The sequence below is a fragment of the Pseudomonas sp. ICMP22404 genome, from assembly GCF_006227205.1.
Taxonomy (GTDB): domain Bacteria; phylum Pseudomonadota; class Gammaproteobacteria; order Pseudomonadales; family Pseudomonadaceae; genus Aquipseudomonas.
Genome location: NZ_VCNG01000012.1, coordinates 1 through 55863 on the forward strand (window position 1 = coordinate 1; position 55863 = coordinate 55863).

The window sequence follows — 55863 nt, forward strand, 5'->3', positions numbered from 1 at the left end:
CAACAACGTCAGGCTCCATAGCTACAACGACTATCGGTCGCCGGTAGCTATGGAGAAACTGGCGGCGTGAAACCTTAACTGGTGTCCAGAATTACTTGACCAGTTCAGGCTTGCCCGCGAAGACGGCGGCACAGTCAACATTGCCGCAAGCAGACCCACCGCTATCGCGAGCAGGCTCGCTCCCACATGGATTCCGGGTGTATGCAGTATTTGCCTGCGCCAGCAGACCCTGTGGGAGCCGGGCTTGCCCGCGAAGACGGCGGCACAGTCAACATCGCCGCAAGCTGACCCACCGCCATCGCGAGCAGGCTTGCTCCCACATTGGATTCGGGGCGTACGCAGAATTTGCAGACTCCCACACCTGCTATTCCATGGCCGGACTCAGCGTACCCAGCCAGGCCACCAAAGCGAGGATGACCGCCGCTACAGAGAACTCAAGGATCATGCTGCGCCGCAACGCCCTCACGGCGACACTGTGTTCGCCGGTTTGCCTGGCCTGTTCCAGCTGCGGGCTCAGGTGAAAACGGTTCAGTGCGGCGAACACCAGCATGGCCGCAAACAGGACGAGTTTGAGTGTCAGCAATTGACCGTAGGCACTGTCGAACAGCCCGTCGATACTCGGGCCGACGATGAACAGATAGTTCATCACGCCGGTCACGCTGATAATCAGCACGATCACCGCGCCGGCGTTTTCAAAGCCGGTCAGCGTCCGAGACAGCACCGGCAATCGGTGTTCGGCCTGGCGAAGCAGCAGCACAAACGCCGCCAGGGCACCGACCCAGGCACCCGCTGCCCACAGGTGCAAAAAGTCAGTGATGAAGTGCCAGCTCCGTCGTTCGCCTTCGTCCATGGCGCCATGGCCGGCCCAGGCCAGTGTCGCAAGGGCCACGCCTGCGGCCAGCGTGCCCAGCCACAGGCTGGCGCTCGGCCAGCGCTTACTTTGCGTCGCGGCGACAATGGTCAGCATCAATGCCAGTATCCGCAGGCTCCAGCTTGAGCCCATGTCAGTCTCCAACACCATCATTTCAACGTGTGGCTGTAACTCGGCCCAGTCCGTAACGCCGCTCATGGCCCAGACCATGCAGAGCATGCCGGCGACGGACAGCAGCACGCCGATGATGGCCGTGCTCGCCAGGAGCCTTGCGAAAGGCAACACCTCACCCGACTTTCGTTCCTGGCCCCGCAGACCATAAAGGCCGAAAGCCGCCAGGCCGAACAGCAGCATCAGATCCAGATAGAGGGCCAGGCGTAGAGCGATGTTGATCAGCGCTATGTCGATCGAGTCGCTCAACTCACTTCACCTTGAATGTGACGTTGCCGGTGATCGGGTGAGTATCGGACGATACCGCGCGCCATTGGACCTGATAGGTGCCCGACGTGAGCGGGGTATTGGGGACGATGACCATGGTCTTGGGGTCTTCGCTGCCCGACACCTTGGCCGGCATGGGCATCGGCGAGTGGGCCGACATGCCGGGCATCTCGGTCATCAGCAGCTTGGCGCCGGAGAACTTGGTCATCAGGTTCTCGGAAAAGTGCAGTTCGATTTTCTCAGGTGCCGATCCCTGCGAACCTTCGGCAGGGGTGGTGGACAGCAGCTTGGGGTGTGCCTGGGTCAGGCCGCTGCTCAGCAGGCCGGTGGACAACGCGACGGTGATCACAGCGTTTTTGATGAATGACATGCAAGGACTCCTACAACGGTTTTCTAGTTTTTTGGGGAATGGAGGGGGCTCAACCCGTTAGAACCACATACGCACGCCCAGGACCAGGCGTGCCTCGCTACGGTCATCGCCTTCTTCGCGAGCGTAGTCGGCGGTATTGCCATAGGTGCGGTTCCAGGTGACGCCGATGTAAGGGGCGAATTCGCGACGAATTTCATAACGCAGCCGCAGGCCCAGCTCGGTGTCCGATAGCCCTGAACCCACCGCGCGCTCCGGATCGTTCTTGCCGTAGAAGTTGGCTTCGGCGGTGGGCTGGAGGATCAGGCGGTTGGTCAACAGGATGTCGTAGTCGCCCTCCAGGCGCACGGCGCTCTGGCCGTTCTCACCGAGGTATGCCGTGGCCTGGGTTTCGAAGTTGTACAGCGCCATGCCCTGGATGCCCAAGGCAGCCCAGGTTTGCGGTTCGTCCGGCTTGAAGTCCTGGCGCACGCCGGCCACCACGTCCCACCAGGGGCTGATGGCGTGGCCCCAGAGGGCCTGGAGTTCGGCTTCTTCGGTCTTGCCGTTGGTGCGTTCGCCTTCGGTGCGCAGCCACAACCGGTCGATGTCGCCGCCGATCCAGCCGGAGGCGTCCCAACTCAGGGCGCTGCCCTTATCGGCGTCTTGCCATTCCAACTGATTGATCAGAAAGAAGGAGTTGAGCGCGCTGTCATTCATCATGTGGCTGCCGTGGTCCTCATAGACCGCTGCGCGATCGGCGGCGGTCAGTTCGGGGATCGGCGTGCGACTGGTGGTGGGGGGCGGCTCCATCGACTGCATGCCCTGCATGGAATCCATTCCTTGCATCTGGCCATGGTCCATGCCCTGCATCTTGCTGTGATCCATGCCTTGCATAGCGTTGCCGGCTGCCCAGGCAGGCGTGGCCATGCCTTGTGCCAGGCCGGCCATGATCATCATCGACAGGAGGGGGGATTGAATGTGTCGGGTCATGGTTCGGCTCCTCATTCCTGTACCCGGATTTCACGGAACATGCCCGTTTCCATGTGGAAGAGCAGGTGACAGTGATACGCCCAGCGTCCGAGGGCATCGGCGGTGACCCGGTAGCTGCGCCTGGAGCCGGGCGGCACGTCGAGGGTGTGCTTGCGCACCATGAACTGACCGTTTTCGTCCTCCAGATCGCTCCACATGCCGTGCAAATGGATGGGGTGAGTCATCATGGTGTCGTTGATCAGCACGATGCGCAGTCGTTCGCCGTACTTGAACAGCAACGGCTCGGCGTCGGAGAACTTCACGCCATTGAATGACCAGACGAATTTTTCCATGTGTCCGGTCAGGTGCAATTCAATGGTGCGACCCGGTTCGCGGCCGTCCGGGTCGGGGAAGGTGCTGCGCAGGTCCGCGTAGGTCAGCACCTTGCGACCATTGTTGCGCAGGCCCATGCCGGGGTCGTCGAGCTTGGGCTTGACGCTCATGGCTTGCATGTCCACCAGTGGGTTGTCTTGCTCCGATGGCGGATGGGACGGCATGTTGCCCATACCTGGCATCGCGCCGTGGTCCATCATCGGCATGTCACCCTGATCCATGGTCGACATTTCGCTTTGATCCATGCCCTCCATACCCTGCATGTCCTGCATGGCGCCGTGATCCATTGCGGGCATCTTGCTGTGATCCATGCCTTGCATCGATCCATGGTCCATGCCGCTCATATCACCCATGCCAGCCATGCCTCCGTGGTCCATGCCGCCCATGCCCATATCGTCCATGGTCACCAGCGGTCGCGGATCAAGCGGTGGGACCGGGGCCGAGAGCCCGGCTCGGGTCGCCAGGGTGCCGCGGGCATACCCGGTGCGGTCCATCGACTGGGCAAACAGGGTATAGGCCTGCTCGGTCGGCTCGATGATGACGTCGTAGGTTTCGGCCACGGCGATCCGGAACTCATCCACTGGCACCGGATTGACGTATTGGCCGTCGGAGGCGACGACCGTCATTTTCAGGCCGGGGATGCGCACATCGAAGTAGGTCATGGACGAACCGTTGATGAAGCGCAGGCGAATCCGCTCGCCCGGCTTGAACAGGCCCGTCCAGTTCATGTCCGGCGCCTGGCCGTTCATCAGGTAGGTGTAGGTCGCGCCGCTGACGTCCGCCAGATCGGTGGGGTTCATTTTCATCTCGGCCCACATCTTGCGATCGGCCACGGTGGCGCCCCAGCCCTTGCTGGCGACATCGTCGATGAAGTCGCCGACGGTGCGTTTGTTGTAGTTGTAGTAGTCCGACTGCTTCTTGAGTTTGCGGATGACGTCGGCGGGGTCTTCGTCGGTCCAGTCGGTGAGCATCACCACGTAGTCCCGTTCGTACTGGAAGGGCTCGGGCTCCCGGGCATCGATGACCAGCGGCCCATACACCCCGGATTGCTCCTGGAGTCCGGAATGGCTGTGGTACCAGTACGTGCCGTTCTGGCAGACCTTGAATTGGTAGACGTACTGGCCGTCGGGTTCGATGCCCTTGAAGCTCAACCCGGGTACGCCGTCCATGTTGGCCGGCAGGAGAATGCCGTGCCAGTGGATGGACGTGGTGTCTTTCAAGCGATTGCGTACCCGCAGGGTCACTGTGTCGCCTTCGCGCCAGCGCAGCAGCGGGCCGGGAATGCCGCCGTTGATGGTTTGGGCGATACGGGGATGGCCGGTGAAATTGACCGGGCTTTCGCCAATGAACAAGTCGAAGTCGGTGCCGCTCAATACAGTGGGCTGGCCTGGGCCGGTCACCGCCCAGACGGGGGTGCGCCACAGGCCCAGACCACCCAGGATGCTGCCAGCGGTCAAGCCCTTTACGAAGGTGCGCCGGGAAGTTTTTGTTTGCATCGATAAAAGTCCATCCGTCGATTCGCGACATGCACAGGGGCTGTCCCCGTACAGGTGTGAAGCAAAGATGACACAGGCAAGAGGGGCGGGTGATTACATTTCAGTCAGGTTGGTTCGGCTTTCCGCTCCCCAGCGACGCAGTGTTTGATGGCGTTGGAGCGTGCCGGCCAGGCACCAATCAGAATGATCTTTTGCATCGGCGGGATATTCTGTAGCCTTGCCGGCTTCACGCTGTCCCGTGCCTGATTGATACCCACTTTCCCGGCGGTACCCGAGTGGTCCGGAGCCGGGTGTATACTCGACTTCCGCGCAAATGCGCCTGCAGGTCTTGCGAACATGACGCAAATTTCCGAACGCCTTCTGGTCCAGGCTCACCTCGACGCCAAACAGCCCAAGCCGCTGAGTGCCGAGCAAGAGGCCTGGTACCGCGCCGCCATCGCCGCCGAGCTCAAGGCTCAGGACGCGGTGCTGGTCGCGCACTTCTACTGCGACCCGATCATCCAGGCCCTGGCCGAGGAAACCGGGGGCTGCGTGTCCGACTCCCTGGAAATGGCCCGCTTCGGCAACGCCCATCCGGCCAAGACCGTGGTGGTGGCCGGGGTCCGGTTCATGGGCGAGACCGCCAAGATCCTCAATCCTGAAAAACGCGTGCTGATGCCGACCCTGGAAGCCACCTGTTCCCTGGACCTCGGTTGTCCGGTGGACGAGTTCTCGGCGTTCTGCGACCAGCACCCGGAGCGGACCGTAGTGGTGTATGCCAACACGTCGGCGGCGGTCAAGGCCCGTGCCGACTGGGTGGTGACGTCCAGCTGTGCGCTGGAAATCGTCGAGAGCCTGATGGACAACGGCGAGACGATCATCTGGGGTCCGGACAAGCACCTGGGCACTTACATCCAGCGCAAGACCGGTGCCGACATGCTGCTCTGGGACGGCGCTTGCATCGTCCACGAGGAGTTCAAGTCCAAGCAACTGGAGGACATGAAGGCCTTGTACCCGGACGCCGCGATCCTGGTGCACCCGGAGTCGCCGACCTCGGTGATCGAACTGGCGGACGCCGTGGGTTCCACCAGCCAACTGATCGCCGCAGCCCAGAGTCTGCCGAACAAGACGCTGATCGTCGCGACCGACCGTGGCATTTTCTACAAGATGCAGCAGCTGTGCCCGGACAAGGTCTTCATCGAAGCCCCTACCGCCGGTAATGGCGCGGCCTGCCGCAGTTGCGCCCACTGCCCGTGGATGGCGATGAATACCCTGGAGCGTACCCTCAAGAGCTTGCAGGAAGGCACCAACGAGATCTTCGTCGACCCGGCGTTGATCCCCCAGGCCATTCGCCCGCTCAAGCGCATGCTGGACTTCACCCAGGCAGCGCGGATGAAGCTGGCTGGTAACGCCTGAGTCCTGATGTTCGTTCCCATGCTCGGCGTGGGAATGTCTCTACGCACGCTCCGCGTTCGGCTCTGGGACGCGGAGCGTCCTTGGCTGCATTCCCACGCAGAGCGTGGGAATGAGACGTGTGAATCATTTGGTCTTCTTGGGAACCCGCACCAATTGCGTGTCCGAGTAGATGTCATGCCAGCTGCGCTTGCGCTTGTCGAACAACGACCAGAGAAAGCCCAGCCCTACCGGCAGCCATGAGGCAATCGACACCACGAACCGCAACAGCGCCTGCCACAGGCTGATGGCCGAGCCATCGGCGTTCTGCACGCGGATGCCCCACACCTGCATGCCCAGGGTCTGGCCGTTGTGGGTCCAGAACTTGGCGAAGAAACCGAACAGCACGAACAGCAGCACGGTGGACAGCAAGGGGTCGCCATCCAGTGCGCCGGCTTCGGTGAGGGTACGCATTTTCTCTTCGCCGATGATCCCCATCTGGACCATTTTGTAGATGCCGCTGGTGACGATCAGCAACGCCGTGCACAGCAGAAAGTCATAGAACATCGCCGCCAGGCGACGACCCAGGCCAACGGGGGGAAAGTCGCCCTGAGGGGTAAGCAGGTGTTTCGGCATGACGGCCTCGGACCAAAAAGAAGCCCATTCTACGGACTTACGCCCATAAAAAAGCCCCTGATATCAATCAGGGGCTTCTGGGGTTGCGAAAGCTTAGGCTTCGGCAACAACCTCGTCAGCCTGCATGCCTTTCTGGCCTTGCACGGCAACGAAGGTGACTTTCTGGCCTTCTTTCAGGCTCTTGAAGCCGCTGCCCTGGATGGCACGGAAATGCACGAACAGATCCGGACCGCTCTCAGGAGTGATAAAACCAAAACCCTTTTCGTCGTTGAACCACTTGACGGTACCGCTCTGACGCTCAGCCATTTTCTTATTTCCTTTGACGCTTAAATTGATGACAGCCTCTTTCACTTGAAAGAGTACTGGGGCTGGGTTGCAGGAAAGTAAGAGACGTCGAACGGGATGTAGCGAACTTCATAAGCTACTGCCCAGGTCACGATTCCAAGCGACCCATGCAAACACAGTGACCAAACTCTACGCCAACTACGAATGAAAAAACAACCCCCTCTGAAGGGCCCGGTTTTCCTAAGCTTTGCGCTATTTATGCGTTTCGCTGGCCTGGGCTTAATCGATAGGCTAGTTCAATTGTTTGCCAACCTTATAAACACCGTTCAATAGGAAATAAATGCACCTTTTTATGGCGGTTGCGTTACACATTAGTGCACGTATAACGCAATCGCGTTACTTATAGAAACAGTCAATCAGCCGCGGTAGTAGCGTTGTGCAACGAATGGCATTTTGCTTACAAGCAAAGGCACCTTTTTCCCACGGACAATGGCCCAGACGGGCGTTTCCAGGGCGGTATAGGCGGCGTCAAGATAACCCATCGCCAAAGGACCGCCCAGGGTCGGACCGAAGCCGCCGCTGCACACCGCACCGATGATCTCGCCTGCCTCGTTGACGATTTCCGCACCTTCGCGCACCGGGGTGCGTTCCTGGGGCAGCAGGCCGACGCGTTTACGGCGCACGCCATTCTGTTGCTGGGCGAACACGGTTTCAGCGCCCGGGAAGCCACCTGCGCGGGCACCGTCGGCACGGCGAACCTTGGAGATGGCCCACAGCAGGCTGGCTTCGATCGGTGTCGTGTCGGTGTTCATGTCATGGCCGTAGAGGCACAGACCGGCTTCCAGCCGCAGGGAGTCACGGGCGCCGAGGCCGATGGCGGCCACTTCCGGTTCCGCCAGCAGGGCGCGGGCGAGCTTTTCCGCATCGGCGGCGGGCACGGAGATTTCGAAACCGTCTTCACCGGTGTAGCCCGAACGGCTGACAAAGCAGTCCACGCCCAGCAGCGTGACGCGCTGGAATTGCATGAAGGTCATTTTCGCCACGTCCGGTGCCAGGCGGGCCAGTACGGTGACGGCTGCCGGACCTTGCAGGGCGAGCAGGGCGCGGGCCTCGAACAGCGGCTCGATGTCGCACTGGCTGCCGATGTGAGCGCGCAGATGGGCCAGGTCCTGGTCCTTGCATGCTGCGTTGACCACGAGGAACAGCTCGTCGTTGCCCAGGTTGGCGACCATCAGGTCGTCGAGAATGCCGCCGTTGGCGTTGGTGAACATGGCATAGCGTTGCATGCCCACCGGCAGGTCGATGATGTCCACCGGCACCAGGGTTTCCAGGGCCTGGGCGGCGCCCGGGCCGGTCAGGCGGATCTGGCCCATGTGGGACACGTCGAACAGCCCGGCCTGATCGCGGGTATGCTGATGTTCTTTCATGACCCCCAATGGGTATTGCACCGGCATGTCGTAGCCGGCGAACGGCACCATGCGGGCGCCCAGTTCTAGGTGCAGGGCATGCAGCGGGGTCTTCAGCAGTTGTTCGGTGGACATATCAGCTCCTGGAAAAATGAAGAGAGGCAAGCAGCGCGCATCAGCATTCGATGATGTTGACCGCCAGACCGCCACGGGCGGTCTCCTTGTATTTGCTTTTCATGTCGGCGCCGGTCTGGCGCATGGTGCGGATGACTTTGTCGAGGGACACGAAGTGATGCCCGTCGCCGCGCATGGCCATGCGCACCGCGTTGATGGCTTTCACCGAGCCCATGGCGTTGCGTTCGATGCAGGGCACCTGCACCAGGCCGCCGATCGGGTCGCAGGTCAGGCCGAGGTTGTGTTCCATGCCGATTTCAGCGGCGTTTTCCACTTGCTGCACCGTGCCGCCCAGGACTTCGCACAAGGCACCGGCGGCCATGGAGCAGGCGACGCCGACTTCACCCTGGCAACCGACCTCGGCACCGGAAATGGAGGCATTTTCCTTGTACAGGATGCCAATGGCGGCGGCGGTCAGCAGGAACCGCACCACGCCGTCCTCGTTGGCCCCGGGAATGAAGCGCATGTAGTAATGCAGCACGGCCGGGATGATCCCCGCCGCGCCGTTGGTGGGCGCGGTGACGACACGCCCGCCAAAGGCGTTTTCCTCGTTGACGGCCAGGGCATACAGGTTGACCCAGTCCAGCACCGACAATGGGTCGCGCAACGCCGCTTCGGGGTTTTTGCACAACTGGCGGTGCAGTGCCGCTGCCCGTCGCTTGACCTTCAGTCCGCCCGGCAGGATCCCTTCATTGCGGCACCCGGCCGCCACGCAATCTTGCATCACCTGCCAGATCTTCAGCAGGCCGGCGCGGGTTTCGGCTTCGGGGCGCCAGGCGCTTTCGTTGGTCAGCATCACCTGGCTGATGGACAGGCCATAGGTGCTGCAGTGGCCCAGCAGGTCCTTGGCGCTTTTGAACGGGAAGGTCAGGACCGTGGCGTCTTCGACGATACGGTCGGCGCCGGCGGCGTCTTCATCGACGACGAAACCGCCACCCACCGAGTAATACTCGCGGCTGCGCACTTGCAGGCCCGCACCGTCGAAGGCACGGAAGATCATGCCATTGGGATGGAAGGGCAGCGGCTTGCGAATCATCGCCAGGTGCAGCTTTTCGTTGAATTCGATGGAATGTTGGCCCAGCAGGTTCAAGCGACCGTTGCTGCGAATGTCCTGCAGGCGGGCGTTTACCGTTTCGGTGTCCACGGTGTCCGGGTGTTCACCTTCCAGGCCCAACAGCACGGCCTTGTCACTGCCGTGGCCCTTGCCGGTGGCGCCGAGAGAGCCGTACAGCTCGACCTTGACGCTGGTAATGGTTTCGAGCAGGTCATCACGACGCAGCCCTTCGACGAAACGGGCAGCGGCACGCATCGGGCCGACCGTATGGGAGCTGGAAGGGCCGATACCGATCTTGAACAGGTCGAACACGCTTAACGACATGGTGTTTCTCCGGTTTCTTTTTATGACGATCGAAAGATTGAGAGGGAACCCTGTGGGAGCGAGCCTGCTCGCGATTGTGGAGTGTCAGTCAACATCTGTATTGGCTGTCACACCGCAATCGCGAGCAGGCTCGCTCCCACAGGGGATAGGCGGTGTTGTTGCGAGGGGGCGGTTGACCCGCCCCCTCACAGTTCAAGCGTAGCTTTCGATCGACGGGCAGGCACAGACCAGGTTGCGGTCGCCGAACACGTTGTCGACCCGGCCCACTGGCGGCCAGTATTTGCTTTCGATCAACGACGCGACCGGGTACACCGCTTGTTCGCGGCTGTAGGGGTGGGCCCACTCGCCGACGATTTCCGCCGCGGTGTGCGGGGCGTTTTTCAGCGGGTTGTCGTCCTTGTCCAGGCTGCCGTTTTCCACTGCGCGGATTTCTTCGCGGATGCAGATCATGGCGTCGCAGAAGCGGTCCAGTTCTTCCTTGGATTCACTTTCGGTCGGCTCGATCATCAGCGTGCCGGCCACCGGGAACGACATGGTCGGGGCGTGGAAGCCGAAGTCGATCAGGCGCTTGGCCACGTCGTCGACACTGATGCCGCTGCTGTCCTTGAGTGGGCGCAGGTCGAGGATGCACTCGTGGGCCACCAGGCCGTTGCTGCCGGTGTAGAGCACCGGGTAGTGCTCTTCCAGGCGACGGGCGATGTAGTTGGCATTGAGGATCGCCAATTGCGAGGCGCGCTTGAGGCCGGCGCCACCCATCATGCGGATGTACATCCAGGTGATCGGCAGGATGCTGGCGCTGCCGAACGGCGCCGCACATACCGCACCTTCCTTGCGCTCCATGCTGGCATGGCCCGGCAGGAAAGGCGCCAGGTGCGACTTGACGCCAATCGGGCCGACGCCCGGGCCGCCGCCGCCGTGGGGAATGCAGAACGTCTTGTGCAGGTTCAGGTGCGACACGTCGCCGCCGAACTTGCCCGGGGCACAGAGGCCGACCATGGCATTCATGTTGGCGCCGTCGATGTACACCTGGCCGCCGTTGTCATGGATGATGCCGCAGATTTCGCGGATGCCTTCCTCGAACACGCCGTGGGTGGACGGGTAGGTGATCATCAGCGCGGCGAGGTGTTCGCGGTGCTCGATGGCCTTGGCACGCAAGTCTTCGATGTCGACGTTGCCACGGGCATCGCACGCGGTGACGACCACACGCATGCCGGCCATGTTGGCGGTGGCCGGGTTGGTGCCGTGGGCCGACGAAGGAATCAGGCAGATGTCGCGACGGTCTTCGCCACGGCTCTGGTGATAGGCGCGGATCGCCAGCAGGCCGGCGTACTCACCCTGGGAACCGGCGTTGGGTTGCAGCGACACCGCGTCGTAGCCGGTGGCGGCGCAAAGCATGGCTTCCAGTTCATCGGTCAACTGCTGGTAACCGGCGCTCTGCTCGGCCGGGGCGAATGGGTGCAGGGCGCCGAATTCGGCCCAGGTCACCGGGATCATTTCGCTGGCGGCGTTGAGTTTCATGGTGCAGGAACCCAGCGGGATCATGGTGCGATCCAGGGCCAGGTCCTTGTCGGCGAGCTTGCGCAGGTAGCGCATCAGCTCGGTTTCGGAGTGGTAACGGTTGAACACCGGGTGGCTGAGGACCGGCGACTGGCGTACCAGTTCGGCAGGGATACGGCTTTGTACGCTGGCGGCCAGGGTGGTGAAGTCCGGCAGGGCCTTGCCGCCGGCCAGCAGTGCCCACAGGGTTTCGATGTCGGCCTGGCAGGTGGTTTCGTCCAGGGACAGGCCCAGGCGTTCAGTGTCTACCGCGCGCAGGTTGATGCGTTTGGCGCGGGCCTGGTCGTGCAGGGCAGCGGTTTGCGCGCCGGTGTGCAGGGTCAGGGTGTCGAAGAAGCTGTCCTGTTCGACGCTCACGCCCAACGCACCCAGACCCTTGGCGAGGATCGCGGTCAGGTGATGGATGCGGTTGGCGATTTGCACCAGGCCCTTGGGACCGTGGTACACGGCGTACATGCTGGCGATGTTCGCCAGCAGCACCTGGGCGGTGCAGATGTTGCTCGTGGCTTTCTCGCGACGGATGTGTTGCTCGCGGGTCTGCATCGCCAGGCGCAGGGCCGGCTTGCCGAAACGGTCCACGGATACCCCGACCAGGCGGCCTGGCATGTCGCGCTTGAAGGCATCCTTAGTGGAGAAATACGCCGCGTGCGGGCCGCCGAAACCCAGCGGTACGCCGAAGCGTTGGGCGCTGCCGATGGCGACATCGGCGCCGAATTCGCCCGGCGGGGTCAGCAGGGTCAGGGCCAGCAGATCAGCCGCGACTGCCACCAGGGCATTGGCCCCGTGGAAGCGCTCGGTCAGTTCGCGGTAGTCGAACAGGTCGCCGTTGCTGGCCGGGTATTGCAGCAGCGCGCCGAAGAACGGGCTGGCATCGGTCAGCTCGCGTTCGTCGCCGACCACCACGTCGATGCCCAGGGGCTCGGCACGGGTGCGCAGCACGTCGAGGGTCTGTGGGTGGCAGTGGCGCGAGGCGAAGAAGGCATTGCTGCCCTTGTTCTTGCTCAGGCGCTTGCAGAAGGTCATGGCTTCGGCGGCGGCGGTGGCTTCGTCCAGCAACGAGGCGTTGGCAATCGGCAGGCCGGTGAGGTCGCTGATCAGGGTCTGGAAGTTCAGCAGCGCTTCGAGACGACCCTGGGAAATTTCCGGTTGGTACGGCGTGTAGGCGGTGTACCAGGCCGGGTTTTCCAGCAGGTTGCGCAGGATCGGTGCCGGCGTATGGCAGTTGTAGTAGCCCTGGCCGATGTAGGTCTTGAACAGCTGGTTCTTGGCGGCGATGGCCTTGATCGAGGCCAGTGCATCGGCTTCGCTCTGGCCATCACCCATCTCCAGCACGCTGGTTCCCTTGATGCTCTCAGGGATGACGCTGGCGCTCAGGGCTTCCAGGGAGTCGTAGCCCAGGCGTTCGAGCATGGCTTGCTCGTCGCTGGCCCGCGGGCCGATATGACGGGCGATGAATTCGTTGGCGGTGCCCAGATTAACGGTCATGTGGCGCTCCTCAGGCTTCGGCGTTGGCTTTGATCAGACGGTCATAGGCGTCCTGATCCAGCAGTTGGCCAACTTCAGCGGCATTGGCTGGCTTGAAACGGAAAAACCAGCCTTCGCCCAGCGGATCTTCGTTGACCAGTTCAGGATTGCTTTCCAAGGACGGGTTGACTTCCAACACGTCACCGTCCAACGGCATGTAGACACCGCTCGCGGCCTTCACCGATTCCACGGTAGAGGCTTCGTCACCCTTGGCGTAGGTTTGCAGTTCCGGTAACTGAACATAGACCACATCGCCCAAAGCGTTCTGTGCGAACGCGGTGATGCCGACTGTGACGCTGCCATCGGCTTCGGCGCGCAGCCATTCGTGATCTTCAGTGAAACGCAACTCGCTCATGGAAACTCCTGGGGCCAGATTCGTCTGGTGGACGCGAAGAAAGGCGCGGGACATGACCCGGCCGTATGGTTATATCCATAGCAAGAATGCGGCCAATATCGATAAGTGCTTATGGATCAATGATTTGAGGGGGGGTGGAGCGGTGTGGATAACCTTGGCTGTAGCGAAATCGCTACAGCGTCGCGCCTGGAAAAAATGATTGTGGGATCAAAGCCTTATCCGGCGCAGTTTACCGCTGCCTGTAGCGATATCGTTCCACTGTAGCGCTTTCAGTACAGATGGAGGTCGTTTTTGAGCCGATTATTGGTCAAGGCAGGCCCTGTGGGAGCGAGCCTGCTCGCGATGGCGGAGTATCAGTCAATATTTCTGTAGCAGGCACGCCGCCATCGCGAGCAGGCTCGCTCCCACAGAGGTCCTTCCAGAGGGCCCTATGGCTTGTTGGGAATCCCGTACTTGCGCAACCGGTGGGCGATCGCCGTATGGGAGGTCTGCAGGCGGCTGGCGAGTTGGCGGGTGGACGGGTAGTTGACGTAGAGGCTTTCGAGCAAGTGTTTCTCGAAGGTTTCCACGGCCTGTTCCAGGCTTTCGACGTCTACATCGCCTTGTCGCGCGACGGAAGTGCCGGCGATGTCCAGGTCACCAATGTCCACCAGGCTGCTCTCGCAGATCGCCGCGGCGCGGAAGATCACGTTCTGCAGTTGTCGCACGTTGCCAGGCCAGCGGTTACCCAGCAGCGCCGGATAGGTGCCGGGGGCCAGGCGACAGACCGGTCGCTGAATCTGGGCGCAGGCCTGTTGCATGAAATGCCGGGCCAGCAGCAGGATGTCCTGGCCGCGCTCACGCAGTGGCGGGACCTCGACGTTGAGCACGTTCAGGCGATAGAACAAGTCTTCGCGGAACGAACCTTCGTTGACCATTTTCTCCAGGTTGCGATGGGTCGCGCTGAGGATCCGCACGTTGACCTTGATTTCCCGGTCGCCGCCGACCCGGCGGAAGCTGCCGTCATTGAGGAAACGCAGCAGCTTGGCTTGCAGATACGGCGACATCTCACCGATTTCGTCCAGGAACACCGTGCCCTGGTTCGCCAGTTCCATCAGTCCTGGTTTACCCCCCCGTTGGGCGCCGGTAAAGGCGCCGGGGGCGTAGCCGAACAGTTCGCTTTCGGCCAGGTTCTCCGGCAGCGCGGCGCAGTTCAAGGCCAGGAACGGTGCGCCGTGCCGCGCACTGATGGCATGGCAGGCCCGCGCCACCAGCTCCTTGCCGGTGCCGGTTTCGCCCTGGATCAGCAGTGGTGCGTCCAGCGCCGCAACCCGTTGCGCCCGAGCCTTGAGGGTGCGGATCGCCGGGGAGTCGCCGAGCAGCGCATCAAAACCTTCGGCATGGTCGTGGTGCAGCGCCGACAGGCGTTCGCCGATGCGGTTCGGCTGGTACAGCGTGAGCAGTGCGCCGGCGTCGGTGATGGGCGTGGCGTCCAGCAGCCAGGTCTGGCCATTGAGGGTGATTTCCCGCAGCGGCAAGCGAAAGCCGTTCTCCAGCAAGGTGCCCAACAGCGCCTCGTCCCCGAACAGCCCGGCCACGCTTTCGCCGGCCGGTTCCCGACCGTACAGGGCGATCAGCGCAGGGTTGGCGAGCAACACGTTGCCAGCGCTGTCGAGGGCCAGCACCGGGTCGGTCATGGCCGCCAGAAGGGCATCGAGCTGCAGGTGCCGACGCTGGCCCGGCAGGATGTCCACCACGGTAACCGCCTGCACTCCCCGCACGCTGAACAGCGCCTCACGCAGCTCGTCCAGCACCTGCGGGCTGAGGGTCGGGGCGTCGATGTAGACGTTGGGCGGCACCATCTCCACCGCATCCAGATTGAGATTGCGCCCACCCAGCAACGCCAGGACTTCCTGGGTGATGCCAACGCGGTCGATGAAACTGACGTGGATACGCATGGGGCGGTTTCGGGTTCTGGAGTGCGGAGGGTGGCAAGTATGCCTTGGGGCGGGCTGTTGGTGGAATCCAGGTGCACGACTTGAGAGGCGTATTGCCCCCAGTGGGAGCGAGCCTGCTCGCGATGGCGATGTGTCAGTTGCGCAAATGTTGACTGATACTCCGCCATCGCGAGCAGGCTCGCTCCCACAGGGACAGTGGTGAGGAAGTATTTTTTACAACCCCACATCCCACTCCGGCGTCTCGGGAAACCTCACCACCAGGAAGTCCACCAGGCTGCGCAGCGCCGACGGCATGTGTCGGCGTGATGCGTACACCGCGTACATGTTCATCTGCCGGGGTTCGGCGTGGGCCAGCAGGCGGGTCAGTTCGCCGCTCTTGATGTGGGCGCCGGCCTGGTAGCTGGGCAGCATTGCCACGCCGGCACCGGCCATGGTCGCCCTTAGCAAGGTGCTGGCGTCGTTGCCGCTGATATTGCCCTGCACCGGCACCGAGACCTGCTCGCCATCCTGCTCGAAATGCCAGAGGCTCTTGCCCACGTAGGAGTGGGTCAGGCAATTGTGCTGGCTCAGGTCCTCGACCCGTTGCGGTACCGGGTGTTTGCGCAGGTAACCGGGCGAGGCGCAGATCACCGAGCGGCAGACGGTGAGGCGCCGGGCGATCAGGCTGGGGTCCAGGTCGTTGCTCATGCGGATCGCCAGGTCGATGCGTTCGTCCACCAGGTTCACGGTGCGATCCAGCATTTGCAGGTCGACGCTCACCCCCGGATACCGGGTGACGTACTCGGTGATCGCCGCTGCCAACTGGGCCTGGCCGAACGAGGTGCTGGCGCTGATGCGCAAGATGCCTCGCGGGGCGTCGTCTGGCGCGCTGACAGCCGCCTGCATATCGCTGGACAGTTCCAGCATCTGTCGGCAGCGCGGCAATACCTCCAGGCCTGCGGCCGTCAGGCTCAGTTTGCGGGTGGTGCGGTGCATCAGTCGGGCACCGACCCAATCCTCCAGCTCCGCCAGATACCGCGAGACCACCGGCCGCGACAGGTCCAGGTACTCGGCCGCTGTCGACTGGCTGCCCAGGTCCACCACGGCGACAAACACCCGCATTGCTTGTAGACGATCCATGATTTGCCCGCTTTCAGAAACAAACTATGTCGTAGCATCGCATTTTTTGGAACGAACCAGATGACTAAGCTCCGTTTCATTGCCCTCGGGCCCATGGACAACGGAGCACAGCATGACCGCAATCCCCTCACTCAAGCGCCTGTTGCTGGCAACCGCCGGCCTGGTCTTCACCGCCCACGCCTGGGCCGCCGACCTTACGCTCGACGTCTACAATCCTGGCGAGGCGGCGGTTTTCCCGGTGACCTCGGTACTGGTCAGTGGCGCAAAGGAGGCGATTCTGGTGGATGCCCAGTTCGGCAAATCCCAGGCTGAACAGGTGGTGCAGAAAATCCGCGCCAGCGGCAAGCAATTGATCGCGATTTATATCAGCCATGGCGACCCGGACTACTATTTCGGCCTGGAAACCCTGACCGCTGCGTTCCCTGAAGCCAAGGTGCTGGCGTCTGCACCGACCGTCGAGCACATCAAGCAGACCGTCGACGGCAAGCTTAAATACTGGGGGCCGATCCTGAAGGCCGACGCGCCGGCCAAGGCTGTCGTGCCCCAAGTGCTCAAGGGCGACAGCCTGATGCTGGAAGGCCAGCGCTTGCAGATCGTCGGCCTCGACGGTCCACAATCGGACCGCAGTTTCCTGTGGATTCCTTCGATCAAGGCGGTGGTCGGCGGTGTGGTGGTGGCCGAGAACATTCACGTCTGGATGGCCGACACCCAGACGCCGCAATCCCATAAGGATTGGCTGGCGACCCTGGCCGGTATTGAGAGGTTGCAACCGAGCACCGTGATCCCGGGGCATTACCTGGGCGAGAGTGCCCGCTCCCTCGCCGCGGTCACCTTCACCGCCGGGTACATCAAGGCGTTCGACGAAGAGACCGCTCGCGCCAAGGATTCCGCTGCGCTGATCGCGGCCATGGAACAACGTTATCCCAACCTGGGGGAAGACAGCTCCCTGGCGCTCAGTGCCAAGGTGGCGAAGGGGGAGATGAAGTGGTGAGGGACTTGTTCTTGTTATGCAGGAGCAAGGCCTGTGGGAGCAAGGCTTGCCCGCGATGAATTTGATTCGGTCTTTCTGAAAATCGCGGCGTCTGCATCGCGAGCAAGCTTTGCTCCCACGGGCTTTGTATTCACAACAGTATTTTCAAACATCGTTAATCACTGGAGAACATCATGAGCAAAATCGCAATCATCGGCGCTACCGGTCGTGCCGGTAGCCAACTGATGGAAGAAGCCCTGCGTCGCGGTCACAGTGTGACGGCCATCGCCCGTAATACCGCGAAAATCGGGGAAAGGACCGGGGTGACCTGCAAGCAACTGGACGTACTGGACAGCGAGGCGTTGACTGCCGCAGTCGACGGTCACGATGTCGTGATCAGCGCTGCCCACTTTGCCACCGTATCGGCCGACAAGATTGTCGCTCCGCTGAAGGCCGCCGGGGTCAAGCGGTTACTGGTGGTGGGCGGCGCAGGCTCGCTGCTGTTGCCGGACAATAGCCGGGTGATCGACAGCGATGGTTTTCCAGAGGAATACCTGGCCGAAGCCACTGCCGGTGCTTTGTTCCTGGACGTGCTGCGCAAGGAGCAGGACCTGGACTGGACCTTCCTCTCGCCCTCGGCGGAGTTCGTGGAAACCGCCCGCACCGGCCAGTTCCGGCTCGGCAAGGACCATCTGATGTTTGACGCCGCCGGGCGCAGCTGGATCAGCTTTGCCGACTATGCCATTGCGATGATCGATGAAGTGGAAGCACCGCAGTTCTCAGGCACGCGGTTCACCGTCGGCTACTGATCCGGCGCGATCGCGCGCATGCTCTCCCACAATGGTATGGGGTGATCGCAGAGACCGCGGTCGCACCGGCCCCTGTGGGAGCGAGCCTGCTCGCGATGGCGGCAGTACAGGTAGCATCGCCACACGCTGATCCACCGCGATCGCGAGCAGGCTCGCTCCCACAGGGTGCCGTCTACATTCAGCCGTGCACCCTCACCCAGACACTGACCAGCACCGTCGCCGCCATCAGCCAGGCCACGGCCGCCACGGCCAGCGAAGCCTCGAGGCGCATGCGGTCGACCATGATGTACAGCGTCGCCAGGTACACGAAGTAGGGAATGATCGACCACATGCCAAACACGATGGTGGTCTTCAGGTCGTCCACCGAACGACCCTTGCCGACGATATAGTGGGCAATCAGGGCAAAGGTGGGGAACAACGGCACCAGCCCGGCGATGTAATAGTTTCGGGTCTTGGCGAGCATCGCCAGGACCACCACCACCGTCGCGCCGAGCGCCGCCTTGAAAATCAGGTCCACAGCTTTATCGTCCCCGGTTAATGGCTCAAGCCGTACTTTTTGACTTTGTCGAAGAGCGTGGTCTTGGCCATCCCCAGTTCCAGGCTGGCCTGGGTCAGGTTGCCACCGCTGCGTTGCAGGGCGTCGACCAGCAGGTTGCGTTCGAAGGCTTCCACCGCTTCGGCGAAGGCCAGGCCCTGGCTGCCGCCGCTGGCCCCGGACTTCTTGAAGGCCGGCAGGCCGAGGGCGAAACGTTCGGCGACGTTGCGCAGCTCACGTACGTTGCCCGGCCAGTCGTGGCTCATCAAGTTCGACAGGGTCTGGTTGTCCAGCGTCGGCACCGTACGGTCGAAGCGCAGGGATGACTGCTGAAGAAAATGCTCGAACAGTTGCAGGATGTCTTCGCGCCGTTCCCGCAGCGGCGGCAGTTCCAGGGTCACCACGTTGAGGCGGTAGTACAGGTCGCTGCGAAACTGCCCGGCCCGACCCAGTTCATCCAGGTCGGACTTGGTGGCGGCGATCACCCGGCAATCCACGGCCACGCTCTGGTTCGAGCCCAGCCGTTCGAGGGTGCGCTCCTGCAGCACGCGCAACAACTTGATCTGCAAGGGCAGGGGCATGCTTTCCACTTCGTCGAGAAACAGCGTGCCGCCGTCGGCGTGCTCGATCTTGCCGATCCGACGCTTGCCGGCACCGGTGAAGGCATTGGCCTCATGGCCGAAAATCTCGCTCTCGAACAGGTTCTCTGGCAAGCCGCCGCAGTTCAGTGCGACGAACTGTTTACCATGGCGTCGGCTGAAATCGTGCAGGCAACGGGCGACCAATTCCTTGCCGGTACCGGTTTCGCCTTCGATCAGCACGTTGGCCGAGGTATCGGCGACGTTGGCGATCAATTCCCGCAAGTGCTGCATGGCTGGCGAACGGCCGATGATCCGGCCCTCCAGGGAGTCGCGCTCGGCCAGTTGCCGGCGCAGCGAAGTGACCTCGCGGGCCAGGCTGCGCTGTTCCAGGGCGCGACGGGCAACGTCCACCAGGCGTTCGGGAGAGAAGGGTTTCTCCATGAAGTCGTAGGCGCCTTTCTGCATGGCGCCCACCGCCATGGAGATGTCGCCGTGACCGGTGATCAGCACCACCGGCAGGCTGCGGTCCCGTGCCTTGAGGCGGGTCAGCAGCTCCAGGCCATCGATGCCCGGCAGGCGGATGTCACTGATGACGATGCCGGCAAAGTCATCGCCGACCCGTGCCAGGGCTTCCTCGGCGCTGCCCACGCCGACGCAGGGAATGTCTTCCAGGGCCAGGGCCTGCTGGCAGCCCAGCAGGACATGGGGATCGTCTTCGACGATCAGTACGCTCAGGTCGTTGTTCATAGCGGCTCGGCAGATAAAGGGCTTACCAACGGTAAACTGAGGACAAAGGTGCTGCCACCGCCATCCGGGTGCTCGACATCCAGGTGCCCGCCAGCGGCAGCGGCCAGGCTCGCCGAGAGCGTCAGGCCCAGGCCCAGGCCTTGTTCGCCGGGTTTGGTGGTGAAAAAGGGCTCGAACAGATGCTTGCGTGTTTCCGGGTCGATACCGTGGCCATTGTCCCGTACCCGCAGGCGATATTTCCCATCCTGGGCCTGGCCTTCGAGCCACAGCCGTGGCTCGGGTCGGCCCTGCATGGCGTCCAGGGCATTGCCGATCAGGTTCACCAGGATCTGTTCCAGGCGCGTCTGGTCGATCTGCACCTGGACGTTATCGAAACCGGTATGCACCTGGACATGCTGGCTTTCAAGGCGAGCGGCCAGCAGTAGCTGGGCGGCCTCGACGGCCTTGCCGAGGCTGGCGCGGCCCTTGTCATCCCCGCGCCGGGCGAAGGAACGCAGGCTGGCGGTGATCCGCCCCATGCGATCGATCAGTTCGTTGATGGTCTTGAGGTTGGCGCTGGCCGTATCCAGCTGGCCGCGTTCCAGGAAGCGCACGGTGTTACCGGACAAGGTGCGCAGCGCGGCCAACGGCTGGTTGAGCTCGTGGGCGATGCTGGTGGACATCTGGCCGATGGCTGCCAGTTTGCCGGCCTGTACCAGTTCGTCCTGGGCCCGGCGCAACGTTTCTTCGGCCTGCCGGCGTTCGCGGATCTGGCTCTTGAGCCGATCGTTGCTGGCTCGCAGGTCGGTGGTGCGTTCGGTAATCCGACGTTCGAGCTGGCTGTTGGCTTCCTGCAAGGCTTCGCGGGCGGCGAGGCGGGTCGCGATGACCTTGCGCCGTTCGTTCCAGGCGATCAGCAGGAACGCCACCAGGGCGAAGGCCACGGCCACCAGGATGCCCTGGTTGATCGATTGGCGTCGCAGGTCTTCAAGGGGCGTCAGCAGGGTGAAATTCCACGGCGTGTCGTTCAGGGGCCGGGTCTGCGAGAGGTAACTGATGGCCTGTTTTTCGGCGGCCACTTCGGTGTTGGCCGGGAACGTCAGTTTCTCCATGCCTTCGGTCAGCCGTTCTCGGGCCAGGGGGATCAGTTCGTTCAGCGGGAACCAGTAATACTGCAGGCTGCGGGCCAGGCGTTCCTTGGTGTCATCACTCAGCGGACGTACGGACTTGAGGCGGCGTGCCGGGTCGCTGGAGAGAATGATGATGCCGTTCTCGTCGCTGACGAACGCTTCCAGTCGCGCCCGTTGCCAGCGTTCCTCCATGGCTTCGAGCCGGACCTTGACCACGGCCACGCCGATGATCTTGCCCTGTTGTTCCAGACCATGGGCCAGGTAATAGCCGGGTTCGCCGTTGGTGCTGCCGATGCCGTAGAAGCGTCCCGGCTGGCCGCGAACGGCGTTCTGGAAATAGGCGCGGAAGGACAGGTCTTCGCCCAGGTAACTGTCGACGTCGCGCCAGTTGCTGGTGGCCATGACCCGGCCTGTGGTGTCCATCACGTAGATGGCCCGGCTGCGGCTGCGGCGGTTCAGGCCTTCGAGGTATTCGTTGACGGTCTTGCGATGTTCCGGTGTCGGGTCGTCGAGCAGTTGCGAGACGCTGGACTCAAGCTCCAGCAGGCTGGGCAGGTAGGTGTACTTGCTGATCTCGCTCTCGACCGCGCGGGCGTGCAATTCCAGCTGGCGCTCGCCATTCTCGGCGAGACCGCGAATGCCGTAGTGCTCGCTGATCCAGAAACCAAGGTAACCCAGGCCGATCATCAGGGCGATGATCAACGGCGGCAGGAACAAATGGCGGATCAGGCGGGGTTTCACGGCAAGTGATGGCGGCGTCGCGCGATAGAGGGTGGGGTCGCATTTCATCACAGAAGCCTTGGGTCAACCACAACACAAATCCACAAAGCAGCTCCGATCCCTTGTGGGAGCGAGCCTGCTCGCGATGAGGACAGTACAGTCGACATGGATGCTGACTGTTGGTCCGCTTTCGCGAGCGGGCTCGCTCCCACATGGGAACGGGTTGAGCTGTCAGTGCTGCAGGATTTTCTCAAGGAAGTGCTGCGCACGTTCGGAGCGGGCGCTGATGTCGCCGAAGAACTCCTCCTTCGGGCAGTCTTCGATGATCTGGCCCTGGTCCATGAAGATCACCCGGTTCGCCACCTTGCGGGCGAAGCCCATTTCGTGGGTCACGCACATCATGGTCATGCCTTCGTGGGCCAGTTGCACCATCACGTCGAGCACTTCATTGACCATTTCCGGGTCGAGGGCCGAAGTCGGTTCGTCGAACAGCATCACCACCGGGTCCATCGCCAAGGCGCGGGCAATCGCCACGCGTTGTTGCTGGCCGCCAGAGAGCTGGCCCGGATGCTTGTGGGCGTGGGCCGAGAGCCCGACCCGATCAAGCAACTGCAGGCCTTTCTTGGTGGCTTCTTCCTTGCTGCGGCCCAGCACCTTGATCTGCGCGATGGTCAGGTTCTCGGTGATGGTCAGGTGCGGGAACAGTTCGAAGTGCTGGAACACCATGCCCACCCGCGAACGCAGTTTCGGCAGGTTGGTCTTCGGGTCGGCGATGGACGTGCCGTCGACCACGATGTCGCCTTTCTGGAACGGCTCCAGGGCGTTCACGCACTTGATCAGGGTGGACTTGCCCGAACCCGACGGACCGCACACCACCACCACTTCACCTTTGCTGACCTCGGTGCTGCAATTGGTCAGTACCTGGAAGTCCCCATACCACTTGTTGATGTTCTTGATAGAGATCATACGGCGAACCTTTTTTGCAGACGCTTGACCAGCAGCGAGGCGGCAAAGCTGATTGTGAAGTACACGAGACCTGCGACGATCAGGAACTCATTGGAGCGGCCGATGATGTCGCCATTGGCTCGCGAAGCATTGAGGAAATCCACCAGGCCGACGGTGTAGACCAGCGAGGTGTCCTGAAACAGGATGATGCTTTGTTGCAGCAGCAGCGGGGTCATCTTGCGAAACGCCTGGGGCAGGATGATCAGGCGCATGGTCTGGCCATAATTCATGCCCAGCGCCTGGGCGGCGCCCATCTGGCCCTTGGGGATCGACTGCACGCCGGCCCGCACGATTTCGCAGAAGTACGCGGCTTCGAACATCATGAACGCCACGACGCAGGAGCCAAACGCGCCGATTGGCGTGTCTTCGCCGGTGATCCAGCGCAGCACGAACGGCACCGCCAGGTAGAACCAGGTGATCACCAGCAGCAGCGGGATCGAGCGGAAGTAGTTGACGTAGGCGCCGGCGATATTGGACAGCAACTTGTTATGGGACAGGCGCATCAGCGCCAGGATCGTACCCAGAACGATGCCGCCGACCACGCCCAGGACCATCAGCTTGAGGGTCATCACCATGCCGTTCCACAGGCCGGGAATGGCCGGAACGACACCACTGAAATCGAATTCCATTATTTACCCCCCACGGAGATGAGGCCGGGCACCGCGACTTTCTTCTCGACCATGCGCATGAGCAGCATCAGGCTCATGTTCAGGGTGAAATAGATCAAGGTCGCCAGGGTGAAGGCTTCGAACAGGTTGGCGGAGAACTCGGCGGTCTGCTTGGTCTGCGCGAGCAGTTCCATCAGGCCGATCAGCGAGGCCACGGAGGAGTTCTTGAAGACGTTGAGGAATTCCGAGGTGAGCGGCGGAATGATGATCCGGTAGGCCTGGGGCAGCAGCACGTTCCAGTAGATCTGCGGCAGCTTGAAGCCCATGGCCCGGGCAGCGGATTCCTGGCCGCGTGGCAGCGCCTGGATACCGGTGCGCACTTGTTCGCAGACCCGGGCGGCAGTGAACAGGCCCAGGCACACGACGACGCTCAGGTAGGCCGAAGTCGTCGGGTTCAGGTCCTGCTTGTACCATTCCTGCAGGTTTTCCGGCAGCAGGTCGGGTACCAGGAAGTACCAGATGAACAGCTGCACCAACAACGGCACGTTACGGAAAAGCTCCACGTAGCAGGTGGCGATACCCGACACCAGCCGGTTCGGCACGGTGCGCATCACACCCAGGACCGAGCCCAGCAGCAGGGCAATGATCCAGGCCACGACGGCGATGGCGATGGTCCAGCCCAGGCCGGCGATGTACCAGTCGAGATAAGTCTCGCTGCCCACGCCGGTGGACTTGAAGAACACGCCCCAGTCCCAGTTGTAATTCATTAGGGTCTCCCCTCAGATCGTTCGATGTACAGATGCCCGCCTGGGGAAGCTCCGTTCCCGCCCGACCTTGAAGGCCAGGCACACGCGTCCGGCTCGACAGCCACCGGTTCGAGTGTTTCCTTATTGTCAGCTGGGAGTGACCATCCCCTGAAAGGGCCGGGCCCCTTCAGGAGATAAGGTTAGTCAGAAAAATCAGGACTTCTTGTCGTCAGCCGCCTTGTCGGTCGGATTGGCGATCAGTGCCTTGAGCTCGTCGCTCATCGGGAAGTTCAGGTTCAGGTTTTTCGGTGGGATCGGCTGGGTGAACCACTTGTCGTAGATCTTGTTGATCTCGCCCGACGCGAAGGTGGCCTTGATGGCGTCATCCACAGCCTTTTTGAACGGCTCGTCGCCTTTGCGCATCATGCAGCCGTAGATTTCGTAGGACTGTGGCGTACCGGTGACGGCCCAGTCATCGGCTTTCTTGGCCTTGGCCGCTTCGCCGGCCAGCAGGGCGTCGTCCATCATGAACGCGACGGCACGACCCGATTCCAGCATCTGGAAGGATTCGCCGTGGTCCTTGGCGGAGATGACGTTCATGCCCATCTGCTTGTCGGCATTCATGGCCTTGAGCAGTCGCTCGGAGGTGGTGCCGGCGGTGGTCACGACGTTCTTGCCTTTCAGGTCGTCGAAATCCTTGTACTTGGAATCTTTCTTGGAGAGCAGGCGGGTGCCGATCTCGAAGATGCCGACGGAGAAGTCAACCTGCTGCTGACGCTCGACGTTGTTGGTGGTGGAGCCGCATTCCAGGTCCACGGTGCCGTTCTGTACCAGTGGGATACGGGTTTGCGAAGTGACCAGGTTGTACTTGACCTGCAGATTCGGCAGGTCCAGGTCTTTTTTCAGGGCTTCGACGACTTTCAGCTGGATGTCGTGGGAGTAGCCGACCGGCTTGCCGGAAGCGTCCGCGATGTAGGAGAACGGAATGGAGGCGTCGCGATGCCCGAGCGTGATGACGCCGGACTCTTTGATCTTTTTCAGCGTGCCGGTCAGTTCGGCAGCGAAAGCTGGGGTGCTGATCAGAGCGACAGCAACGGCTGCGCCCAGGAGATGGGGAACGATACGCATCGATGTTTCCTCGACATTGTTTTTTTTATTTCAGCCGGTTCGGCCCTGAGTACTTCGAATGTCCAGTTGCTCCTGGTGTGTTGGCGTCCAGGCATTCGTCTCCAGGAGTGTAGAGCATGACCCGTGCCAGACCAGGGAGTCGTGGTTAACCTGTTGTTTTGTATAGGTATTAAAGTTTTTCTTCAGGTTTTTTGTGAACAGGTCATCCGGTTAGCCGAACCGACTGCCGGGTCGCGTTCGGAAAACCGAATGCCTGAGTCCCCTGTGGGAGCGAGCCTGCTCGCGATAGCTGTGTGTCTGAATCAATAGAGGTTGGATGTGCCGTCGCTATCGCGAGCAGGCTCGCTCCCACAGGGCCGGTGGCGAGATTTCAGACAGCAAAAAGCCCCTGAATCGGAGGACTCAGGGGCTTCGGTCGAGCAGGCTATCGATCAGGCCGCTTCGATCTTGCGGCGGTTGTGGGCGACTTTATCCAGGTATTGCTGCAGCTTTTCCTGTTCGGCCGGGGTGGTGAACAAGCCCAATTTGCTGCGGCGCCACAGAATGTCCCGGGCATCGACGGCCCATTCGTCGCTGCACAGGTAGTCGACCTCCCGGGTATAGAGGTCGGCACCGATCAACTCGCCCAGGTCGCTCAGGTTATGCACGCCTTCGAGCATGCGCCAGGTACGGCTGCCGTAGGTGGTGGCCCAACGGCGCGCGAGGGCGGTCGGTACCCAGTCGAACTTATCGCGGATCACCGAGCAGAGCGCTTGCGGGGTGGTCATGTTCTCGCCGCCGGGCAACGGGGCGTTGGCGGTCCAGCTCGGTTGCATCTGGGTGAAATAGGGGGCCAACTGCGTCATGGCCGATTCGGCCAGCTTGCGGTAGGTGGTCAGCTTGCCGCCGAATACCGACAGCAAGGGCGCCTCTTGACCGCCACCGGAAAGCGCCAGGGTGTAGTCCCGGGTCACGGCCGACGGGTTGTCGGACTCGTCGTTGCACAGCGGACGTACACCGGAATAACTGTGCAGGATGTCGTCACGGCTGATCTGCTTCTTGAAGTGGGCGTTGACCACATTCAACAGATAATCGGTTTCGCCGTCGGTAATCGCCATTTTAGCCGGATCACCGGTGTATTCGCGGTCGGTCGTGCCGATCAGGGTGAACTGGTTCAGGTAAGGAATGGTGAACACGATGCGCTGGTCTTCGTTCTGAAGGATATGCGCGTGTTCGCCTTCATAGAGTTTCGGCACGATCACATGGCTGCCCTGGATCAGACGAATACCGTAGGGGGATTCCATCTTCAGGTCATCGCGAATGAACTTGGCGACCCACGGGCCGGCTGCGTTCACCAGCGCCTTGGCACGGATTGAAAACAGGCTGCCGTCGGCGCGTTCCAGATGCAAATGCCACAGTCCATTGCTGCGGCGAGCGTTCACGCAACGGGTCCGGGTGTGGATGTGCGCGCCTTTTTCTCTCGCCGCCATGGCATTGAGCACCACCAACCGTGCATCGTCGACCCAGCAATCGGAATATTCGAAGCCCTTGGTGATTTCGCTTTTCAGCGCGCTGTCGGCACTGAATTTCAAACTTTTGGAGCCGGCGAGTTGTTCACGCTTGCCCAGGTGATCGTAGAGGAACAGACCGGCACGGATCATCCAGGCCGGACGCAGGTGCGGGCGGTGGGGCAGTACGAAGCGCATCTGCTTGACGATGTGCGGGGCCTTGGCCAACAGCACCTCGCGCTCGGCCAACGCTTCACGCACCAAGCGGAATTCGTAATGTTCGAGGTAGCGCAGCCCGCCGTGGATCAGCTTGCTGCTGGCCGAGGAGGTATGGCTGGCCAGGTCATCCTTTTCGCAAAGGAACACCGAAAGACCGCGACCGGCAGCGTCCGCGGCAATCCCCACGCCATTGATGCCGCCGCCAATGACGGCAATGTCGTAGATTTCGGCGATAGGGGGCGTAGGCAATGTGGAGGTGGGCATCGGCTGGCCTCGGGTTTCTTTCATGACATTTGAATTCGAACATAAATGTTCATTTGCGAAAATACTAGCCCATTAATACAGCAGCGGCTAGTCGATCCCGATTGAAAAAACTCATCGAAAGACGTCAAAAAGAAAATTTTCGAACATAAAAAAGATCGCAGGCTTCGCCAGCTCCTACAGGTATGGTGTAGGAGCTGGCGAAGCCTGCGATCTCTTGAAGCTGAAAAGTAGCAGCTTGAAGCTGCCGTTAAACCACTTCCAGCCGAATCTTGTGCTGGTTCAGCAACTGCACCAGGGCCGGTACTGGTTGCTGGTCGGTCACCAGGCAATCGATCAGGCTGATGGGCCCCAGGCGGACCATGGCGTTGCGCCCGAACTTGCTGGAGTCCGCCGCCAGCAGCACTTGCCGGGCGTTGGCGATGATTGCCTGGGAGACGCGCACTTCCTGGTAATCGAAGTCCAGCAGGCTGCCGTCTTCGTCGATGCCACTGATACCCACCAGGGCGAAATCGACCTTGAACTGGTTGATGAAGTCGACGCTGGCCTGGCCCACCACGCCACCGTCGCGGCGTACGTTGCCGCCGGCGATCAACACTTCGAAGTCGTCCTTGGCGCTGAGGATCGAAGCCACGTGCAGGTTATTGGTGATGACCTTGAGCTGGTTGTGGTTGAGCAGTGCCCGGGCGATGGATTCGGTGGTAGTGCCGATGTTGATGAACAGCGACGCATGATCGGGGATCTGGGCGGCGATGGCTTCGGCAATGCGTTGTTTCTCATCGCGCATCTGATCGGCGCGCATGGCGTAAGCGGTGTTTTCAACGCTCGAATCGTAGGCGGCACCACCATGGTAGCGACGCAGCAGGTTCATCTCCGCCAGTTGATTGATATCGCGGCGGATGGTTTGCGGGGTGACGACGAACACCTGAGCCATTTCCTCGATGCTGACATAGCCGCGTTCACGGACCAGTTCGAGGATTTGCTGCTGACGGGGAGGCAGATTCATGGGGCTTCCTTTGGGCTGCCATGCAAAATTTGCCCATGATGCCGCAGGAATCCACTCCCGACCAGTTTCAGTCCTTCTTCATGGTGGTTTCAGGCTACTCGGCGTCTTCGTGGGATTCCCAGTCGCGGGTGCGGCTGATGGCTTTTTTCCAACCGGCGTAGAGTTTTTCCTTCGCCTGTTCGTCCAGTTGTGGTTCGAACCGGCGCTCGATCACCGCTTTGCCGCGCAGCTCTTCCAGGCTGCCCCAGAAGCCGCATGCCAGGCCCGCCAGGTAGGCGGCGCCCAAGGCTGTGGTCTCGCGCATTTTCGGGCGTTCGACCTGGGTGCCGAGGATGTCGGCCTGGAACTGCATCAGGAAGTTGTTCGCCACCGCGCCGCCGTCAACGCGCAAGGCCTTGAGGCGCTCACCGGAATCCTGCTGCATGGCGTCGAGTACGTCGCGGGTCTGGTAGGCAATCGACTCCAGCGCCGCGCGAATGATGTGATCGACCCGTACGCCACGCGTCAGGCCGAACAGTGCGCCACGGGCATAGGGGTCCCAGTACGGCGCGCCAAGGCCCGTGAAGGCGGGCACGAGGTACACGCCGTTGCTGTCCTTGACCTTGTTGGCGAAGTATTCGGTGTCGAGGGCGTCGTTGACGATTTTCAGCTCGTCGCGCAGCCACTGCACCGTGGAACCGCCATTGAATACCGCGCCTTCCAAGGCGTAGGCCACTTCACCACGGGGGCCGCAGGCGATGGTGGTGAGCATGCCGTGATTGGATTTGACTGCCTTGTCCCCGGTGTTCATCAGCAGGAAACAACCGGTGCCGTAGGTGTTTTTTGCCTGGCCCGGTTCCACGCACATCTGGCCGAAGAGGGCGGCCTGCTGGTCGCCGGCGATGCCACCAATGGCAATGCCGCTCTTGGTGCGGCCGTAGATTTCCGAGGAAGACTTCACTTCCGGCAACATTTCCCGGGGGATGTCGAGGATGTCGAGCATCTTCGCGTCCCACTCCAGGGAATGGATGTTGAAAAGCATGGTGCGCGAGGCGTTGGTGTAGTCGGTGACATGGACCTTGCCGCCGGTAAATTTCCAGATCAGCCAGCTGTCGACGGTACCGAACAGCAGTTCACCGTTGCGCGCACGCTCACGGCTGCCTTCCACGGTGTCCAGGATCCACTTGAGCTTGGTGCCGGAGAAGTACGGGTCGGTGACCAGGCCGGTGGTCTGACTAATATAAGGCTCGTGGCCGTCGCGCTTGAGCTGTTGGCAGATTTCGGTGCTGCGCCGACATTGCCAGACGATGGCGTTGTAGATCGGCCGGCCGGTGGTCTTGTCCCACACCACCGTGGTCTCACGCTGGTTGGTGATGCCGATGGCGGCCACCTGATCATGATGCAGGCCGGCCTGGGCCAGGGCTTCGACCATGACCGCGCTCTGGGTGGCGAAGATCTCCATCGGGTCATGTTCGACCCACCCGGCCTGGGGATAGTGCTGGGCGAATTCGCGCTGGGCAGTGCAGACCACATTGGCGTCACGGTCGAAGATGATCGCGCGGGAGCTGGTCGTGCCCTGGTCGAGGGCAATGATGTAGTTCTTGTTCTGAATGTCGGTCATATCGATTGCCTTGGGACGTAAATCTGGTCTCGGCAGTGCTCGAGACATGCGTTCTGGCTTTCACTTTCGAAAAAATATAGACAAGAAACGCTGCTGTCAAAGATTGAAAGTGAACCTTCGGTCATATTTTCAACTATTCGTGAAGTATGACTTAGAATCCCGGCCCACTCTTTTCTGATTTCTTCAGGAGCGGTCATGACCCCCGCATTGGATCTGCTTAAAAAAGTGCGCGCCGAGCATCGTATCCACAGCTACGAACACGACCCCAAGGCCGCCTCCTATGGCCTGGAGGCTGCGGAAAAACTGGGGTTGGATCCGGCGCAGGTGTTCAAGACACTGCTGGCCGCCAGTGAAAAAGGCGAGTTGCTGGTGGCGGTGGTGCCGGTGGTCGGCAGCCTGGACCTGAAAGCGCTGGCCCATGCCGCCGGTGTGAAAAAAGTCGAGATGGCCGACCCGGCCGCCGCGCAACGCTCCACGGGCTATCTGCTGGGCGGTATCAGCCCGTTGGGGCAGAAGAAGCGCTTGCGCACCTTCATCGACCGTTCCGCCCAACCCTTTGCCAGCATCTATGTCAGCGCGGGGCGACGCGGGTTGGAGGTGGAACTGGCGCCAGGGGTACTGGCCGAGCATACCGGGGCGGCGTTCGCCGATATCGGTCGCGCCTGATCTCTTGCGGGCAGATCTTGCCCTACGCTGTAGGGTGAAAATTCACTGAATCTGTCACTGGCGTGACGGCGTCAAGGCGCTTCATGCTCGCGCCCCTATAACAAGGATCAAGGAGAAGGCCATGCAGCTTGCGTTTCATCAAGTCGATGCGTTCAGCGACCGCCCCTTTGGCGGCAACCCGGCGATAGTCTATCGGCTCGATGCCTGGCTGGCCGATGACTTGATGCACAAGATCGCCGCCGAACATAACCTGGCCGAAACCGCGTTCCTGGTGCGCGAAGGCCAGTATTGGCACATCCGCTGGTTCACCCCCACCACCGAAGTCCCGCTATGCGGACACGCCACGCTGGCCAGCGCCCATGTGCTGTTCGATATCTACCACGAGACTGCCGACCGGTTGGATTTCATGTGCAAATCCGGCCCCTTGAGCGTCAGTCGCGAAGGTGACCGGTTGTGGCTGGATTTTCCGGCCATGATCCCCAGCGAACTGGGCGCCTCCCTGGCCGTGCAGAACGCCCTGGGGGTCGAGGCGGTGGACGTCCTCACTTCCAATGTGCTGATGGTGGTACTGGAGTCGGAACAAGCGGTGCTCGATTGCAAACCGGACATGACGGCCTTGGCCAAACTGCCGTGGCCTGGCGCTATCGTTACCGCGCCGGGTAGCCGGCATGACTTTGTCTCGCGTTACTTTGCGCCAGCGATTGGTATCAACGAGGACCCGGTGACCGGATCGACCCATTGCAGCCTGGTTCCGTACTGGTCCAAGCGCCTGAGCAAACTGGGGCTGACGGCTTATCAATGCTCGGCCAGGGGCGGAGCGCTGTTCTGCCGGTTGGAGGGGGAGCGTGTGAAGATTGGCGGGGATGCGAGGTTGGTGGCCAGTGGGACGTTGTTGCTGGGTTGATCTGAACTGAGTACAGCCGGGAGAGCGATGTCGGCTGTCAGGCCGCCATCGCGAGCAGGCTCGCTCCCACATGGGAGTTGGGGTGTGCGCAGCCTTTGCATACACCACCAAGACCTGTGGGAGCGAGCCTGCTCGCGATGACGGCGGCAAAGATAGACAGTTGCCCCCCGCAATCAAAGATCAGAGACAACGGGAAGAGGGCATCTCGGCCTGACTCAATGGGCCGCGCTGTACCGCCGTACCCCACTCTCCACCAACGGTATATGCGCAGCCGTACTACCCGAGGCCTGGAACAGCACCAGATGTTCAGCCAACACGCGAATACCGACATGGGCGCCGACCTGATGATCGGCATGGCTCGGAAAGATCGACTCCAGCTGCGCTCCCGTCGGCAATTGCAGGCGATACAAGGTCGAAGCCCCCAGGAAGGTCTTGCCGACGATCCTGGCCGTCAGTGGGCTGTCCGGTGCATAGACGATATCGTCCGGCCGCAACAGCACATCCACTGCGCCACCGACAGGCCAGGTGTAGGCCCGGTTGCCGCGCAGGATACCCAGCTCGGTCTGCACCGATTCCGGGCTTTCGAGCCGGCCACGGATGAAATAGCCCTGTCCGATAAAACTGGCGACGAAGGGCGTCAGTGGTTCGTGGTACAGGTTGTAGGGCGTGTCCCACTGTTCCAGTCGACCTTCCTTGAACACGCCGACGTGGTCGCTCACGGCGAAGGCTTCTTCCTGGTCATGGGTGACCAGAATGGCGCTGGTGCCGCGGGCCTTGAGAATGTCCCGCACCTCATGGCTGAGCTTGCGACGCAACTCGCCGTCGAGGTTGGAGAACGGTTCGTCGAGCAACAGCAGCTGTGGCTCCGGCGCGAGCGCTCGGGCCAGTGCCACGCGCTGTTGCTGGCCGCCGGACAGTTCGTGGGGAAAGCGTTTACCCAGGTTCTTCAGATTGACCAGCTCCAGCAGCTCTTCCACCACGCGTTCCCTGTTCGGATGCTTGCGGATGCCGAAGGCGATGTTCTGCGCGACACTCAGGTGGGGAAACAGTGCGTAGTCCTGGAACACCATGCCGATACGACGTTTTTCCGGGGCCAGGGTGAAGCCGGCGCGGGAAAGGGTTTCCCCGGCCAGTTGGATTTCACCTTCGTGCACCGGCTCGAAGCCGGCAATGGCCCGCAATGTCGTGGTCTTGCCACACCCGGACGAGCCGAGCAGGCAGCCGATGTCGCCGGCATTGAGGTGCAGGTTGAGATTCTGCACGACCCGTTGGTCCTGGTAACCGCAGGCCAGGTTGTGCAGATTCAACAGCAGGGGATGACTCATGCGTGGTGATACGCCGGCTCGACAAGGAACTCGAGCAGGGCCTTTTGTGCATGGAGACGATTCTCGGCCTGGTGCCAAGCGACCGAGCGCGGATCATCCAGCAGGTCGAAGCTGATCTCCTCGCCACGGTGAGCCGGCAGGCAATGCATGAACAGCACCTCGGCATCCGCCAGGTCGAGCAGGGCCCGGTTGACCTGCAGCGGCGCGAACAGCTCGAGGCGCTTGGCGGTTTCTTCTTCCTGGCCCATGGAAGTCCAGACGTCGGTGCTCACCAGGTGCGCACCGGCCACGGCCAGTTTCGGGTCACGGACAATGGACACCCGGTCCCCGGCCTTGGCCACCAGTTCGGCGTTGGGGTCGTAGCCCTCGGGGCAGGCGATGCGCAACTGGAAGTCGAATTGCATCGCCGCTTCTATATAGCTGTTGCACATGTTGTTGCCATCGCCGATCCAGGCCACGGTCTTGCCCTGGATCGAGCCACGGTGTTCAAGGAACGTCTGCATGTCGGCCAGCAACTGGCACGGGTGCAGGTCATCGGACAGGCCGTTGATCACCGGCACACGGGAATGGGCGGCGAATTCGGTCAGGGTGCTGTGGGCAAAGGTACGGATCATCATCACGTCGAGCATGCTCGACATGACGATGGCGCAATCAGCAATCGGCTCGCCACGGCCCAGCTGGGTATCGCGAGGCGACAGGAAGATCGCCTGGCCGCCGAGCTGGATCATGCCGGCTTCGAACGAAATACGGGTACGGGTCGATGATTTCTCGAAGATCATGCCCAGTACGCGGTTCTTCAGGGGCTCGAACAGTACGCCGCGGTTACGCAGGTCTTTGAGCTCCACGCCTCGACGGATCACGCCGAGCAACTCATCGGGCGTGAGATCCATCAGGGAGAGAAAGTGCCTTGCGCTCATGATTGACTACCTTTTTGTAACAGACCGCAGATGCTCAAAGCCTTGTTTAATAAAAAAACGGGCGAGACCTGCGGCAAAAGCCGCACGGGGGCGACGAAAATAGGGGAAGGCGCGATATTGACATTAAATGTCGCGTCTTACCAATAGGGCTACGGTTTTTGGGGATTTCAGCAGGGTCATCACCAGACTGTGATGACATGTTTGAGGCCGGTTTCCTGACAGCAGCGACCCATTTGTACACTGGCGTTGCGCGGCTTGGCAATCAGTCGGGGCGGGCCTGGCATGACGGGTGGTCGCTTTATGACCTGGCGCTCAATGATTCGCCTGTCTGTTGGTCAGTGTGAAACATTTCCTAATGCAAAAAGGGTGGGTTATAAAAGAACCCCTAGACGCAGGAGCTTCGAAATGGATTCGAAAGAGCAACAACTGATGGAGCTGCTGGGGCTGACGGCGCGCTCCCTGACTCACCTCACCGCTTCGGTGACGTCCATGTCATTCGAGTTGTTGCGCAGCGACGATGAAGTCATCAAGGCCGCCGGTCGCCGAATGATCGATCGCATGGCCACCATCAGCGGCGGGCTCGACGAGCATTGGCGGTTGATCGGGGAGCTGACGGGAGAACCTATCGCTCAGGAACAGGTGCAGACCGTCGAAGAGATCCAGCTATTGGCGCCGCCCCCCGAGCATTGATGCCAGTTCATCGGTAAGCCTGATGCCCGGCAATTCACAGGACGAACCTCGCTGGCAAAGGCGTGGATCGCGCGCCATAGTTTTGTTCCCGCGGCCGAAAGCGGCCGCCACGAATAAAACAGAGACTGGCCATGACCAAGACTCTTCATCACCGTGCGTGCCATCTGTGTGAAGCCATCTGCGGCTTGACCCTGGAAACCACCGAAACCGAAGGCCAGGGCCTGGCGATCACCTCGATCAAGGGCGATCCGCTGGACAGCTTCAGCCGTGGCCACATCTGCCCCAAGGCGGTGGCCCTGCAGGATATCCAGAACGACCCGGATCGTTTGCGCCAACCCATGCAGCGGATTGGCAGCGAATGGCAGCCCATCGCCTGGGACGAAGCGTTTGCATTGGTCGCTGAACGCCTGGCGGCCATTCAGGAGCGCCATGGTCAGAACGCGGTGGCGGTCTACCAGGGCAACCCCAGCGTGCATAACTATGGACTGACGACCCACAGCAACTATTTCCTGGGGCTGTTGAAAACCCGAAGCCGTTTCTCGGCTACTTCCGTGGACCAGTTGCCCCATCACCTGACCAGCCACCTGATGTATGGCCACGGCCTGCTGCTGCCGATACCGGACATCGACCACACCGACTTCATGTTGATTCTGGGCGGTAATCCGTTGGCGTCCAATGGCAGCATCATGACCGTGCCGGATGTCGAAAAGCGCCTGAAGGCGATTCAGGCCCGGGGCGGCAAAGTGGTGGTGGTCGACCCGCGTCGCAGCGAAACGGCGGCCATGGCCAGCCAGCATCTTTTCGTGCGCCCCGGTGGTGACGCCGCGCTGTTGTTTGGCCTGCTCAACACCTTGTTCAGCGAAGGCCTGACCCGTGACAGCCACTTGCCGGTGGATGGCCTTGAGGAGGTGCGCGAGGCTGTCGCAACCTTCACCGCCGAAGCGATGAGCCCGCTCTGTGCGGTGCCGGCGTCGCAGATTCGTCAGTTGGCCCGGGACTTCGCGGCCGCGCCCTCGGCGGTCTGCTATGGGCGAATGGGCGTCTCGACCCAGGCTTTCGGCACCCTGTGCCATTGGCTGATCCAGGTGATCAACCTGGTGACCGGTAACCTGGATCGGGTTGGCGGGGCGCTGTGCACCGAGCCGGCGGTGGATCTGGTGGCCAGCACCTCGGGCGGGCATTTCAACCGCTGGCAAAGCCGTGTATCCGGGCGTCCCGAGTACGCCGGCGAGCTGCCGGTGTCGACCTTGGCCGAGGAAATGCTCACTGAGGGCGAAGGCCAGATCCGGGCGCTGGTCACCGTGGCTGGCAATCCGGTACTGTCCACGCCCAACGGGCGGCAACTGGAGCAGGCGCTGGACGGGCTGGAATTCATGGTCAGCGTCGATTTGTACATCAACGAGACCACCCGCTACGCCGACCTGATCCTGCCCTCGACCTCCGCCCTGGAAAATGACCATTACGACACCACGTTCAATCTGTTCGCGGTGCGCAACGTCACCCGTTTCAACCGGGCCATCCTGCCCAAGCCCGAGGGCGCCCTGCACGACTGGGAGATCTTCGTCGGCCTGGCCAAGGCCTTCGCCGCCAGGACCGGCAAGGAACTCAAACCAACCATGCCGCCCGCGCAAATGATCGACGCCGGCTTGCGGACGGGTGCTTACGGGGATGCCTCGCCGCACAAGCTGTCCCTGGCGACGCTGTTTGACCATCCCCATGGCATCGACCTGGGGGCGCTCAAGCCTAACCTGACGTCGCGGCTGAAGACCGAAAACCGGCGGGTGCAGGCCGCCCCCGCGGTGATTCTCGCCGACATCGGGCGTTTCGCCGCGTTGCCGACACCCAAGCCGGATGAGTTGCTGATGATTGGCCGTCGGCATGTGCGCAGTAACAATTCCTGGATGCATAACTTCCATCGACTGGTGAAGGGCAAGCCGCGTCATCAATTGCTGATGCATCCGGATGACCTGGCCAGTCGTGGTCTGAGCGATGGGCAACGAGTGAAGGTCAGTTCACGGGTGGGGGTGATCGAAGTCGAAGTGCTGGGCAGCCCGGACATGATGAAAGGCGTGGTCAGCCTGCCTCACGGTTGGGGGCATGCCCGGCCGGGTGTGCAGATGAGCATTGCCAGCGAGCAGCCGGGCTCCAGCGCCAATGACCTGACCGACGAACGCCAGCTGGACGAGTTGTCCGGCAATGCGGCGCTCAATGGCGTGCCGGTAACGGTGGCGGCTGCGTGAACTTGTCTGTGGAGGAGACCGAGCACCTTGCTCGGCTTTCCGTTACAATGCGCCACCGTGTCGACGACTTGAGTCGCGAAGTTTAAGCCGAGGTGCTCCATGGATATCATCGAAACGATCAAAGATCAGATTGCCAACAACACCGTCCTGCTCTACATGAAAGGCTCGCCGAATGCGCCGCAGTGCGGTTTCTCGGCCAAGGCTGCTCAGGCGGTAATGGCATGTGGCGAGAAGTTTGCCTACGTGGACATCCTGCAGAACCCGGAAATCCGTGCCAACCTGCCGAAGTACGCCAACTGGCCAACCTTCCCACAGCTGTGGGTCGCAGGTGAGTTGATCGGCGGTAGCGACATCATGACCGAGATGGCCGCTGACGGTTCGCTGCAGACCACGATCAAGAATGCTGTCGTAAAAGCGGCAGAGAGCAAGACCGAAGCCTGATCCTCATGTTCGCCACACACGCTGTGGTTGAACAGGGATCTTGTGGGAGTGAGCCTGCTCGCGATTGCGGCGGGTCAGATACAGTGATGGCGGCTGATACACCGCAATCGCGAGCAGGCTCGCTCCCACAGTAGATGTTCAGTGTCGCCTGGGTCGCCAGGCAATAAAAAGCCCCGCCTCTCGTCAGAGGGCGGGGCTTTTTAGTGGCTCGTTTTTGGCGAAGGTTATTCTTCGCCCATCTGCGATTGCAGGTAGTTCTCAAGACCGACCTTGTCGATCAGGCCCAGTTGGGTTTCCAGCCAGTCAATGTGCTCTTCCTCGGACTCGAGGATGTCTTCCAGCAGTTCACGGCTGCCGAAGTCACCAACGCTTTCGCAATGAGCGATGGCGGCTTTCAGGTCGGTGTGGCCGGTGCGTTCGATACGCAGGTCGCACTCGAGCATTTCCCGGGTGTGTTCGCCGATGTGCAGTTTGCCCAGGTCCTGGACGTTCGGCAGGCCTTCGAGGAACAGGATGCGCTTGATCAGTTTATCCGCGTGTTTCATCTCGTCGATGGACTCGTGGTACTCGTGCTTGCCCAGCTTGTTCAGGCCCCAGTCTTCGTACATGCGTGCGTGCAGGAAGTACTGGTTGATTGCGACCAGTTCATTGGCGAGGATCTTGTTGAGATGCTGGATGACTGTAACGTCGCCTTTCATGGTGAGGCCTGCCCTGTAGTAGCTGTCTATGAGGCAGAGTTTGAGCCGCGTATTTACGGGTGTCAAACCTAAGTTATTGAATAATAAATGAAAATTAATCGGAATAAGAATGTTTGTGTTCCGCGTCTTGAAGCTAAGCAATTGATTTACAGGCATAAAAAAACCGGACACTGAGTCCGGTTCTTTTGAAAGCTGGTTATTAAGCGGCGCTGAATTCCACGGGGAAGGGGATCGACGCCTGGGCCGTTTGCGCTTTGGCGAGGGTTTCACGCACCACTTCCTTGGCCAGGCAGGCGCATTTGCCGCATTGGCTGGCTACGCCGGTGGCCTGGCGGACTTCGCGATAGCTGCAGCAACCTTCATAGATCGCTTCGCGGATTTGTCCGTCGGTGACGCCAGTGCAGAGGCATACATACATAAGTGAGAACCGTCGCTGGTTGTGACTCAATTGAGATGGATCTTAATGTTAACGAGAATGATTGTCAAAGTGGTTTCTGAAGTGTCTGGGCTGGAGCCGCCACGGGCTGACGAACGGTTTTTTAGTGGCACTCTGGCGATTTTTCGATAACGCCAAAAAACCGTTGAGGACAGCCCAAATGCCCGGTGTATGATGGTCGGTCCTTGCGAAGCGGGTTCGTGTCACAGGGCTGTCGCCGGAGGGTGACAGGCTGACGCGAACCTCAGTTTTTCACGTTATTACACCAGGAGATATCCAATGAGCGTACTCGTAGGCAAGCAAGCCCCTGACTTCACCGTTCCTGCCGTTCTCGGCAACGGCGAAATCGTCGACAGCTTCACCCTGTCCTCGGCCATCAAAGGCAAATACGGCCTGGTGTTCTTCTATCCGCTGGACTTCACCTTCGTCTGCCCGTCCGAACTGATCGCTCTGGACCACCGCATGGACGATTTCAAGGCTCGTAACGTTGAAGTGATTGCCGTTTCGATCGACTCCCACTTCACCCACAACGCCTGGCGCAACACGCCGATCAACGGCGGCGGCATCGGCCCGGTGAAATACACCATGGCTGCCGACATGAAGCACGAAATCGCCAAGGCCTATGACGTCGAGTCCGAAGGCGGCGTGGCTTTCCGTGGTGCATTCCTGATCGACGACAAAGGCGTGGTCCGTTCGCAGATCGTCAACGACCTGCCACTGGGCCGTAACATGGAAGAGCTGATCCGTCTGGTCGACGCCCTGCAATTCCACGAAGAGCACGGCGAAGTCTGCCCTGCCAACTGGAAAAAAGGCGACAAGGGCATGACTGCATCGCCTGAAGGCGTTGCCGCTTACCTGGGTGAGCACGGCGACAAGCTGTAAGCGAACCAGGCATAAAAAAACCGGCTCTCGATGGGCCGGTTTTTTTATGGTTTAGAACTGCACGCAGTACTTGTGGCGAGGGGATTTATCCCCGCTGGGCTGTGCAGCAGCCCTAAAAGCACTCACTCGGTGTATCAGTTCCGGTTGAGTCGTTGCCATTGGGGCTGCTGCGCAGCCCAGCGGGGATAAATCCCCTCGCCACATAAAGCCAAGCCAGGATTTGCATCAGTCGTCGAAATCCTGCCAGCCACCCATCTCCTTCCAGCGATTGACGATCCCGCAAAACAGTTCGGCCGTTTTCTCGGTGTCGTAGCGGGCCGAGTGGGCTTCACGGCCGTCGAAGTCGATGTCGGCAGCCTGGCAGGCCTTGGCCAACACGGTCTGGCCGTACGCCAGGCCGGCCAGGGTGGCGGTGTCGAAGCTGGAGAAGGGATGGAACGGGTTGCGCTTCATGTCCAGGCGCGCGACGGCCGCGTTGAGGAAACCGAGGTCGAAGCTGCTGTTGTGCCCGACCAGGATCGCGCGTTTGCAGCCGTTGGCCTTCAGCGCCTTGCGCACACCGCGGAAGATGTCGGTCAGGGCTGTTTCTTCACTGACGGCCATGCGCAATGGATGATCGAGCTTGATCCCGGTGAATTCCAGGGCCGCCGCTTCGATGTTGGCACCTTCGAAGGGTTCGACGCGAAAGAAATAGGTGTGATCGGGGAACACAAAGCCTTTTTCGTCCATGCCGATGGTGGTCGCGGCAATTTCCAGCAGCGCATCGGTGGCGGAGTTGAAACCGCCGGTCTCTACGTCGACCACGACCGGCAGGTAACCCCGGAACCGGGCAGCCATGGGGTGGCGAGTGCCGCTTGAACCGCCGTTGCCGTCCAGTTCGTCATCGAAATGCTCTTCACTCACGCGCTTTCCTCCAGCAGGCGCCAGCGCAGTTTTTCACCGGCGCGCAGCGGGATGACAGTCTGCTCGCCGAAGGGCAGGCTGGCGGGGGCGGTCCATTCGTCGCGGACCAGGGTAATACGATCGGTGTTCACCGGCAGGCCGTAGAAACGTGGGCCATGGAGGCTGGCGAAGCCTTCGAGCTTTTCCAGCGCATTGCGTTGTTCGAACGCCTCGGCGTACATCTCGATGGCGGCATAGGCGGTGTAGCAACCGGCGCAGCCGCAGGCCGCTTCCTTGGCATGGCGGGCGTGGGGCGCCGAGTCCGTGCCGAGGAAAAACTTGGCGCTGCCGCTGGTGGCGGCATCGAGCAGGGCTTCCTGGTGGGTGTTGCGCTTGAGGATCGGCAGGCAATAGAAATGCGGCCGGATCCCGCCCACCAGCATGTGGTTGCGGTTGTACAGCAGGTGATGCGCCGTGATGGTTGCGCCGACGTTGGCCGGGGCCTCATTGACGAACTGCACGGCATCGCCGGTGGTGATGTGTTCGAACACGACCTTGAGTGTCGGGAAGCGCTCCACGACGCGGCGCATGTGCTCGTCGATGAAGATCTTCTCGCGGTCGAATACGTCGACGTCGCCGCGGGTGACTTCACCGTGGATCAGCAAGGGCATGCCGACTTCGGCCATGGCCTCCAGCGCCGGGAAGATCTTGTCGATGCTGGTGACCCCGGAGTCCGAGTTCGTCGTGGCGCCGGCAGGGTACAGCTTGGCGGCATGGACGAAGCCGCTGGCCTTGGCGTCGCGGATTTCTTCGGGCTGGGTACGGTCGGTGAGGTAAAGCACCATCAGCGGTTCGAAGCGGCTGCCGGTCGGGCGTGCGGCGAGGATACGCTGGCGATAGCCGTCGGCCTCGCTGGCATTGCGCACGGGCGGAACCAGGTTGGGCATGATGATTGCGCGCCCGAAGGTGCGCGCGACATCGGCGACGGTATGGGTCAACACAGCACCATCGCGAAGATGAATATGCCAGTCGTCGGGACGCAGCAGGGTCAGGCGGTCGGACATTGGGGGGCTTCCAGGCGGGTCAAACTCTGGGGAATGCTACCGGAAAAGACCGATGCAGGCACTCGCTATCAAGTTTTGCCGCAAGTGACCGATAGCTCCTTCAGGCATGAACCGAATCCGTGCCGTGTCTCGGGGCGGCGTGATGCGCCCAGCGAGTACCGAATTTCGTACAAAAGCCAGTGGAGCCTCCCGTGCGCCAGCGTTATCTAGCCTTGCTCAGTGTGTTTGCCAGTCTTCCTGCCATGGCGCTCACTTTCCAGACCCGTCTGGAGAGCATTGAGTGGACGGTTGAAGGCGACAAGTTCGAGTGCCGGCTGAGCCAGCCGATCACCGATTTCGGCAGCGGCGAATTCGTTCGCCGGGCGGGCGAGCAGGCCACGTTCCGCCTCAAGACCTATAACCCGATGCAGGGCGGCGGGTCGGCAACCTTGCTGGCGGCGGCTGCGCCGTGGCAACCGGGGCGGGGCGACATCAACCTGGGATCGGTCAGGATCGGCAGTGGCGACGTGCTGTTCAACAGCTCCCAGGTCCAGGCGGGTCGTTTGATCAGCGGGCTGATGGAGGGGCGTAGCCCGGTAGTGCGTCGCAACACCGAGGACGGGAGGGTGTCGGAAGTCCGGCTACTGCCCGTGCGCTTCAACAAGGCCTTCAGCGACTATCAAGGTTGTGTGGCGAAACTGTTGCCAAAGAATTTCGAGCAGATTAAGCAGACCCAGATCGGCTTCCCCGGCGAAGAGGTCGAGCTCGACGCACACGCCAAGGCCCAATTGCAGGTGATGCTCGACTTCATCAAGGCCGACCCGAGCGTCAATCATGTCGAGCTTGACGGTCACTCCGACAACAGCGGTAACCGTTTGACCAATCGTGAGCTGTCGCGCCGCCGGGCCCTGGCGGTCCAGGATTTCTTCAAGGCCAATGGCTTCCAGGAGTCGCAGATCACCTTGCGCTTCCATGGCGAGCGCTACCCTCTGGTACCCAACACCAACGCCGCCAACCGGGCCAAGAACCGCCGTGTGGTCGTCCAGCTGTCGCGTGTGTCCCCCACCGAAGCGCCGGTACCTCAACCTGCCCTTCAGCCAGCACCCGCGCCCGCTGCGGCTCCGGCCAAGGCGCCAGCACCGACCGCCGCACCCGCCAAGGCCCCGTCGCCCGCGGCTGCGCCGGCCAAGACCTCGGCCCCGAGTCCCGTTCCAGCCACTGCGCGGACATCCTGATTCGATTTGATCGTCGCGCGGTCGACATAATCTGTCGCTTCGTCGTCATAAGCTGTCGCGCCTCTGTAAATTATCTGCGCCGGACGTTAGACTTGACGGCTTTCCGTACAACCCGTGGAGTGATGGCATGGCGGACGTAAACAAGGTCGTTCTGGCGTATTCCGGCGGCCTGGACACTTCGGTGATCCTCAAGTGGCTGCAGGACACTTATAACTGCGAAGTGGTGACCTTCACCGCTGACCTGGGGCAGGGCGAAGAAGTCGAGCCTGCACGCGCCAAGGCTCAGGCCATGGGCGTCAAAGAGATCTACATCGATGACCTGCGCGAAGAATTCGTCCGCGACTTCGTGTTCCCGATGTTCCGTGCCAACACCGTTTACGAAGGCGAGTACCTGCTTGGTACGTCCATCGCCCGTCCGCTGATCGCCAAGCGCCTGATCGAAATCGCCAACGAAACCGGCGCCGACGCCATTTCCCATGGCGCCACCGGCAAAGGCAACGACCAGGTGCGTTTCGAACTGGGCGCCTATGCCCTCAAGCCCGGCGTGAAAGTCATTGCCCCGTGGCGCGAGTGGGACCTGCTGTCCCGTGAAAAACTGATGGATTACGCCGAGAAGCATGCGATCCCGATCGAGCGTCACGGCAAGAAAAAATCCCCGTACTCGATGGATGCCAACCTGCTGCACATCTCCTATGAAGGCGGCGTGCTGGAAGACACCTGGACCGAGCACGAAGAAGACATGTGGCGCTGGACCGTTTCCCCGGAAAAGGCCCCGGATACTCCGCAATACCTGGAGCTGACCTATCGCAACGGCGATATCGTCGCTCTGGACGGCGTGGAAATGAGCCCGGCCACTGTGCTGGCGACCCTGAACCGTATCGGCGGCGAACACGGCATCGGTCGTCTGGACATCGTCGAGAACCGTTATGTCGGCATGAAGTCCCGTGGTTGCTACGAAACCCCAGGCGGCACCATCATGCTGCGTGCTCACAGGGCAATCGAATCGATCACCCTGGACCGCGAAGTGGCGCACCTCAAAGACGAGTTGATGCCCAAGTATGCCAGCCTGATCTACACCGGTTACTGGTGGAGCCCTGAGCGTCTGATGCTGCAACAGATGATCGACGCCTCCCAGGTCAATGTGAACGGTGTCGTACGCCTGAAGCTGTACAAGGGCAATGTGATCGTGACCGGGCGCAAGTCCGACGATTCGCTGTTCGATGCCAACATCGCGACCTTCGAAGAAGACGGTGGCGCCTACAACCAGGCCGACGCGGCCGGGTTCATCAAGCTCAATGCCTTGCGCATGCGCATCGCGGCGAACAAGGGTCGCAAGCTGTTCTGATCCTGTCGATGTGAAAACGGCCTGCCCTGAGCAGGCCGTTTTTTTTGCCTTCCCTACCTGTGCTGCACCCCGTCGCGGCGCTTTCTGCGTAGCGCTCATCCGTCCGGCACAACGCCTGCCCGGTCGCGGTTGTACATGACGTACACGACTATCTCTGTGGGCTGCGCAGCCTGTTTTGAGCGTTTTGCTCGATCGACTTCGATCAGCCGTTCCGAAGGGTTGCACACGACCAGTATCACTCGCCGTGGATCATGCTTTCCTCGCTGAAGGCGCTCCCGCCATTTTTTTATTTTGTGGGGGCGACGGAACACACGTTTACCGCGGCATATCGGGTCATCCATGGTCTTGACGAAGTGTTTGTTCTTGCGAAAGTCTGAAGGGGAATACAACGAGCGATAGTTGAAGTTGAGCGTGATGAAAAAAAGAAGCAGGAGATAAAAAGGAAAGCTGATCAGGAACCACAGATAATATTTACGATCCTGATCATCCAGAAACGGCAAGGAAATCGCCGCGGAGGTTTCGGATAAGGTTGCGAATATGGCGATGAGGGTCATGGGGTTTGCAATGGTTTTCAAAGGCTTGTTCATGGTGAATGCTCATGAGTGATCCAGTTCGGTTAGTTTAAGTGGCATGAAATTTAATGGTTTGTTGGGTTTGATGAGCTTGAATATATAAGATGGGGGTGTCTTGTTGTGAGTGTCGTATTGAATGGTCCTGTCCTTTTATATGAATTCTGATGCGCGGGTAGGAGAAAATGACGTTTATGGGTAAATAATTCAGTTACTTTTTATGAACTGTCGAGTCTCTATCTATATGTAAAAGGAACGCTTCTACAGGGTAAAAACCGCGCTATTCATAGGGGGGCGGGGACTGTGAAAGCGCCACCCGCTTTCTGCGGACCCATTCATGGCACATTATTTCCGCGAGAATTTGTAGGAATTTTCTGTGTTGCCTGTAGGTTGCGTCTTTCGGTGTGGGCGGCCAGGGGGCGCGGCATGCCAAGGTAGAAATGACTAGGCTATTGTGCCTGCTCTAAAAATTCGAACAGCGAAGTTGGATTTGCCCATGAATAAAGTGCTGATCGTTGATGATCATCCCGTCATTCGTCTTGCTGTACGTTTACTGATGGAGCGTCATGGTTATGAAGTTATTGCCGAAACGGATAACGGCGTCGATGCGTTACAACTTGCCCGGGAGCAAGCCCCCGATATTGTCATCCTGGATATTGGTATTCCGAAATTGGACGGGCTGGAGGTCATTGCGCGTCTGACCTCCAACCCCTCACCATTGAAAGTGCTGGTACTGACCTCTCAGGCACCCGGGCATTTTTCGATGCGATGCATGCAGACAGGCGCGGCCGGATATGTATGCAAGCAACAGGACCTCACGGAGTTGTTGAGTGCGATAAAAGCCGTACTCTCCGGCTACAGCTACTTTCCCAACCAGGCGCTGCACACGGTGCGTTCGAGTCTTGGCAATGCCAGCGAATCCGATATGGTGGATCGTTTGTCTGGAAGGGAAATGATGGTGCTGCAGCAACTGGCTCGCGGAAAAACCAACAAGGAAATTGCGGATGGAATGTTTTTGAGCAACAAGACCGTCAGTACCTACAAGACCCGTTTGTTGTTGAAGCTCAATGCCCGTTCGCTGGTCGATTTGATCGAACTGGCACAGCGTAACGGGTTGGTGTGAGGTCTCGGGCACGCGTACTCAGTAAAAAGCCTCCACATGGGAGGCTTTTACGTGTCAGAGGTCAAAGTCGTAATCGGCCAGCTGCTTCTGCAGGCGACGCTCTTCCAGCAGGTTGTCGATGGTTCGGCGTTTGCTCAGATTGGTCTTGGGCACTTCCACCACCGGTTCGGCGTCTTCGGTTTCAATGGCGATGAAATCGTCTTCTACATCCAGTTGTTCTTTGCCAGTACTCATGGGTTCGACTCCAGGCTAAGACTGCCTTTGGGGCACCTTATATCGATAAACCACGAACGGGTAAAAAAGATTTTTTCAATCGATGTATCTATAAAAGCAATAACGCCTCAATCGTCAGAGGTCTTGTCCTTGTATTCGCACAGGTCTTCGATCCGGCAACTGCCGCAGCGGGGCTTGCGGGCCAGACAGACGTAGCGCCCATGCAGGATCAGCCAGTGATGGGAGTCGAGAAGATACTCCTTGGGCACGAACTTCATCAGCTTCTTCTCCACCTCCACCACGTTCTTGCCCGGCGCCAGGCCGGTTCGGTTGCTGACGCGGAAAATGTGGGTGTCCACTGCCATGGTCAACTGGCGGAATGCGGTATTGAGCACCACGTTGGCGGTCTTGCGACCTACGCCGGGAAGGGCTTCCAGCGCCTCGCGGGTCTGGGGAACGACACTGCCATGGCGCTCGATCAGCAGACGGCAGGTTTCGATCACGTTCTTTGCCTTGCTGTTGAACAGGCCGATGGTCTTGATGTACTCGGACAGCCCCTCTACGCCCAGTGCATGGATCGCCTCCGGGGTGTTGGCCACCGGAAACAGCTTGGCCGTGGCCTTGTTGACGCCGACATCGGTGGATTGTGCCGAGAGGATCACCGCGATCAACAACTCGAACGGCGAGGAGCAGGCCAGTTCGGTTTTCGGCTCGGGGTTGTCTTCGTGAAAGCGACGAAATATTTCCAGGCGTTTTGCGGCGTTCATGGGCGCGGCGTTTCCTCGAGGGTTGATTGGGTTTTGGCAGGCATCCAAGCCTGGTAGGCCGCCAGGAGCAGGCCCAGCAGCAGGAACCCTCCGGGGGCAAGCAAGGCCAATGGGGTGCCGTTGCCGATCAGTTCGCGCAGGGTGCCCAAGCCGATCATCAACAAACCGAACAGCCCCGTCAGCTTGAGATAGCCTGGCAGGCGTGGCTCGATGAAAGAACTGTCGTGTTCCAGCGCCACACAACTCAAGGCTATCCAGCCGATGTAAAGGTTCAACGACCGATACCCTTCCAGCCACCAGGCCTGGGCGGCGAGACTGGCGCAGGCGGTCAGGGTCGCGGCCAGGACGACAGAGCTCAGCAAGCGCTGATAAGCGCTCAGGCGCGGCCGCACAAGGCCCATCGCCCAGCCATGGCCGCCGCTGATCAACGTCCACGCCACCCATAGGCCCAGCGCGTTGACCAATGAGTTGCTGGCGCCAACCAAAGGCACGAGCAGCAGGCCGCGGGTCAGTGACTGTTTATTCATGGGCAACGCCTCCGGTCAATGATGCCTTGTGTTCGTCGAAATAGCGCAGCGCATCGTGTACGGCCTGGAGCACTGCCCGGGAGGTCACCGTTGCGCCGGCCAGTTGATCGAATTGCCCTTGGTCCTTTTTCAAGGCCCAACCGCTGTCGCTGGGGGCCTCACGGGATTTGCCGTTGAAGCCTTGCAGCCAGGCGTTAGGCCAACCGGCAATGGCCGCGCCCAGGCCCGGTGTTTCGGTCTGGCGCAGGGTTTTCACCCCCAACAGACGGCCCGACGGGCCGATGGCGATCAGCAATTCGATGCTGCCTTCGTAGCCCAATGCCTGGCTGCGTAGCAGTACGGCGGCGGGCTGGCCGGTACGGGTCGCGAGGTAGCCACCCAGCAACGTGCTATGGGCCAGGGGTACCGGGTCCGTCAAAACCGGCTGTGCCAATGGCTGGTTGTCGTACAGGTCGGTGGGCAAGACCTCGAGCAGGGTTCTATTCGCGAGGGTCTGTTGCTGGTCCTCAATGCGCTCGGCGGTGCCGATTTGCATGAGGTAAGTGGCACCGAGGCCGAGTGCGGTCAACAGCGCCAGGAGGGCAACGCCGCCGGGATTTCTCATGGCGCTTGCCGTCCTTGCCGTGCTTCGACGAAACGCTCCAGCGCCGGCACCCCGAGGTTCATCAGCAGCACCGCAAACGCCACGCCGTCCGGGTAGCTACCCCAGATGCGGATCAGGTAGACCAGCAGCCCCACTCCGACGCCGAACAGCAGGCGAGCGAGCGGCGCCTTGGGCCCCGAAACCGGTTCGGTCACGATGAAAAACGCCCCCAGCAGGGTCGCTCCCGTCAGCAGATGAAACAGCGGTGAACCGTGGGAGTCCGAGCCGGAGCCGTTCCAGCACAACAGGCTGATGGTGAACAGGCCGGCCAGCATGCCCACCGGCGCGTGCCAGCTGAATACGCGTTGCTGCAGCAGGAACAGGCCGCCCGTCAGGAATGCCAGGTTGATCCACTCGGCCCCGCGACCGCCGAAACGTCCGAACGCCGGATTGCTGGCGAACAACTCATCGATGGTCAGGCTCTTGTTGATACGCAAGCTGTCCAGCGCTGTCGCGCCGGCCCAGGCATCGGGAGTGGGATGAACGCCAGCCACCTGTTGCAGGCCTTCAAGCAAGCCGACGCCGTGGGGCATTGGCCATTGACTCATGTGGACGGGGAACGCCACCAGCACCAGGGCGTAACCGAGCATGGCCGGGTTGAACGGATTGTTGCCGACGCCGCCCCACAGGTGCTTGCCGAACAACAAGGCGCAAGCGGCCGCGGTAACTGTCAGCCACCATGGACAATAGGCTGGCAAGGCGAGGGCCAGCAATGTGGCGCTGACCAGCGCGCTGCCGTCGTTCAGCTCGGGTTTGAGCGGTCGATGCCGCAAACGCAGCACCAGTGCTTCGACCGCCAAAGCGGTGATCCCGGACAGCAGCAGGTTGAGTACCACGCCCCAGCCATAAAACCACATCAATGCCAGCGCACCGGGTAGCGTGGCCAGCAGCACGCGCATCATCGCTTGCCGTAGGCGCTCATCCGGGGCCTCAGGAAGTGGCATGGGCGTCCACCTGGCGTTCGGCGTTTCTTACCGCCTGCTCCAACGCCTGTACGTCTGCGTCCGGGGCTGCCGCCGCCCGGGCTTTGCTGAGTTCGGCGCGCCGCATCGCCAGTTGGATCTTCGCCCGCTTCAGTTCGGCATCCTGCGCCGGTGCGGCAGTTGGTGCGGCCGGCGGTACGCTGCTTTCCAGCTGTGCCAGGGCCTGCTCCGCCGCTTCGTACTGGTGTTGCAGCACAATCAATTGCGACTGCTGCTCAAAGGTCGGTGGATGACCGAAGGCTTTCAAGGATTTGTTCAGTTGTGCCCGGCTCATGGCCAGGTCGACCTTGGCCTTTTTCAGTGCGGCATCGACGCTGGCGGCTTTTTGCGCACGTACCCGTTCCAGTGCGGCCTGCACCGGATCCATTGCCTGGGGCTGGGCTGGGGTTTTGGCGGCGTGCTGGGTACGGGCCAGGCGCTCCGCCTGACGCTGCTCTTCTTCGCGACGCAAGCGCGCATTGCGTTGTTCGAAGCGCCGCCGGGCATGGTTGCGCTTGGCGGTACGTGCTTGTTGTTCCTCGGGGCTGAAGGCCAGGCCTCCGACAACCGGCAGCACGGTCGCCATCGGCAAGGGCCGCATTTCGATACAGTCGACCGGGCAGGGGGCCACGCAGAGATCGCAGCCCGTACATTCGTCGATGAGGACGGTGTGCATCAGCTTTGCTGCGCCGACAATCGCGTCCACCGGGCAGGCCTGGATGCACTTGGTGCAGCCGATGCATTCGGCCTCGCGGATGAAGGCTATTTGCGCAGGGGCCGAGCCACGGCTGGTATCCAGTTCCAGCACCGGTATTTTCAGCAGGTCGGCCAGCGCGGCGATGGTTTCGCTTGCGCCGGGCGGGCATTTGTTGATCGGCTCGCCCTCGGCGATGCCTTCGGCGTAGGGCTTGCACCCTGGATGGCCGCACTTTCCGCATTGGGTTTGCGGTAGCAGGGCGTCGATACGTTGAATCAGGTTCATGTTTTGACCAGCCCGCGTAATCCAAGGAACGCCACCGCCATCAACCCGACGGCAATCAACTGAACAGGCAGGCCTCGAAAGGGCAGGGGAATATCGTTATTGAGGGTGCGTTGGCGCAAATCTTCGAACAGACTCAACACCAGCCACAAGCCCAGCCCGGCACCCAGGCTCAAGGCGATGGCGTGGGCCAGCCCTCGATCGTCCTGGCTATTGAGCAGCGCGACGCCCAGTATGCCGGCGTTGCCAAGCAACAGCGGCCACAATCCCTCGAACGGCAGTGCCGGCAGCCAACGCGCCAGCAGGCGCAGCAATGGCCCGATCAGCAGGACGCTCAAGGGCAGCCAGGCGAACAGGCGCAGCGACGTCAGGTTTACCGAGACCAGCAGCCAGTGGTCGATCAGGTAACCCAGGGTGCCGACCACCAGCATCAGGCATGTCGAGGCCAGGCCCAGGGCATGGACCTGCTGTCTTCCAGCGGCCTTCAGCAGCGGATCGACGCCCAGCGGCGAATGCAACACCAGGTTGTTGATCAGGGCAGTGCCGAGCAATGTGAGAAGGATATCGGACATGATGTATTAGGTGACAAAAGGACCTGTTACAAGATTAGGCATTATCCGGCAGGCCAGATATGAAAATCCCACAGCCGCTTGCAAAGCGTCTGTGGGATCGGTGTAGCGTGCAATCGTCTTACTTGATCCGCTGACCCGGCTTGGCGCCGCTGTCGGGGCTCAGCAGATAGATTTCCTCACCGCCGGGGCCTGCCGCCATCACCATGCCTTCAGAGATGCCGAAGCGCATTTTGCGAGGCTTGAGGTTGGCGATCATCATCGTCAACCGGCCTTCGAGCTTGGCCGGATCCGGGTAGGCGCTCTTGATGCCGGAGAACACGTTGCGTTGCTCGTCACCGATGTCCAGGGTCAGGCGCAGTAGTTTGTCGGCGCCCTCGACGGCCTCGGCCTTGACGATCAGTGCCACGCGCAGGTCAACGGCGGCAAATGCGTCGAACTCGATTTCCGGTGACAGCGGGTCCTTGACCAGTTCGCCGTTGCCGGTTGCAGCGCCGGTGTCGGTCTGGCTGGCGGCCAGGTCTTCCTTGGAGGCGTCGGTCATGGCTTGCACCTTGGCGGCATCGATGCGGGTCATCAGTGGCTTGAACTCGTTCAACTGATGATTGCTCAACAGGGTCTGGTGATCGTTCCAGGTCAGCGGCGCGACGTTCAGGAACGCCTCGGCATCGGCGGCCAGCAGCGGCAGCACCGGCTTGAGGAAAATCACCAGTTGGCGGAACAGGTTGACGCCCAGTGCACAGATCGCCTGGACCTCGTCCTGCTTGCCTTCCTGTTTGTTCAGCGACCACGGTGCCTTGTCGGCGATCCAGGCATTGGCACGGTCGGCCAGGGCCATGATCTCGCGCATGGCGCGGGCAAAGTCGCGGGCCTCGTAGGCTTCGGCGATGCTTGGCGCTGCGGCCAGGAACGCGTCCGTCAGCTCCGGTGCGGCGTTACCCGCCACCAGCACACCGGCGTTGCCCTTGTGGATAAAACCGGCGCAACGGCTGGCGATGTTGACGACCTTGCCCACCAGGTCGGAGTTGACCTTCTGGACGAAGTCCTCGAGGTTCAGGTCCAGGTCGTCGACGCCACGACCAAGCTTGGCCGCGTAGTAGTAGCGCAGGTATTCCGGCGACAGGTGGTCCAGGTAGGTGCGGGCCTTGATGAACGTGCCGCGGGACTTGGACATTTTCTGACCATTGACGGTCAGGTAGCCGTGGACATTGATGCCGGTCGGCTTGCGGAAACCGGCGCCTTCGAGCATCGCGGGCCAGAACAGGGCGTGGAAGTTGACAATGTCCTTGCCGATGAAGTGATACAGCTCGGCGGTGGAGTCCTTGCCCCAGAACGCGTCGAAGTCCAGCTCCGGCGTGCGGTTGCAGAGGTTCTTGAAGCTGGCCATGTAGCCGATGGGGGCGTCCAGCCAGACGTAGAAGTACTTGCCCGGCTCGTCGGGGATCTCAAATCCGAAGTACGGCGCATCACGGGAGATGTCCCACTGCTGCAGGCCGGCGTCGAGCCATTCGGCGATCTTGTTGGCGACCGCGTCCTGCAGGGTGCCGCTGCGGGTCCAGCCCTGCAGCATCTGCTGAAAGTCCGGCAGCTTGAAGAAGAAATGCTGGGAGTCCTTGAGCACCGGCGTCGCACCGGAAATCGCCGATTTCGGATCTTTCAGGTCGGTCGGCGCGTAGGTCGCGCCGCATTTTTCGCAGTTGTCGCCGTACTGGTCCTCGGTGCCGCATTTCGGACAGGTACCCTTGATGAAGCGGTCGGCCAGGAACATTTTCTTTTCCGGGTCGAAATACTGGGTGATCGAACGGGTTGCGATGTGCCCGGCGTCACGCAGTTTCAGGTAGATCTGGCTCGACAGCTCACGGTTTTCTTCGGCGTGAGTGGAGTGGAAATTGTCGAAGTCCACCAGGAACTCGGCAAAGTCGGCGCTGTGTTCAGCCTGGACATTGGCGATCAGTTGTTCCGGGGTGATGCCTTCCTTTTCCGCGCGCAACATGATGGCCGAACCGTGGGCGTCGTCGGCGCAGACATAAATGCATTGGTTGCCGCGATGTTTCTGGAAGCGCACCCACATATCGGTCTGGATGTACTCCAGCATATGGCCGAGGTGAATCGAACCATTGGCATAGGGCAGGGCGCTGGTGACGAGAATCTTGCGTGGCTCGGACATGGGGCTCGGCTACTTAGATGAAACGGAGGTCGGCCACTATAAAGCGCCGGCGGCTTTTTTTCACCCTTCGGGCCGGTTTCGGGGCTGCGGAAAATATTGCGTCATGCGCGAACTATGAGCACAAAAGTATTCACATATCGGTAATCGGGTCTAGGATAGCGACCTGTTTTTCAAGTCCTGCTATCGGAGTTGCCCATGAGCGCCGTCAATCGCGCAACGGTGGAAGCCGTCCTTCGCCAATACACCGACCCCTACCTGAACCAGGATCCGGTCAGCGCTGGATGTGTACGCGCCATCGACATCCAGGGTGAGCATGTCAGTGTCCAGCTGGAAATCGGCTACGCCGCTGATCTGTTCAAGAGCGGTTGGGCGCAGATGCTGCAGATGGCAATCGAGGCCCTGGACGGTGTGACCACCGCCAAGGTCGATGTCACCAGCGTGATCGTCCCCCACAAGGCCCAGGCGCAGGTGCCGGGTTTGGCGAACGTCAAGAACGTGATCGCTGTGGCCTCGGGCAAAGGCGGTGTGGGCAAGTCCACCACCGCAGCCAACCTGGCCCTGGCCCTGGCCCGTGAAGGGGCGAAGGTCGGGATGCTCGATGCGGACATCTACGGTCCGAGCCAGGGCATCATGTTCGGCATTGCCGAAGGCACCCGGCCGCAGGTCAAGGACCAGAAGTGGTTCGTGCCGATCCAGTCCCATGGCGTGGAGGTCATGTCCATGGCCTTCCTCACCGACGACAACACGCCGATGGTCTGGCGCGGGCCGATGGTGTCCGGTGCCTTGCTGCAACTGGTGACGCAGACCGCCTGGGGCGACCTGGATTACCTGGTGATCGACATGCCGCCGGGCACCGGCGATATCCAGCTGACCCTGGCGCAGAAAGTCCCGGTGGCCGGCGCGGTCATTGTCACCACGCCCCAGGACCTGGCCCTGCTGGATGCCCGCAAGGGGGTGGAGATGTTCCGCAAGGTGAACATCCCGGTGCTGGGCGTGGTGGAAAACATGGCGGTGCACATCTGTTCGAACTGCGGGCACGCTGAACATCTGTTCGGCGAAGGCGGCGGCGAAAAACTGGCCACCCAGTACGGCGTCGAATTGCTGGCTTCGCTGCCACTGTCGATGCTGATCCGCGAGCAGGCCGACGATGGCAAGCCGACGGTGATCGCCGAGCCGGACAGCCAGATCGCCATGGTCTACCAGGAACTGGCCCGTCATGTGGGCGCGCGGATCGTGTTGCAGGAAGCGGCTGCACCGGCGATGCCGAATATTACTGTCAGCGACGACTGACAGGTCGGAGGCAAATCCTGTGGGAGCGAGCCTGCTCGCGATAGCGGAATTACATTCAACCTTGCGTTGACTGACACTCCGCCATCGCGAGCAGGCTCGCTCCCACACTGGTTTTTGCGGCGGTTTTACATCCGCAACCCGCCATCCATCTCCAGGATCCGCCCGGTGTAATAGTCGTTCTCGAAGATATAGGCTGCTGAATGAGCGATCTCTTCGGGCCGGCCCATGCGCTTGAGTGGAATCCCGGAGGTCATTTTCTCCAGGGCCTCAGGCTTCATGCCCAGGGTCATCTCGGTTTCGATGAAGCCCGGTGCGATGCCGGCGACACGAATGCCGTAGCGCGCCAGTTCCTTGGCCCAGGTCACGGTGGCGGCTGCCACACCGGCCTTGGCGGCCGAGTAGTTGGTCTGGCCGATGTTGCCGGCCCGGGAGATCGACGAGATATTGATGATGGTGCCGCTGTTCTTCAGCTCGACCATTTTCGCCGCCACTTCACGGGTGCAGAGGAACACACCGGTGAGGTTGACGTCGATCACGGCCTGCCACTGGGCCAGGCTCATCTTGGTCATTTCGCCGTCCTTGACCTTGAGCAACAGGCCGTCGCGCAGGATCCCGGCATTGTTGATCAACCCGTGGATCGCGCCGAAATCCTCGGCAACCCGGGCGACCATGTCGCTCACCTGTTCTTCATTGGCGACGTTGCACAGGTATGCCCGGGCTTCGACGCCCTTGGCCACGCAGGCGGCAACGGCCTGGTCGAGTTTCTCCTGGTTGAGGTCCACCAGGGCGAGCTTCGCGCCTTTGTCGGCAAAATACTCGGCCATGGAGCGGCCCAGACCCTGGCAACCGCCGGTGATAATGATTACTTTGTCAGTGAGTTGCATGCGTATATCCAGGTGTCTGAGCGTTTTTAGACGAATTTTATCAAGGGAGTCATAAATTGAGCGTTGATGCTGCCAAGCATGCCCGAGAATTGCTGCTCAAGGAATACCGTGGAATGCTCTCCACCCATTCCAAATCCATGCCTGGATTTCCGTTCGGCTCCGTGGTGCCGTATTGCCTGGACGAGCAGGGCCGGCCGTTGATCCTGATCAGCCGCATCGCCCAGCACACCCACAACCTGCAGAAAGATCCCAAGTGTTCCATGCTGGTGGGCGAACGGGGCGCCGAAGACGTACAGGCCGTGGGGCGCCTGACCTACCTGGCCGAGGCACGGAAACTTGAAGACAGCGCCGCCATCGACGCTGCCGCCGAGCGTTACTACCGCTACTTCCCTGAGTCGCAGAACTACCACAAGGCCCACGATTTCGATTTCTGGGTGCTCGATCCGGTGCGCCATCGCTACATCGGCGGTTTTGGCGCCATCCACTGGGTCGACCGGATCACCTTGGCCAACCCCTTTGCCGGCAAAGCCGAGGCGAGCATGATCGAGCACATGAATGCGGATCACGCCAAGGCCATCGCCCATTACGTCGATCTGGCCGGCCTGCCCAGGACCGAAGCGGCGCAACTGGTGGGCATCGACAGCGAAGGCATGCATCTGCGCATTGGTCAGGGGCTGCATTGGTTGGCATTTCCAGCACCCTGCAATACGCCGACACAAGTTCGCGAAGCCTTGGTTTATCTGGCCCACGCCGAAGAATGGCCGAAAAATGCAGAGGCCGACGCTTGAATTCACGAAAGGCCGACGTCATTTAGGTTTTCATAGCTAGTGGCCTGTGTGGCTAATTCGTGCACTCAACTTCGGCGCCAGGGTTTGTCAGCCTGCGTTGCCATTCCTCGCCGTAGCGGGGCTACGACTCGTCATGGCGCCTTGCCTGGCAAGCCCTGACACTCGAATTTGAGTACTCGAATTAACGTACAGGCCACTAGGCATTCTTGCGTTGAGGAAACCATTTGATGCGCCCTTTTTTATTGCTCTTTCTGCTGTTCCCGGTGTTGGAGCTGTTCGTATTCGTCAAGGTCAGCGGTGCGATCGGGTTTTTCCCGGCCCTGCTGCTGGTCATTCTCGGCTCGATGCTCGGCGTGTTCGTGTTGCGCATCGCCGGCCTCGCTACGGCCTTGCGTGCCCGTGAAAGCCTGAGCCGCGGCGAGCTGCCTGCCCAGACCATGCTCGAAGGCCTGATGCTGGCCCTGGGCGGTGGTCTGTTGATCCTGCCTGGCTTCATCAGCGACGTGGTGGGCCTGATCATGTTGCTGCCTTTCACCCGTCGGTTGCTGGCCAACAAGATGCGCCAGCGAGCCGAGGAACAGGCGATGCGTCAGCGGGCGTTTGCCGACGACCTGCAGCCCCGTGGTGGCCCGGCGCCGCGAGAACCCCTGGGCCGCGAGCCCAATGTGATCGAAGGCGAATTCGAGCACCGCGACTCCAAATAAAACCCACCACACGGCACCTTCGGGTGCCGTGTTCGTTTGTGCGATGAAGAAATTTTTTTCGGTCCGGCTCTTGTAATCCCCTTGTACGCCCTTATGTATCGGTCACCGCAAGGTTTCCGGTGGCAACACCGGACAGACTTCCGCGGTTCGACTGACGAACCGCACCCGGCTCTGCCGGCTTTTGT

53 protein-coding genes are annotated in these 55863 nt (G+C 61.0%); 15 read left to right on the forward strand and 38 right to left on the reverse strand.

Annotated features, from left to right (window positions below; genetic code table 11):
- Positions 1–364: 364 nt before the first annotated feature.
- Genes copD through FGE05_RS20160 form a run of 4 tightly spaced genes read right to left on the reverse strand, consistent with a single transcriptional unit; the run spans position 365 to position 4516 of the window.
- The gene (copD, locus tag FGE05_RS20145) at positions 365–1291 is read right to left on the reverse strand and encodes a copper homeostasis membrane protein CopD (RefSeq protein WP_257225686.1); all 927 of its coding nucleotides are present in this window, start codon (positions 1289–1291) and stop codon (positions 365–367) included.
- Position 1292: 1 nt separating this feature from the next.
- On the reverse strand, positions 1293–1679 hold the full coding sequence (gene copC, locus FGE05_RS20150; RefSeq protein WP_139647690.1) for a copper homeostasis periplasmic binding protein CopC: 387 nt from the start codon (positions 1677–1679) through the stop codon (positions 1293–1295).
- Positions 1680–1736: 57 nt separating this feature from the next.
- A complete protein-coding gene (locus tag FGE05_RS20155; RefSeq protein ID WP_139647691.1) occupies positions 1737–2648 on the reverse strand; it encodes a copper resistance protein B in 912 nt (303 codons plus the stop codon).
- 11 nt (positions 2649–2659) lie between these two features.
- Positions 2660–4516 carry a copper resistance system multicopper oxidase gene (locus FGE05_RS20160; protein ID WP_139647693.1) on the reverse strand — a complete coding sequence of 619 codons (1857 nt, stop codon included), beginning with the start codon at positions 4514–4516 and terminating at the stop codon, positions 2660–2662.
- A 336-nt stretch (positions 4517–4852) separates the two neighbouring features.
- Between FGE05_RS20160 and nadA the strand changes: the two genes are divergently transcribed.
- On the forward strand, positions 4853–5911 hold the full coding sequence (nadA, locus tag FGE05_RS20165) for a quinolinate synthase NadA (RefSeq protein ID WP_024779477.1): 1059 nt from the start codon (positions 4853–4855) through the stop codon (positions 5909–5911).
- A gap of 123 nt (positions 5912–6034) precedes the next feature.
- On the opposite strand, the gene FGE05_RS20175 is transcribed toward nadA, so the two are convergent.
- From FGE05_RS20175 to FGE05_RS20215, 8 genes are all read right to left on the reverse strand, one after another.
- The gene (locus FGE05_RS20175) at positions 6035–6523 is read right to left on the reverse strand and encodes an RDD family protein (RefSeq protein WP_139647697.1); all 489 of its coding nucleotides are present in this window, start codon (positions 6521–6523) and stop codon (positions 6035–6037) included.
- Between the two features lie 93 nt (positions 6524–6616).
- The gene (locus FGE05_RS20180) at positions 6617–6829 is read right to left on the reverse strand and encodes a cold-shock protein (protein ID WP_040070294.1); all 213 of its coding nucleotides are present in this window, start codon (positions 6827–6829) and stop codon (positions 6617–6619) included.
- Between the two features lie 395 nt (positions 6830–7224).
- Entirely contained in the window at positions 7225–8349 is a 1125-nt protein-coding gene (gene gcvT / locus FGE05_RS20185; RefSeq protein ID WP_139647699.1) for a glycine cleavage system aminomethyltransferase GcvT, read from the reverse strand.
- Positions 8350–8389: 40 nt separating this feature from the next.
- Positions 8390–9766, reverse strand: coding sequence for an L-serine ammonia-lyase (locus FGE05_RS20190; protein ID WP_139647701.1), 1377 nt, complete (start codon positions 9764–9766; stop codon positions 8390–8392).
- Positions 9767–9958: 192 nt separating this feature from the next.
- Positions 9959–12808 carry an aminomethyl-transferring glycine dehydrogenase gene (gene gcvP / locus FGE05_RS20200; protein ID WP_139647705.1) on the reverse strand — a complete coding sequence of 950 codons (2850 nt, stop codon included), beginning with the start codon at positions 12806–12808 and terminating at the stop codon, positions 9959–9961.
- A gap of 10 nt (positions 12809–12818) precedes the next feature.
- Complete coding sequence (gcvH, locus tag FGE05_RS20205) at positions 12819–13202, reverse strand: glycine cleavage system protein GcvH (RefSeq protein ID WP_139647707.1); 384 nt, start codon at positions 13200–13202, stop codon at positions 12819–12821.
- A 428-nt stretch (positions 13203–13630) separates the two neighbouring features.
- Positions 13631–15139: a sigma-54-dependent transcriptional regulator gene (locus tag FGE05_RS20210; protein WP_041020259.1), complete on the reverse strand. Its 1509-nt coding sequence runs from the start codon at positions 15137–15139 to the stop codon at positions 13631–13633.
- 213 nt (positions 15140–15352) lie between these two features.
- Positions 15353–16258, reverse strand: a complete 906-nt coding sequence (locus FGE05_RS20215) for a LysR family transcriptional regulator (RefSeq protein WP_139647709.1) — start codon at positions 16256–16258, stop codon at positions 15353–15355.
- 112 nt (positions 16259–16370) lie between these two features.
- On the opposite strand from FGE05_RS20215, the gene FGE05_RS20220 reads away from it, so the two are divergent.
- Both FGE05_RS20220 and FGE05_RS20225 read left to right on the forward strand, forming a co-directional pair.
- Complete coding sequence (locus FGE05_RS20220; RefSeq protein WP_139647711.1) at positions 16371–17249, forward strand: MBL fold metallo-hydrolase; 879 nt, start codon at positions 16371–16373, stop codon at positions 17247–17249.
- Between the two features lie 173 nt (positions 17250–17422).
- Positions 17423–18037, forward strand: coding sequence for an NAD(P)-dependent oxidoreductase (locus FGE05_RS20225; RefSeq protein WP_139647713.1), 615 nt, complete (start codon positions 17423–17425; stop codon positions 18035–18037).
- A gap of 178 nt (positions 18038–18215) precedes the next feature.
- Here the strand turns inward: FGE05_RS20225 and FGE05_RS20230 are convergent, their stop codons facing one another.
- The 10 genes from FGE05_RS20230 to glpK all read right to left on the reverse strand — a co-directional run bounded on the left by FGE05_RS20230 (position 18216) and on the right by glpK (position 29789).
- Positions 18216–18545: a GlpM family protein gene (locus FGE05_RS20230; protein ID WP_175384719.1), complete on the reverse strand. Its 330-nt coding sequence runs from the start codon at positions 18543–18545 to the stop codon at positions 18216–18218.
- A gap of 26 nt (positions 18546–18571) precedes the next feature.
- Entirely contained in the window at positions 18572–19900 is a 1329-nt protein-coding gene (locus FGE05_RS20235; protein WP_139647716.1) for a sigma-54 dependent transcriptional regulator, read from the reverse strand.
- Positions 19897–21798 carry an ATP-binding protein gene (locus FGE05_RS20240; protein WP_139647718.1) on the reverse strand — a complete coding sequence of 634 codons (1902 nt, stop codon included), beginning with the start codon at positions 21796–21798 and terminating at the stop codon, positions 19897–19899. The genes FGE05_RS20235 and FGE05_RS20240 overlap by 4 nt, the downstream gene beginning before the upstream one ends.
- Before the next feature lie 162 nt (positions 21799–21960).
- Positions 21961–22695 carry an amino acid ABC transporter ATP-binding protein gene (locus FGE05_RS20245; protein ID WP_024779491.1) on the reverse strand — a complete coding sequence of 245 codons (735 nt, stop codon included), beginning with the start codon at positions 22693–22695 and terminating at the stop codon, positions 21961–21963.
- Positions 22692–23363 (reverse strand): amino acid ABC transporter permease, encoded by a 672-nt coding sequence (locus FGE05_RS20250; protein WP_041020253.1) that lies wholly within the window; start codon positions 23361–23363, stop codon positions 22692–22694. Before FGE05_RS20250 ends, FGE05_RS20245 begins: the two co-directional genes overlap by 4 nt.
- Entirely contained in the window at positions 23363–24109 is a 747-nt protein-coding gene (locus FGE05_RS20255) for an amino acid ABC transporter permease (protein WP_041020252.1), read from the reverse strand. Before FGE05_RS20255 ends, FGE05_RS20250 begins: the two co-directional genes overlap by 1 nt.
- A 192-nt stretch (positions 24110–24301) precedes the next feature.
- Positions 24302–25216, reverse strand: coding sequence for a glutamate/aspartate ABC transporter substrate-binding protein (locus tag FGE05_RS20260; protein ID WP_139647720.1), 915 nt, complete (start codon positions 25214–25216; stop codon positions 24302–24304).
- A gap of 431 nt (positions 25217–25647) precedes the next feature.
- Positions 25648–27186 (reverse strand): glycerol-3-phosphate dehydrogenase, encoded by a 1539-nt coding sequence (gene glpD, locus FGE05_RS20265; protein WP_139648027.1) that lies wholly within the window; start codon positions 27184–27186, stop codon positions 25648–25650.
- 247 nt (positions 27187–27433) lie between these two features.
- The gene (locus FGE05_RS20270) at positions 27434–28189 is read right to left on the reverse strand and encodes a DeoR/GlpR family transcriptional regulator (protein ID WP_139647722.1); all 756 of its coding nucleotides are present in this window, start codon (positions 28187–28189) and stop codon (positions 27434–27436) included.
- A 94-nt stretch (positions 28190–28283) separates the two neighbouring features.
- Entirely contained in the window at positions 28284–29789 is a 1506-nt protein-coding gene (glpK, locus tag FGE05_RS20275; protein WP_139647724.1) for a glycerol kinase GlpK, read from the reverse strand.
- Between the two features lie 195 nt (positions 29790–29984).
- Here glpK and ybaK point away from each other — a divergent pair, with 195 nt between their 5' ends.
- Together ybaK and FGE05_RS20285 are read left to right on the forward strand one after the other, a co-directional pair.
- Positions 29985–30455, forward strand: coding sequence for a Cys-tRNA(Pro) deacylase (gene ybaK, locus FGE05_RS20280; RefSeq protein WP_041020248.1), 471 nt, complete (start codon positions 29985–29987; stop codon positions 30453–30455).
- A gap of 121 nt (positions 30456–30576) precedes the next feature.
- A complete protein-coding gene (locus FGE05_RS20285; protein WP_139647726.1) occupies positions 30577–31359 on the forward strand; it encodes a PhzF family phenazine biosynthesis protein in 783 nt (260 codons plus the stop codon).
- A 215-nt stretch (positions 31360–31574) separates the two neighbouring features.
- Here FGE05_RS20285 and FGE05_RS20290 read toward each other — a convergent pair whose 3' ends face one another.
- A complete protein-coding gene (locus tag FGE05_RS20290; protein WP_139647728.1) occupies positions 31575–32684 on the reverse strand; it encodes an ABC transporter ATP-binding protein in 1110 nt (369 codons plus the stop codon).
- Entirely contained in the window at positions 32681–33601 is a 921-nt protein-coding gene (gene argF / locus FGE05_RS20295; RefSeq protein WP_139647731.1) for an ornithine carbamoyltransferase, read from the reverse strand. The genes FGE05_RS20290 and argF overlap by 4 nt, the downstream gene beginning before the upstream one ends.
- 405 nt (positions 33602–34006) lie before the next feature.
- Here argF and FGE05_RS20300 point away from each other — a divergent pair, with 405 nt between their 5' ends.
- The 3 genes from FGE05_RS20300 to grxD all read left to right on the forward strand — a co-directional run bounded on the left by FGE05_RS20300 (position 34007) and on the right by grxD (position 36972).
- On the forward strand, positions 34007–34291 hold the full coding sequence (locus tag FGE05_RS20300) for a hypothetical protein (protein WP_139647733.1): 285 nt from the start codon (positions 34007–34009) through the stop codon (positions 34289–34291).
- Between the two features lie 131 nt (positions 34292–34422).
- On the forward strand, positions 34423–36531 hold the full coding sequence (locus tag FGE05_RS20305) for a molybdopterin oxidoreductase family protein (RefSeq protein ID WP_139647735.1): 2109 nt from the start codon (positions 34423–34425) through the stop codon (positions 36529–36531).
- 99 nt (positions 36532–36630) lie between these two features.
- Positions 36631–36972: a Grx4 family monothiol glutaredoxin gene (gene grxD, locus FGE05_RS20310; RefSeq protein WP_139647737.1), complete on the forward strand. Its 342-nt coding sequence runs from the start codon at positions 36631–36633 to the stop codon at positions 36970–36972.
- A gap of 224 nt (positions 36973–37196) precedes the next feature.
- On the opposite strand, the gene bfr is transcribed toward grxD, so the two are convergent.
- Both bfr and FGE05_RS20320 read right to left on the reverse strand, forming a co-directional pair.
- A complete protein-coding gene (gene bfr, locus FGE05_RS20315; RefSeq protein WP_024779505.1) occupies positions 37197–37670 on the reverse strand; it encodes a bacterioferritin in 474 nt (157 codons plus the stop codon).
- Positions 37671–37869: 199 nt separating this feature from the next.
- On the reverse strand, positions 37870–38088 hold the full coding sequence (locus FGE05_RS20320; RefSeq protein ID WP_024779506.1) for a bacterioferritin-associated ferredoxin: 219 nt from the start codon (positions 38086–38088) through the stop codon (positions 37870–37872).
- Between the two features lie 297 nt (positions 38089–38385).
- Between FGE05_RS20320 and FGE05_RS20325 the strand changes: the two genes are divergently transcribed.
- On the forward strand, positions 38386–38988 hold the full coding sequence (locus FGE05_RS20325; RefSeq protein WP_072395029.1) for a peroxiredoxin: 603 nt from the start codon (positions 38386–38388) through the stop codon (positions 38986–38988).
- A 225-nt stretch (positions 38989–39213) separates the two neighbouring features.
- On the opposite strand, the gene rnt is transcribed toward FGE05_RS20325, so the two are convergent.
- Together rnt and pyrC are read right to left on the reverse strand one after the other, a co-directional pair.
- Complete coding sequence (gene rnt, locus FGE05_RS20330) at positions 39214–39891, reverse strand: ribonuclease T (protein ID WP_041020238.1); 678 nt, start codon at positions 39889–39891, stop codon at positions 39214–39216.
- Complete coding sequence (pyrC, locus tag FGE05_RS20335; protein ID WP_139647738.1) at positions 39888–40934, reverse strand: dihydroorotase; 1047 nt, start codon at positions 40932–40934, stop codon at positions 39888–39890. The genes rnt and pyrC overlap by 4 nt, the downstream gene beginning before the upstream one ends.
- A gap of 191 nt (positions 40935–41125) precedes the next feature.
- On the opposite strand from pyrC, the gene FGE05_RS20340 reads away from it, so the two are divergent.
- Together FGE05_RS20340 and FGE05_RS20345 are read left to right on the forward strand one after the other, a co-directional pair.
- Complete coding sequence (locus FGE05_RS20340) at positions 41126–42148, forward strand: OmpA family protein (protein ID WP_139647740.1); 1023 nt, start codon at positions 41126–41128, stop codon at positions 42146–42148.
- Between the two features lie 127 nt (positions 42149–42275).
- Complete coding sequence (locus tag FGE05_RS20345; protein ID WP_024779511.1) at positions 42276–43493, forward strand: argininosuccinate synthase; 1218 nt, start codon at positions 42276–42278, stop codon at positions 43491–43493.
- A 95-nt stretch (positions 43494–43588) separates the two neighbouring features.
- Here the strand turns inward: FGE05_RS20345 and FGE05_RS30150 are convergent, their stop codons facing one another.
- Entirely contained in the window at positions 43589–44080 is a 492-nt protein-coding gene (locus FGE05_RS30150) for a hypothetical protein (protein WP_139647742.1), read from the reverse strand.
- Positions 44081–44558: 478 nt separating this feature from the next.
- Between FGE05_RS30150 and FGE05_RS20355 the strand changes: the two genes are divergently transcribed.
- The gene (locus FGE05_RS20355) at positions 44559–45185 is read left to right on the forward strand and encodes a response regulator transcription factor (RefSeq protein WP_041020234.1); all 627 of its coding nucleotides are present in this window, start codon (positions 44559–44561) and stop codon (positions 45183–45185) included.
- Positions 45186–45239: 54 nt separating this feature from the next.
- On the opposite strand, the gene FGE05_RS20360 is transcribed toward FGE05_RS20355, so the two are convergent.
- The 8 genes from FGE05_RS20360 to metG form a co-directional block, all read right to left on the reverse strand.
- Complete coding sequence (locus FGE05_RS20360) at positions 45240–45419, reverse strand: PA3496 family putative envelope integrity protein (RefSeq protein ID WP_139647744.1); 180 nt, start codon at positions 45417–45419, stop codon at positions 45240–45242.
- Positions 45420–45526: 107 nt separating this feature from the next.
- Positions 45527–46165: an endonuclease III gene (gene nth / locus FGE05_RS20365; RefSeq protein WP_139647746.1), complete on the reverse strand. Its 639-nt coding sequence runs from the start codon at positions 46163–46165 to the stop codon at positions 45527–45529.
- Positions 46162–46692, reverse strand: a complete 531-nt coding sequence (locus FGE05_RS20370; protein ID WP_139647748.1) for an Rnf-Nqr domain containing protein — start codon at positions 46690–46692, stop codon at positions 46162–46164. Before FGE05_RS20370 ends, nth begins: the two co-directional genes overlap by 4 nt.
- Positions 46685–47296, reverse strand: a complete 612-nt coding sequence (locus FGE05_RS20375) for an RnfABCDGE type electron transport complex subunit G (protein WP_139647750.1) — start codon at positions 47294–47296, stop codon at positions 46685–46687. The genes FGE05_RS20370 and FGE05_RS20375 overlap by 8 nt, the downstream gene beginning before the upstream one ends.
- On the reverse strand, positions 47293–48279 hold the full coding sequence (locus FGE05_RS20380; RefSeq protein WP_139647753.1) for an RnfABCDGE type electron transport complex subunit D: 987 nt from the start codon (positions 48277–48279) through the stop codon (positions 47293–47295). The genes FGE05_RS20375 and FGE05_RS20380 overlap by 4 nt, the downstream gene beginning before the upstream one ends.
- On the reverse strand, positions 48266–49279 hold the full coding sequence (gene rsxB, locus FGE05_RS20385) for an electron transport complex subunit RsxB (RefSeq protein ID WP_139647755.1): 1014 nt from the start codon (positions 49277–49279) through the stop codon (positions 48266–48268). The genes FGE05_RS20380 and rsxB overlap by 14 nt, the downstream gene beginning before the upstream one ends.
- Entirely contained in the window at positions 49276–49848 is a 573-nt protein-coding gene (locus FGE05_RS20390; protein WP_139647757.1) for an Rnf-Nqr domain containing protein, read from the reverse strand. The genes rsxB and FGE05_RS20390 overlap by 4 nt, the downstream gene beginning before the upstream one ends.
- 118 nt (positions 49849–49966) lie before the next feature.
- Positions 49967–52012, reverse strand: a complete 2046-nt coding sequence (gene metG, locus FGE05_RS20395) for a methionine--tRNA ligase (protein ID WP_139647759.1) — start codon at positions 52010–52012, stop codon at positions 49967–49969.
- Positions 52013–52207: 195 nt separating this feature from the next.
- Between metG and apbC the strand changes: the two genes are divergently transcribed.
- The gene (apbC, locus tag FGE05_RS20400; protein ID WP_139647761.1) at positions 52208–53302 is read left to right on the forward strand and encodes an iron-sulfur cluster carrier protein ApbC; all 1095 of its coding nucleotides are present in this window, start codon (positions 52208–52210) and stop codon (positions 53300–53302) included.
- A 125-nt stretch (positions 53303–53427) separates the two neighbouring features.
- Here apbC and FGE05_RS20405 read toward each other — a convergent pair whose 3' ends face one another.
- Positions 53428–54186, reverse strand: a complete 759-nt coding sequence (locus FGE05_RS20405) for an SDR family oxidoreductase (RefSeq protein WP_139647763.1) — start codon at positions 54184–54186, stop codon at positions 53428–53430.
- A gap of 56 nt (positions 54187–54242) precedes the next feature.
- On the opposite strand from FGE05_RS20405, the gene FGE05_RS20410 reads away from it, so the two are divergent.
- Together FGE05_RS20410 and FGE05_RS20415 are read left to right on the forward strand one after the other, a co-directional pair.
- A complete protein-coding gene (locus FGE05_RS20410) occupies positions 54243–54974 on the forward strand; it encodes a HugZ family protein (RefSeq protein ID WP_139647765.1) in 732 nt (243 codons plus the stop codon).
- A 227-nt stretch (positions 54975–55201) separates the two neighbouring features.
- Positions 55202–55678 (forward strand): FxsA family protein, encoded by a 477-nt coding sequence (locus FGE05_RS20415; protein ID WP_047701142.1) that lies wholly within the window; start codon positions 55202–55204, stop codon positions 55676–55678.
- Positions 55679–55863 lie beyond the last annotated feature (185 nt).

What these genes read in the sequence shown, in the direction of transcription:
- copC (WP_139647690.1), bottom strand. Translation starts at nt 1,679, where the DNA reads ATGTCATTCATCAAAAACGCTGTGATCACCGTCGCGTTGTCCACCGGC.
- FGE05_RS20155 (WP_139647691.1), bottom strand. Translation starts at nt 2,648, where the DNA reads ATGACCCGACACATTCAATCCCCCCTCCTGTCGATGATGATCATGGCC.
- FGE05_RS20160 (WP_139647693.1), bottom strand. Translation starts at nt 4,516, where the DNA reads ATGCAAACAAAAACTTCCCGGCGCACCTTCGTAAAGGGCTTGACCGCT.
- nadA (WP_024779477.1), top strand. Translation starts at nt 4,853, where the DNA reads ATGACGCAAATTTCCGAACGCCTTCTGGTCCAGGCTCACCTCGACGCC.
- FGE05_RS20175 (WP_139647697.1), bottom strand. Translation starts at nt 6,523, where the DNA reads ATGCCGAAACACCTGCTTACCCCTCAGGGCGACTTTCCCCCCGTTGGC.
- FGE05_RS20180 (WP_040070294.1), bottom strand. Translation starts at nt 6,829, where the DNA reads ATGGCTGAGCGTCAGAGCGGTACCGTCAAGTGGTTCAACGACGAAAAG.
- gcvT (WP_139647699.1), bottom strand. Translation starts at nt 8,349, where the DNA reads ATGTCCACCGAACAACTGCTGAAGACCCCGCTGCATGCCCTGCACCTA.
- FGE05_RS20190 (WP_139647701.1), bottom strand. Translation starts at nt 9,766, where the DNA reads ATGTCGTTAAGCGTGTTCGACCTGTTCAAGATCGGTATCGGCCCTTCC.
- gcvP (WP_139647705.1), bottom strand. Translation starts at nt 12,808, where the DNA reads ATGACCGTTAATCTGGGCACCGCCAACGAATTCATCGCCCGTCATATC.
- gcvH (WP_139647707.1), bottom strand. Translation starts at nt 13,202, where the DNA reads ATGAGCGAGTTGCGTTTCACTGAAGATCACGAATGGCTGCGCGCCGAA.
- FGE05_RS20210 (WP_041020259.1), bottom strand. Translation starts at nt 15,139, where the DNA reads ATGCGTATCCACGTCAGTTTCATCGACCGCGTTGGCATCACCCAGGAA.
- FGE05_RS20215 (WP_139647709.1), bottom strand. Translation starts at nt 16,258, where the DNA reads ATGGATCGTCTACAAGCAATGCGGGTGTTTGTCGCCGTGGTGGACCTG.
- FGE05_RS20220 (WP_139647711.1), top strand. Translation starts at nt 16,371, where the DNA reads ATGACCGCAATCCCCTCACTCAAGCGCCTGTTGCTGGCAACCGCCGGC.
- FGE05_RS20225 (WP_139647713.1), top strand. Translation starts at nt 17,423, where the DNA reads ATGAGCAAAATCGCAATCATCGGCGCTACCGGTCGTGCCGGTAGCCAA.
- FGE05_RS20235 (WP_139647716.1), bottom strand. Translation starts at nt 19,900, where the DNA reads ATGAACAACGACCTGAGCGTACTGATCGTCGAAGACGATCCCCATGTC.
- FGE05_RS20240 (WP_139647718.1), bottom strand. Translation starts at nt 21,798, where the DNA reads ATGAAATGCGACCCCACCCTCTATCGCGCGACGCCGCCATCACTTGCC.
- FGE05_RS20245 (WP_024779491.1), bottom strand. Translation starts at nt 22,695, where the DNA reads ATGATCTCTATCAAGAACATCAACAAGTGGTATGGGGACTTCCAGGTA.
- FGE05_RS20250 (WP_041020253.1), bottom strand. Translation starts at nt 23,363, where the DNA reads ATGGAATTCGATTTCAGTGGTGTCGTTCCGGCCATTCCCGGCCTGTGG.
- FGE05_RS20255 (WP_041020252.1), bottom strand. Translation starts at nt 24,109, where the DNA reads ATGAATTACAACTGGGACTGGGGCGTGTTCTTCAAGTCCACCGGCGTG.
- FGE05_RS20260 (WP_139647720.1), bottom strand. Translation starts at nt 25,216, where the DNA reads ATGCGTATCGTTCCCCATCTCCTGGGCGCAGCCGTTGCTGTCGCTCTG.
- glpD (WP_139648027.1), bottom strand. Translation starts at nt 27,186, where the DNA reads ATGCCCACCTCCACATTGCCTACGCCCCCTATCGCCGAAATCTACGAC.
- FGE05_RS20270 (WP_139647722.1), bottom strand. Translation starts at nt 28,189, where the DNA reads ATGAATCTGCCTCCCCGTCAGCAGCAAATCCTCGAACTGGTCCGTGAA.
- glpK (WP_139647724.1), bottom strand. Translation starts at nt 29,789, where the DNA reads ATGACCGACATTCAGAACAAGAACTACATCATTGCCCTCGACCAGGGC.
- ybaK (WP_041020248.1), top strand. Translation starts at nt 29,985, where the DNA reads ATGACCCCCGCATTGGATCTGCTTAAAAAAGTGCGCGCCGAGCATCGT.
- FGE05_RS20285 (WP_139647726.1), top strand. Translation starts at nt 30,577, where the DNA reads ATGCAGCTTGCGTTTCATCAAGTCGATGCGTTCAGCGACCGCCCCTTT.
- FGE05_RS20290 (WP_139647728.1), bottom strand. Translation starts at nt 32,684, where the DNA reads ATGAGTCATCCCCTGCTGTTGAATCTGCACAACCTGGCCTGCGGTTAC.
- argF (WP_139647731.1), bottom strand. Translation starts at nt 33,601, where the DNA reads ATGAGCGCAAGGCACTTTCTCTCCCTGATGGATCTCACGCCCGATGAG.
- FGE05_RS20300 (WP_139647733.1), top strand. Translation starts at nt 34,007, where the DNA reads ATGGATTCGAAAGAGCAACAACTGATGGAGCTGCTGGGGCTGACGGCG.
- FGE05_RS20305 (WP_139647735.1), top strand. Translation starts at nt 34,423, where the DNA reads ATGACCAAGACTCTTCATCACCGTGCGTGCCATCTGTGTGAAGCCATC.
- grxD (WP_139647737.1), top strand. Translation starts at nt 36,631, where the DNA reads ATGGATATCATCGAAACGATCAAAGATCAGATTGCCAACAACACCGTC.
- bfr (WP_024779505.1), bottom strand. Translation starts at nt 37,670, where the DNA reads ATGAAAGGCGACGTTACAGTCATCCAGCATCTCAACAAGATCCTCGCC.
- FGE05_RS20320 (WP_024779506.1), bottom strand. Translation starts at nt 38,088, where the DNA reads ATGTATGTATGCCTCTGCACTGGCGTCACCGACGGACAAATCCGCGAA.
- FGE05_RS20325 (WP_072395029.1), top strand. Translation starts at nt 38,386, where the DNA reads ATGAGCGTACTCGTAGGCAAGCAAGCCCCTGACTTCACCGTTCCTGCC.
- pyrC (WP_139647738.1), bottom strand. Translation starts at nt 40,934, where the DNA reads ATGTCCGACCGCCTGACCCTGCTGCGTCCCGACGACTGGCATATTCAT.
- FGE05_RS20345 (WP_024779511.1), top strand. Translation starts at nt 42,276, where the DNA reads ATGGCGGACGTAAACAAGGTCGTTCTGGCGTATTCCGGCGGCCTGGAC.
- FGE05_RS30150 (WP_139647742.1), bottom strand. Translation starts at nt 44,080, where the DNA reads ATGAACAAGCCTTTGAAAACCATTGCAAACCCCATGACCCTCATCGCC.
- FGE05_RS20355 (WP_041020234.1), top strand. Translation starts at nt 44,559, where the DNA reads ATGAATAAAGTGCTGATCGTTGATGATCATCCCGTCATTCGTCTTGCT.
- FGE05_RS20360 (WP_139647744.1), bottom strand. Translation starts at nt 45,419, where the DNA reads ATGAGTACTGGCAAAGAACAACTGGATGTAGAAGACGATTTCATCGCC.
- nth (WP_139647746.1), bottom strand. Translation starts at nt 46,165, where the DNA reads ATGAACGCCGCAAAACGCCTGGAAATATTTCGTCGCTTTCACGAAGAC.
- FGE05_RS20370 (WP_139647748.1), bottom strand. Translation starts at nt 46,692, where the DNA reads ATGAATAAACAGTCACTGACCCGCGGCCTGCTGCTCGTGCCTTTGGTT.
- FGE05_RS20375 (WP_139647750.1), bottom strand. Translation starts at nt 47,296, where the DNA reads ATGAGAAATCCCGGCGGCGTTGCCCTCCTGGCGCTGTTGACCGCACTC.
- FGE05_RS20380 (WP_139647753.1), bottom strand. Translation starts at nt 48,279, where the DNA reads ATGCCACTTCCTGAGGCCCCGGATGAGCGCCTACGGCAAGCGATGATG.
- rsxB (WP_139647755.1), bottom strand. Translation starts at nt 49,279, where the DNA reads ATGAACCTGATTCAACGTATCGACGCCCTGCTACCGCAAACCCAATGC.
- FGE05_RS20390 (WP_139647757.1), bottom strand. Translation starts at nt 49,848, where the DNA reads ATGTCCGATATCCTTCTCACATTGCTCGGCACTGCCCTGATCAACAAC.
- metG (WP_139647759.1), bottom strand. Translation starts at nt 52,012, where the DNA reads ATGTCCGAGCCACGCAAGATTCTCGTCACCAGCGCCCTGCCCTATGCC.
- apbC (WP_139647761.1), top strand. Translation starts at nt 52,208, where the DNA reads ATGAGCGCCGTCAATCGCGCAACGGTGGAAGCCGTCCTTCGCCAATAC.
- FGE05_RS20405 (WP_139647763.1), bottom strand. Translation starts at nt 54,186, where the DNA reads ATGCAACTCACTGACAAAGTAATCATTATCACCGGCGGTTGCCAGGGT.
- FGE05_RS20415 (WP_047701142.1), top strand. Translation starts at nt 55,202, where the DNA reads ATGCGCCCTTTTTTATTGCTCTTTCTGCTGTTCCCGGTGTTGGAGCTG.